The sequence below is a fragment of the Sandarakinorhabdus limnophila DSM 17366 genome (genome assembly GCF_000420765.1).
Lineage (GTDB): Bacteria > Pseudomonadota > Alphaproteobacteria > Sphingomonadales > Sphingomonadaceae > Sandarakinorhabdus > Sandarakinorhabdus limnophila.
This window is the reverse complement of sequence record NZ_ATVO01000005.1, coordinates 1-55610: the sequence shown is the minus strand read 5'-3', so window position 1 is coordinate 55610 and position 55610 is coordinate 1. Positions and strand designations below refer to the sequence as shown.

At 64.8% G+C, this 55610-nt stretch carries 58 protein-coding genes, 1 tRNA gene and 1 pseudogene (1 of these 60 running past the window's edge); 39 read left to right on the top strand and 21 right to left on the bottom strand.

The window, feature by feature from the left end:
- Positions 1–1102, bottom strand: the 5' portion of a protein-coding gene (gene mgtE / locus G566_RS0105630) for a magnesium transporter (protein WP_022679700.1). Its footprint begins 308 nt before the window's first position; the window shows 1102 of its 1410 coding nt (coding positions 1–1102); it begins with the start codon at positions 1100–1102; the stop codon falls past the left edge of the window.
- A 75-nt stretch (positions 1103–1177) separates the two neighbouring features.
- Positions 1178–1720, bottom strand: coding sequence for a hypothetical protein (locus G566_RS14695; protein WP_051135952.1), 543 nt, complete (start codon positions 1718–1720; stop codon positions 1178–1180).
- A gap of 106 nt (positions 1721–1826) precedes the next feature.
- Here G566_RS14695 and G566_RS0105620 point away from each other — a divergent pair, with 106 nt between their 5' ends.
- Positions 1827–2192, top strand: coding sequence for a hypothetical protein (locus G566_RS0105620; RefSeq protein ID WP_022679698.1), 366 nt, complete (start codon positions 1827–1829; stop codon positions 2190–2192).
- Here G566_RS0105620 and greA read toward each other — a convergent pair.
- The 7 genes from greA to G566_RS0105585 form a co-directional block, all read right to left on the bottom strand.
- Positions 2189–2668, bottom strand: a complete 480-nt coding sequence (gene greA, locus G566_RS0105615) for a transcription elongation factor GreA (RefSeq protein WP_022679697.1) — start codon at positions 2666–2668, stop codon at positions 2189–2191. The genes G566_RS0105620 and greA overlap by 4 nt on opposite strands.
- Positions 2669–2751: 83 nt before the next feature.
- Positions 2752–3093 (bottom strand): hypothetical protein, encoded by a 342-nt coding sequence (locus G566_RS0105610; protein WP_022679696.1) that lies wholly within the window; start codon positions 3091–3093, stop codon positions 2752–2754.
- 128 nt (positions 3094–3221) lie between these two features.
- Positions 3222–4271, bottom strand: a complete 1050-nt coding sequence (queA, locus tag G566_RS0105605; protein WP_022679695.1) for a tRNA preQ1(34) S-adenosylmethionine ribosyltransferase-isomerase QueA — start codon at positions 4269–4271, stop codon at positions 3222–3224.
- A 39-nt stretch (positions 4272–4310) separates the two neighbouring features.
- A complete protein-coding gene (locus G566_RS0105600; protein ID WP_029131301.1) occupies positions 4311–5045 on the bottom strand; it encodes a peptidylprolyl isomerase in 735 nt (244 codons plus the stop codon).
- Positions 5042–5542, bottom strand: a complete 501-nt coding sequence (gene coaD / locus G566_RS0105595) for a pantetheine-phosphate adenylyltransferase (RefSeq protein WP_022679693.1) — start codon at positions 5540–5542, stop codon at positions 5042–5044. The genes G566_RS0105600 and coaD overlap by 4 nt, the downstream gene beginning before the upstream one ends.
- Before the next feature lie 12 nt (positions 5543–5554).
- Positions 5555–6454: a polyprenyl synthetase family protein gene (locus tag G566_RS0105590; RefSeq protein WP_022679692.1), complete on the bottom strand. Its 900-nt coding sequence runs from the start codon at positions 6452–6454 to the stop codon at positions 5555–5557.
- A 12-nt stretch (positions 6455–6466) separates the two neighbouring features.
- Positions 6467–6709, bottom strand: a complete 243-nt coding sequence (locus G566_RS0105585; protein WP_022679691.1) for an exodeoxyribonuclease VII small subunit — start codon at positions 6707–6709, stop codon at positions 6467–6469.
- A 126-nt stretch (positions 6710–6835) separates the two neighbouring features.
- On the opposite strand from G566_RS0105585, the gene G566_RS0105580 reads away from it, so the two are divergent.
- Complete coding sequence (locus tag G566_RS0105580) at positions 6836–7939, top strand: NAD(P)-dependent alcohol dehydrogenase (RefSeq protein WP_022679690.1); 1104 nt, start codon at positions 6836–6838, stop codon at positions 7937–7939.
- Position 7940: 1 nt separating this feature from the next.
- On the opposite strand, the gene G566_RS0105575 is transcribed toward G566_RS0105580, so the two are convergent.
- From G566_RS0105575 to G566_RS0105565, 3 genes are all read right to left on the bottom strand, one after another.
- On the bottom strand, positions 7941–8741 hold the full coding sequence (locus tag G566_RS0105575; RefSeq protein WP_022679689.1) for an enoyl-CoA hydratase-related protein: 801 nt from the start codon (positions 8739–8741) through the stop codon (positions 7941–7943).
- A gap of 77 nt (positions 8742–8818) precedes the next feature.
- On the bottom strand, positions 8819–9949 hold the full coding sequence (locus G566_RS0105570; protein WP_022679688.1) for a M14 family metallopeptidase: 1131 nt from the start codon (positions 9947–9949) through the stop codon (positions 8819–8821).
- Positions 9946–10539, bottom strand: a complete 594-nt coding sequence (locus tag G566_RS0105565) for a DUF4136 domain-containing protein (protein ID WP_156874435.1) — start codon at positions 10537–10539, stop codon at positions 9946–9948. The genes G566_RS0105570 and G566_RS0105565 overlap by 4 nt, the downstream gene beginning before the upstream one ends.
- Positions 10540–10704: 165 nt before the next feature.
- Between G566_RS0105565 and ykgO the strand changes: the two genes are divergently transcribed.
- Positions 10705–10830, top strand: coding sequence for a type B 50S ribosomal protein L36 (gene ykgO / locus G566_RS0105560; protein WP_022679686.1), 126 nt, complete (start codon positions 10705–10707; stop codon positions 10828–10830).
- Positions 10831–10918: 88 nt separating this feature from the next.
- Positions 10919–11539, top strand: a complete 621-nt coding sequence (locus G566_RS0105555) for an HAD family hydrolase (protein ID WP_022679685.1) — start codon at positions 10919–10921, stop codon at positions 11537–11539.
- On the opposite strand, the gene pyk is transcribed toward G566_RS0105555, so the two are convergent.
- On the bottom strand, positions 11533–12984 hold the full coding sequence (pyk, locus tag G566_RS0105550) for a pyruvate kinase (RefSeq protein WP_029131299.1): 1452 nt from the start codon (positions 12982–12984) through the stop codon (positions 11533–11535). The two genes, G566_RS0105555 and pyk, sit on opposite strands and share 7 nt — an antisense overlap.
- Positions 12985–13061: 77 nt before the next feature.
- Here pyk and G566_RS0105545 point away from each other — a divergent pair, with 77 nt between their 5' ends.
- From G566_RS0105545 to G566_RS14680, 15 genes are all read left to right on the top strand, one after another.
- Positions 13062–13382 (top strand): DUF1244 domain-containing protein, encoded by a 321-nt coding sequence (locus G566_RS0105545; RefSeq protein WP_029131298.1) that lies wholly within the window; start codon positions 13062–13064, stop codon positions 13380–13382.
- A 34-nt stretch (positions 13383–13416) separates the two neighbouring features.
- Positions 13417–13674: a DUF2312 domain-containing protein gene (locus G566_RS0105540; RefSeq protein WP_029131297.1), complete on the top strand. Its 258-nt coding sequence runs from the start codon at positions 13417–13419 to the stop codon at positions 13672–13674.
- 14 nt (positions 13675–13688) lie between these two features.
- Positions 13689–14327, top strand: a complete 639-nt coding sequence (locus G566_RS14690) for a glutathione S-transferase family protein (RefSeq protein ID WP_051135951.1) — start codon at positions 13689–13691, stop codon at positions 14325–14327.
- A 60-nt stretch (positions 14328–14387) separates the two neighbouring features.
- Positions 14388–14864: a (2Fe-2S)-binding protein gene (locus tag G566_RS0105530; protein ID WP_022679683.1), complete on the top strand. Its 477-nt coding sequence runs from the start codon at positions 14388–14390 to the stop codon at positions 14862–14864.
- On the top strand, positions 14857–15633 hold the full coding sequence (locus G566_RS0105525) for an FAD binding domain-containing protein (protein ID WP_022679682.1): 777 nt from the start codon (positions 14857–14859) through the stop codon (positions 15631–15633). The genes G566_RS0105530 and G566_RS0105525 overlap by 8 nt, the downstream gene beginning before the upstream one ends.
- Before the next feature lie 11 nt (positions 15634–15644).
- On the top strand, positions 15645–15974 hold the full coding sequence (locus tag G566_RS0105520; RefSeq protein WP_022679681.1) for a heavy metal-binding domain-containing protein: 330 nt from the start codon (positions 15645–15647) through the stop codon (positions 15972–15974).
- 63 nt (positions 15975–16037) lie between these two features.
- On the top strand, positions 16038–16778 hold the full coding sequence (locus tag G566_RS0105515) for a YebC/PmpR family DNA-binding transcriptional regulator (RefSeq protein WP_022679680.1): 741 nt from the start codon (positions 16038–16040) through the stop codon (positions 16776–16778).
- 29 nt (positions 16779–16807) lie between these two features.
- Positions 16808–17221 carry a DUF4440 domain-containing protein gene (locus tag G566_RS14685; RefSeq protein WP_169522763.1) on the top strand — a complete coding sequence of 138 codons (414 nt, stop codon included), beginning with the start codon at positions 16808–16810 and terminating at the stop codon, positions 17219–17221.
- Positions 17218–17709, top strand: coding sequence for a crossover junction endodeoxyribonuclease RuvC (gene ruvC / locus G566_RS0105505; protein ID WP_022679678.1), 492 nt, complete (start codon positions 17218–17220; stop codon positions 17707–17709). The genes G566_RS14685 and ruvC overlap by 4 nt, the downstream gene beginning before the upstream one ends.
- Positions 17706–18302, top strand: a complete 597-nt coding sequence (gene ruvA, locus G566_RS0105500; protein WP_022679677.1) for a Holliday junction branch migration protein RuvA — start codon at positions 17706–17708, stop codon at positions 18300–18302. The genes ruvC and ruvA overlap by 4 nt, the downstream gene beginning before the upstream one ends.
- A 15-nt stretch (positions 18303–18317) precedes the next feature.
- Positions 18318–19340, top strand: a complete 1023-nt coding sequence (gene ruvB / locus G566_RS0105495) for a Holliday junction branch migration DNA helicase RuvB (protein ID WP_022679676.1) — start codon at positions 18318–18320, stop codon at positions 19338–19340.
- A gap of 39 nt (positions 19341–19379) precedes the next feature.
- On the top strand, positions 19380–19922 hold the full coding sequence (locus G566_RS13620) for a peroxiredoxin family protein (protein ID WP_022679675.1): 543 nt from the start codon (positions 19380–19382) through the stop codon (positions 19920–19922).
- A gap of 27 nt (positions 19923–19949) precedes the next feature.
- Entirely contained in the window at positions 19950–21197 is a 1248-nt protein-coding gene (locus tag G566_RS0105485) for a cysteine desulfurase-like protein (RefSeq protein ID WP_022679674.1), read from the top strand.
- A 51-nt stretch (positions 21198–21248) separates the two neighbouring features.
- Entirely contained in the window at positions 21249–22664 is a 1416-nt protein-coding gene (gene leuC / locus G566_RS0105480; protein WP_022679673.1) for a 3-isopropylmalate dehydratase large subunit, read from the top strand.
- 154 nt (positions 22665–22818) lie between these two features.
- Positions 22819–25269, top strand: a complete 2451-nt coding sequence (locus G566_RS14680; RefSeq protein WP_022679672.1) for a putative bifunctional diguanylate cyclase/phosphodiesterase — start codon at positions 22819–22821, stop codon at positions 25267–25269.
- On the opposite strand, the gene nadB is transcribed toward G566_RS14680, so the two are convergent.
- From nadB to G566_RS0105460, 3 genes are all read right to left on the bottom strand, one after another.
- On the bottom strand, positions 25266–26888 hold the full coding sequence (nadB, locus tag G566_RS0105470; RefSeq protein WP_022679671.1) for an L-aspartate oxidase: 1623 nt from the start codon (positions 26886–26888) through the stop codon (positions 25266–25268). The two genes, G566_RS14680 and nadB, sit on opposite strands and share 4 nt — an antisense overlap.
- Positions 26866–27798, bottom strand: coding sequence for an ABC transporter ATP-binding protein (locus G566_RS0105465; protein WP_022679670.1), 933 nt, complete (start codon positions 27796–27798; stop codon positions 26866–26868). Before G566_RS0105465 ends, nadB begins: the two co-directional genes overlap by 23 nt.
- Before the next feature lie 75 nt (positions 27799–27873).
- The gene (locus tag G566_RS0105460; protein ID WP_022679669.1) at positions 27874–30192 is read right to left on the bottom strand and encodes a TonB-dependent receptor; all 2319 of its coding nucleotides are present in this window, start codon (positions 30190–30192) and stop codon (positions 27874–27876) included.
- 157 nt (positions 30193–30349) lie between these two features.
- Here G566_RS0105460 and G566_RS0105455 point away from each other — a divergent pair, with 157 nt between their 5' ends.
- The 10 genes from G566_RS0105455 to egtD all read left to right on the top strand — a co-directional run bounded on the left by G566_RS0105455 (position 30350) and on the right by egtD (position 39322).
- Positions 30350–30550, top strand: coding sequence for a zinc-finger domain-containing protein (locus G566_RS0105455; protein WP_022679668.1), 201 nt, complete (start codon positions 30350–30352; stop codon positions 30548–30550).
- A complete protein-coding gene (locus G566_RS0105450; protein WP_022679667.1) occupies positions 30547–31491 on the top strand; it encodes a hypothetical protein in 945 nt (314 codons plus the stop codon). Before G566_RS0105455 ends, G566_RS0105450 begins: the two co-directional genes overlap by 4 nt.
- A gap of 61 nt (positions 31492–31552) precedes the next feature.
- Positions 31553–32983 carry a metalloprotease TldD gene (tldD, locus tag G566_RS0105445; RefSeq protein ID WP_022679666.1) on the top strand — a complete coding sequence of 477 codons (1431 nt, stop codon included), beginning with the start codon at positions 31553–31555 and terminating at the stop codon, positions 32981–32983.
- Positions 32984–32994: 11 nt separating this feature from the next.
- On the top strand, positions 32995–33552 hold the full coding sequence (locus G566_RS0105440; protein WP_022679665.1) for a pyridoxamine 5'-phosphate oxidase family protein: 558 nt from the start codon (positions 32995–32997) through the stop codon (positions 33550–33552).
- Positions 33552–33755, top strand: coding sequence for a putative signal transducing protein (locus G566_RS0105435; protein ID WP_029131295.1), 204 nt, complete (start codon positions 33552–33554; stop codon positions 33753–33755). The genes G566_RS0105440 and G566_RS0105435 overlap by 1 nt, the downstream gene beginning before the upstream one ends.
- A gap of 106 nt (positions 33756–33861) precedes the next feature.
- Positions 33862–34200, top strand: a complete 339-nt coding sequence (locus G566_RS0105430) for a P-II family nitrogen regulator (RefSeq protein ID WP_022679664.1) — start codon at positions 33862–33864, stop codon at positions 34198–34200.
- A 74-nt stretch (positions 34201–34274) separates the two neighbouring features.
- Positions 34275–34952: a 2,3-diphosphoglycerate-dependent phosphoglycerate mutase gene (gpmA, locus tag G566_RS0105425; protein WP_022679663.1), complete on the top strand. Its 678-nt coding sequence runs from the start codon at positions 34275–34277 to the stop codon at positions 34950–34952.
- Positions 34953–35025: 73 nt separating this feature from the next.
- Entirely contained in the window at positions 35026–36738 is a 1713-nt protein-coding gene (locus tag G566_RS0105420) for an amidohydrolase (RefSeq protein ID WP_084706774.1), read from the top strand.
- A gap of 348 nt (positions 36739–37086) precedes the next feature.
- Positions 37087–38334 carry an ergothioneine biosynthesis protein EgtB gene (gene egtB / locus G566_RS0105415; RefSeq protein ID WP_022679661.1) on the top strand — a complete coding sequence of 416 codons (1248 nt, stop codon included), beginning with the start codon at positions 37087–37089 and terminating at the stop codon, positions 38332–38334.
- Position 38335: 1 nt separating this feature from the next.
- Entirely contained in the window at positions 38336–39322 is a 987-nt protein-coding gene (gene egtD, locus G566_RS0105410; protein ID WP_022679660.1) for an L-histidine N(alpha)-methyltransferase, read from the top strand.
- A gap of 246 nt (positions 39323–39568) precedes the next feature.
- On the opposite strand, the gene lepA is transcribed toward egtD, so the two are convergent.
- Positions 39569–41377 (bottom strand): translation elongation factor 4, encoded by a 1809-nt coding sequence (gene lepA / locus G566_RS0105405; RefSeq protein ID WP_022679659.1) that lies wholly within the window; start codon positions 41375–41377, stop codon positions 39569–39571.
- Between the two features lie 129 nt (positions 41378–41506).
- On the opposite strand from lepA, the gene G566_RS0105400 reads away from it, so the two are divergent.
- A complete protein-coding gene (locus G566_RS0105400; protein ID WP_022679658.1) occupies positions 41507–42808 on the top strand; it encodes an FAD-dependent oxidoreductase in 1302 nt (433 codons plus the stop codon).
- Between the two features lie 50 nt (positions 42809–42858).
- Positions 42859–42935 (top strand) — tRNA-Pro (locus G566_RS0105395).
- 130 nt (positions 42936–43065) lie between these two features.
- On the opposite strand, the gene G566_RS0105390 is transcribed toward G566_RS0105395, so the two are convergent.
- A complete protein-coding gene (locus G566_RS0105390) occupies positions 43066–43950 on the bottom strand; it encodes an SMP-30/gluconolactonase/LRE family protein (RefSeq protein WP_022679657.1) in 885 nt (294 codons plus the stop codon).
- 46 nt (positions 43951–43996) lie between these two features.
- On the opposite strand from G566_RS0105390, the gene G566_RS0105385 reads away from it, so the two are divergent.
- On the top strand, positions 43997–44620 hold the full coding sequence (locus G566_RS0105385) for a 2-dehydro-3-deoxy-6-phosphogalactonate aldolase (RefSeq protein ID WP_022679656.1): 624 nt from the start codon (positions 43997–43999) through the stop codon (positions 44618–44620).
- Here the strand turns inward: G566_RS0105385 and G566_RS0105380 are convergent.
- Positions 44617–45369, bottom strand: coding sequence for an SDR family NAD(P)-dependent oxidoreductase (locus G566_RS0105380; protein ID WP_022679655.1), 753 nt, complete (start codon positions 45367–45369; stop codon positions 44617–44619). The genes G566_RS0105385 and G566_RS0105380 overlap by 4 nt on opposite strands.
- 97 nt (positions 45370–45466) lie before the next feature.
- Between G566_RS0105380 and galE the strand changes: the two genes are divergently transcribed.
- The 6 genes from galE to G566_RS13605 all read left to right on the top strand — a co-directional run bounded on the left by galE (position 45467) and on the right by G566_RS13605 (position 52895).
- Positions 45467–46492 carry a UDP-glucose 4-epimerase GalE gene (gene galE / locus G566_RS0105375; protein WP_022679654.1) on the top strand — a complete coding sequence of 342 codons (1026 nt, stop codon included), beginning with the start codon at positions 45467–45469 and terminating at the stop codon, positions 46490–46492.
- A gap of 107 nt (positions 46493–46599) precedes the next feature.
- A complete protein-coding gene (locus G566_RS0105370; protein WP_022679653.1) occupies positions 46600–47517 on the top strand; it encodes a UDP-2,3-diacylglucosamine diphosphatase in 918 nt (305 codons plus the stop codon).
- Between the two features lie 10 nt (positions 47518–47527).
- The gene (locus tag G566_RS0105365; protein ID WP_022679652.1) at positions 47528–48616 is read left to right on the top strand and encodes a glycosyltransferase family 4 protein; all 1089 of its coding nucleotides are present in this window, start codon (positions 47528–47530) and stop codon (positions 48614–48616) included.
- Between the two features lie 58 nt (positions 48617–48674).
- The gene (locus tag G566_RS0105360) at positions 48675–49943 is read left to right on the top strand and encodes a Xaa-Pro dipeptidase (RefSeq protein WP_022679651.1); all 1269 of its coding nucleotides are present in this window, start codon (positions 48675–48677) and stop codon (positions 49941–49943) included.
- Positions 49943–51991: an acylase gene (locus G566_RS13610; RefSeq protein ID WP_022679650.1), complete on the top strand. Its 2049-nt coding sequence runs from the start codon at positions 49943–49945 to the stop codon at positions 51989–51991. The genes G566_RS0105360 and G566_RS13610 overlap by 1 nt, the downstream gene beginning before the upstream one ends.
- Before the next feature lie 43 nt (positions 51992–52034).
- Positions 52035–52895, top strand: coding sequence for a MurR/RpiR family transcriptional regulator (locus G566_RS13605; RefSeq protein ID WP_051135948.1), 861 nt, complete (start codon positions 52035–52037; stop codon positions 52893–52895).
- Here the strand turns inward: G566_RS13605 and G566_RS13600 are convergent.
- On the bottom strand, positions 52861–53487 hold the full coding sequence (locus G566_RS13600) for an RluA family pseudouridine synthase (protein ID WP_040605459.1): 627 nt from the start codon (positions 53485–53487) through the stop codon (positions 52861–52863). The genes G566_RS13605 and G566_RS13600 overlap by 35 nt on opposite strands.
- 104 nt (positions 53488–53591) lie before the next feature.
- On the opposite strand from G566_RS13600, the pseudogene G566_RS0105340 reads away from it, so the two are divergent.
- Positions 53592–53783 (top strand): annotated as a pseudogene (locus tag G566_RS0105340) (flagellin N-terminal helical domain-containing protein); the annotation flags it as partial.
- Between the two features lie 165 nt (positions 53784–53948).
- Here G566_RS0105340 and G566_RS15580 read toward each other — a convergent pair.
- Positions 53949–55610, bottom strand: a 1662-nt coding sequence (locus G566_RS15580) for a YDG domain-containing protein (RefSeq protein ID WP_022679646.1), incomplete at its 5' end; no start/stop codon positions are given.

Below are 55610 nucleotides of genomic sequence, written 5' to 3'. Positions count from 1 at the left end.
TGTTGCTGTCGGTCAGTTGATTGGTGGCAAGCGCGCGCACCGTCACCGCCATTGTCTGGTTGCCGGCATTGCCGCCCACGCTGGCGACGATCGGCGACAGCGCCGCCAGCGCCACCAGTGCTTCGATGCTGGCCGAAAACGCCCCGATCACGCTGGCCGATACCAGCCCGGTGATCAGATTGGCGACCAGCCAGCGTGAACGGGTGCGATAGGTGCTGAAAACCGGCTCGTTGATGTCCCCATCGCCGGCGCCCGACAGTTTCAGCACGTCCTCGCCAGCTTCGGCCTGGATAATGTGCACCACGTCGTCGACGGTGATGACGCCCACCAGTTTGCCCGCATCGTCCACGACAGCGGCGGAAATCAGCGCATATTTCTGGAAGATCAGCGCCACTTCTTCCTGGTCCATGGTAACCGGGATCAGCGTCTGCTCCCGCTTCATCACATCGCCGACCATCAGATCCGGCGGGGCGGTGAGCAGCCAGGACAGCCGCATGGTGCCGATGGGGCGGCCGACGATATCGACGACGAAGATTTCCCAGAAGTCTGTGGCCGGATCGATGCTGGCGCGGATGCGATCGATCACACCGCCCACGCTCATCGTTTCGGTCACCGCCACCAGGTCGCGCTGCATCAGTCGGCCGGCGGATTCCTCCGGGTAATTCAGGGCGGCTTCGATGTCGGCACGGTCTTCCGGGGCCAGCGCGCGCAGAACCTCGCGCTGTTCGTCGGCTTCCAGATCCTCGATAACGGCCACGGCGTCGTCGGTATCGAGCTGGGTGACGACCTCGGCCACTTCGCCGGGCGACAGCGCGTCCAGCACGTCCTCGCGCACATAATCATCAAGTTCGGCGATGACTTCGGCATTGAGCAGATCGCCCAGCGCGTCGGCCAGCGGCACGCGGGCATCTGCGGGAATGGCGGCAAACAGATCGGCGACGTCGGCTGGGTGCAGCGGGCTGACCAGCGCGCGCACCCCTTCGTCGTCGCCGCTGTCCAGGGCAGCAGCAACGTCGCTGACAAAGGCGCGGCTCAGCCGGCCCTCTTCCAGCGCATCCGGTGCCTCGTCGGCGCGCGGATCAAGACGCAGATCGTCGTTCACGGCGTCGGGTTATACGCGCCTTTGCCGGCAGCGCCAGCCCGGCACGCTGGCCTTGCAAATGCGCCGCACTATGGTTCAGTTCCGGCGCCGGCGCGCCCGCCAGGCCCGCACCGCGCGGCCCATGTGAGCCCGGCGCAGGCCGCGCCCTGCGACCAGGCGCTTGGCATCGATCTGGCTGTCGAAATTCTGCAATTGCCAGTGGTAGTAATTCACATATTCAAGCCAGCCGAGCAGGGTGAGCCCGGCGGCCGCGAGGGTGCGTGGCGGCCAGCCGCCGGTGATGACAGCGCTGGCAGCGGCCAACGTGGCGGCGGCCAGCAGCAGCAGCGATACGATTTCGGCCCGTGCGCAGAATGCGACCAATCTTGTAGCCTGCGCCGGTTTGCCGTCCAGCCCGGCCAGCACCAACAGCCAGGCCGCCGTGCCGACGACCAGCAGAAACGAACAGGCCGCCGCCCCCAGCCACATGGCCGCATCCGGCGCATCCCCGGCCGACCACACCATCGCCCAGACAATCAGCGGCACCAGCAGCACATTGCCGGCCTCCATTTTCCAGTAACTGGACAAATGCTTGCGCAGCGCGGCGCGATCTCTGCCGGCAAAGGGGGAGGGGCTCATGGGGCCTGTTTAAGCTGGAAAATGGGCCATGCCCAATCGGCCATTTGGCGCAACTGGCACCCCGCGCCCGTCTGGTGTATCCGCCGGAACCAAGGGAGGCGCATCGATGCAGGTCTGGTTGCCGATCATCATCTATGGAACGACGGTGGCGCTGGGGCTGGTGCTGGGCTGGTATTTTCTCAGCAGCAAGCGCCCGCCCAAGGCAGTGCAGGCCATCCATCTGCTGACCGGCTTTGGCGGGCTGGAAGTGGTGATGCTGGTCACGCGGATCAGCCGCGGCAACGAAGCGCTGTCCGACAATGCCGCTATCGCACTGGTGCTGCTGGGCCTTGCCGTGGTCACCGGCCTGTTTGCCGGCATCATGGCCAAGCCGCGACCCGACGTGCTGGGCCCGGCGCTGGCAGCACATGCCTTTGTGGGCGGCAGCGCTTTCCTGGTGCTGGCGAACTGGACGATGTACGCGGCCGGTTAGGCGATTGCGACGATTTCAACATCCTGGCCGGCCAGCGTCACGACATCGCCAACAGTCTTGCCCATAACGGCGCGGGCCAGTGGCGAGACATAGCTGACGCTGCCTTGGTGCGGATCGGCTTCATCATCGCCAACGATGGCATAAGTCTGGATGCGGCCATCGGCGCGTTCGAAGCTGACACTGTGGCCAAAGCTGATGCTGTCAGCGCTGGTGCGCGGCTCGACAAGCTGCGCCGAGGCGCGCCGGGCTGACCAATAGCGCAGATCACGGGTGGCGCGCGCCATGGCGGTGCGGTCGCTGCTGATCTGGTCTCCGGCTTGCGCGGCGGCATAGGCGGCCCGCGCGGCAGACAATTCAGTTTCGATCCGGGCGAGTCCGCGCGCGGTGACCAGATTGGGGTGCGCCGGGATCGGCCGGTCAGGCAGATCGGCGGCGACCGCCTCGGCGTCAGATTCCTTGGTAAAGGCAACACTCATTGCAGGGCAACTCTCATTGAGACGGGAGCATGCCACCGCCAGTGCCGAAGGCGCAAGGTTCGGCCGCGCGCTGCCCGATCAGGTTAAGGGCGGGAACCGGCGCCCAGGAAACGGAACAGTTGCTGGAACAGCGGTCGGGCCGGCCGTACCGGGGCGGGCCGAACCACGGTTTGCATGCTGTTCAGCGTCACAAGCTGGCCATCGGCCAGAGTGGCCACCAGGCATTCCGCACCGGCGGCATCGCGCATCACCACGAACCGCGCGTCGCCTTCGGGCGTGGCCATCAGGAACACGTGCTGATTGCGGCGGATATAGGCCATGATGTTGACGGCAACATCAGACCAGCCGCTGCCACCCAGCCGTTCAGCCACATAGCCATCAGTGCCGGGAAGAATTTCGACTTTGGAAACGCGATAATCAGCCATGGCGGCACCCTAGGGCTGGCAGAATCGATTCGACAATAGAAATTTGCCAATATTTAACCAAAATGAATACGGTTGCTGTCACCTGCGCGGAGCTGCGGCTTCAGCTACTCCGGTTGCCCGCGTCGTGATCAGGGCAGCAACAGGCTGCCGTCGCCATAGCTGTAGAAACGATATTCGTTCTCGATGGCATGGGCGTAGGCCTTGCGCATCATGTCCAGCCCCATCAGCGCGCTGACCAGCATGAACAGGGTCGAGCGCGGTAAGTGGAAGTTGGTGATCAGGCCGTCGATGGCCTTCCAGCGATAGCCGGGTGTGATGAAGATCGAGGTGTCGCCTGAAAAAGCCCGGATGGCACCGCCCTTGTCGGCGGCGGATTCGAGCAGGCGCAGGGAGGTGGTGCCCACGGCAATGATGCGACCACCCGTAGCCCTGGCGGCGTTGAGGCGCAGCGCGGTCTGGTCGTCGATGCTGCCCCATTCGGCGTGCATCTGGTGATCTTCGATCCTGTCGGCCTTCACCGGCAGGAAGGTGCCGGCACCCACGTGCAGCGTCACGGTCTCGCGTGAGATGCCGGCTGCGTGCAGGGCAGACCACAGGCGCGGGGTGAAATGCAGGCCGGCGGTGGGGGCGGCAACGGCGCCGTCCTTGGCGGCATGCAGCGTCTGATAATCGCTGAAATCCTGAGCATCGATGCCGCGCCGGCGGGCAATATAGGGCGGCAACGGCATTTCGCCCACGCTGTGCAACGCCGATTCCAGTGGCTGGCCGGCGGTTTCAAACTGCCAGAGCACGCCGCCCTCGTCGGCCTTCTCGATCACCTCGCCGATCAGCAGGGCGCTGCCGCCTTGGCTGAAGTCCACGCGGGTGCCCGGTTTCAGGCGGCGGGCGTTCTTGACGAAACTCCACCAGCGGTTGCCGGTTTCGCGCTTGTGCAGTGTCACACCAATGGCGGCTTCGCCCACCTTGGCGAACAATTGCGCCGGGATCACGCGGGTGTCGTTCACCACCAGCACGTCGCCAGAGCGCAGCTGGCTGGGCAGATCGGTGAAGTGGAGATCGTCCAACACACCTGCATCCCTGCCGCGTACGGTCAGCAGCCGGGCGCTGTCGCGCGGGATCACCGGTCGCAGCGCGATGCGGTCTTCGGGCAAATGGAAATCGAAATCATCAACCAGCATCGGGGGAACAGCCCTTTGGTCGGAGGAAGAGGGAGGGGCTCAGCGGGGCGGCTGCGGCCCCGATTGCGTGCCGGATGCCGGTGGGGGCAGGTTCAGCACACCCGCCGGAATCGGCGAGGCCTTGGCCTTCAGCGCCGCAAAATCGGGCGGCGGTACCTTGTCGGCCGCGATGCTGGCCTTGATGATGCGGCTGGGATTTTCCGGCGGCTCGCCCTTTTCGATGCCGTCCACGTAGGCCATGCCTTCCACCACGCGGCCCCACACCGTGTAGGTGCGATCCAGCTTCAGCGCCGGCATCAGCACGATGTAGAACTGGCTGTTGGCGCTGTCGTCGCTTTGCGAACGCGCCATCGCCGCGGCGCCGCGCACGTGCGGCAGATCGTTGAATTCGGCCTTCAGATCGTCGAGCTTGGAACCGCCGGTGCCGGTGCCGGTGGGATCACCGCCCTGCGCCATGAAGCCATCGATTACGCGGTGGAAGACGGTGCCATCGTAAAAACCCTGGCGCGCCAGCGTGCGAATGCGCTCCACATGCTTGGGCGCCACATCCGGGCGCATGACGATCTTGACGCGGCCGCCCGACGACAGATCGAGCACCAGGATATTTTCCTGGTCCACCTGGGCGATCATGCCGGCGATATTGGACGGCGCCGCCATTTCCGGCAGCTTGGGCGGGGCCTTCAGATCCTTGGGATCGATGCGCTGTTGCTGGGCCAGAGCCGGTCCGGCAGCCAGAGTGAACACAGCAGCAATCAGCAACGGCAATCGCATCATTGGCCTTTCAATCCGGTTTCCGCGACCCTGGCCACCACATCGGCAGCGATGCGGGGCGGGACGAACTTGCGGATGTCGCCACCATAAACAGCAATTTCCTTGACCAGACGTGAAGCGATCGGCTGCAAGGCGACATCGGCCATTAGAAACACCTGCTCGATATCGTCATTCAGCGCCCGGTTCATGCCGGTCATCTGGAACTCATATTCGAAATCGCCGGCACCGCGCAGGCCGCGCACGATCACCGTGGCGCCCAGCCTCTCGGCAAAGGTCATCAGCAGCTCATCGAAATCGGCAACGTCCACGTTTGGGATGTCGGCGGTTTCGCGGATGATCTGCGCCTTGCGCTCCGCCAGCGTGAACATCGGTGATTTCGATGGGTTGGTGGCCACACCAATCACCAGCCTGTCCACCAGCCGCGCGCCACGGCGGATGATGTCCATATGCCCAAGGGTCATCGGATCGAAGGTGCCGGGGTAGACGCCAATACGGGTCATGAGGCTTGCTCCTTACCGATCACGCTCGACAGCGAAACGCGCAATGGCGCGCAGCAGATCGGCCTCCGGGCCGAAACCGGAAAGATGGGCGATGGCCTGATCGATCAGGGCATTGGCCTGGCTGCGGGCGCGTTCGACCCCCAGCAAGGAGACGAACGTAGCCTTGCCGGCGGCGGCATCCTTCTGCACGGCCTTGCCGGTCTTGGCGGATTCGCCTTCCACGTCGAGCAGATCATCGGCGATCTGGAAGGCCAGGCCGAGATCGCGGGCGTAGGCGCGCAAGCTTTTCTTGTTGGCTTCCGATGCCCGGCCCATAATGGCGCCGGCTTCCAGGCACCACACGATCAGTGCGCCGGTTTTCAGCTGCTGCAGCCGGGTGATGCCGGCCAGATCATAGGTCACGTCGCCGGCCACCAGGTCCATCATCTGGCCGCCGGCCATGCCGGCCGGGCCGGACTGGACGGCAAGTTGGGTGATGAGTTCCAGCCGGGCGACTGGATCTTGGTGGGTGGCAGGATCGGCCAGGATTTCAAAGGCCAGATCGTGCAGGCAATCGCCGGCCAGCACGGCGGTGGCTTCATCGAAGGCCTTGTGCACGGTGGGCTTCCCGCGGCGCAGGTCATCATCGTCCATGCACGGCAGATCGTCGTGGATCAGGCTGTAGACATGGATGCACTCGATCGCGAGCGCGACCCTGAGCGCCTGTTCGCGTGTCACATGGAAGATATCGCAGGCCGCAATCACCAGCAGCGGGCGCATGCGTTTGCCGCCGCCGATCGTCGCATGGCGCATGGCTTCATACAGGCGAGCGCGGCTGTCATCGGGCACGGCCAGCAGCCGATCGAAACGCTGATCGATTGCCTTGCCGATGGCATCAAGGGCTGGCTTCAGACTGAGCGAGGGCTGCACCATGTCCGTTCGCCCTTATTGCGCGTCAAAGGGGCGGGTTGCGACGGCTTCGCCGGCGGCATTCTGCTGGATCTGTTCGATCCGCATGCGGGCATCGTTCAACCGGGTTTCGCACAGAGATTTCAGTGACTGGCCGCGTTCATAGAGCGCGATGCTGTCATCGAGGCTGAGATCGCCCGATTCCAGCTTGCGCACGATGTCTTCAAGCTCGCGCAGGGCGTCTTCGAAGCTGGGCTGGGGGGCAGCGGGCGTGTCCATGAACGCCGTATCTGGACGGGCGCGGGCGCGTGGTCAAGCCGGGCGCTTGCTTGCGAACATCAATCCGCCTTGCCAGCCCGGCGCCGCGGCGCGACACTGTTGAGAAATAGATTGAGGAGATGAGACATGCCAACCTCCACGCGCGCTGCCGTGCTGCGCCAACGTGGGCAGCCCTACAGCATCGAAACCGTGGAGCTGACCGATCCCGGGCCGGGGCAGGTGCTGGTCAAGCTGGCGGCGTGCGGCATCTGTTTCACCGATGTTGGCGTGCAGCGCTATGAACAGGGCACGCCGTTGCCGCAGGTGCTGGGCCACGAAGGCGCCGGCACGGTGCTGGCCGTGGGCGCGGGCGTCACCAACGTGGCCGCCGGTGACCGGGTGGTGCTGAGCTATGCCAGCTGCGGCGCCTGCCCCAGTTGCAGCCATGATCACCCGCAATATTGTGCGAATTTCATGGCGCTGAACTATGCTGGCGTGCTGCCCGATGGCCGGGTGCCGTTCACCCAGGCTGGCCAGCCGATCTATGGCGGCTTCTTCGGCCAATCCAGCTTTGCCGATCATGCCATCGCTTATGCGCGCAACACAGTGAAACTGGCCGATGATGTGCCCTTCGCGCTGGCGGCGCCGTTTGGTTGCGGCCTGCAGACGGGGGCTGGCACCGCCTACAACACGCTGAACGTACAGGCCGATCAGGCCTTTGCGGTGATGGGTGCCGGTTCAGTGGGGCTGGCGGCGCTGTTGGCCGCCGTTGATCGCGGCTGCCACACCATCATCGCGGTCGATCGCGTCGCCGAACGGCTGGACCTCGCCCGGAAACTGGGCGCGACGCACACGATCTTGGCCGATGGGCGCGACCTGATGCTGGCGCTGCGCGAGGTGGTGGCGACCGGCATCGATCGCATCGTCGATACCACCGGGGCCTCAGCCGTGATCCGCGCCGGTCTGGAGGCGCTGGCCAGCAGGGGGGAACTCGCCATGCTGGCCGTCACCGCGCCGGGCACCGAAATCACGTTCAACCCCAACACGCTGCTGGGCGGGCGTTCGTTGCTTGGCGCCGTGGAAGGCGATGCCGATCCGCAGAGCTTCATCCCCTGGCTGATCGACCGCCACCGTGCCGGCCGCTTCAATCACGCACCGCTTGTGACGGAATATCCGCTGGCAGCCATCAACGAAGCCGTGGCCGATATGGCCAGCGGCAAGGCGGTGAAGCCGGTGCTGGTGATGGAGTGAGTTATTTCCCGGTGAATGCCGCCGGCCGCTTCTGCAGGAAGGCGCTGACACCCTCCACGAAATCGGCGCTGCGCCCGGCCAGAAGCTGGTTGCGGCGCTCCACCATCAGGCCTTCGGACAGCGACACATCCAGGCAATCGCGGATACCTTGGCGGATCAGGGCATAGGATTTGGTCGGCCCCTTCGCCAGTTTCTCGGCCACGGCACTGGTGGCTGCGGCCAGATCGGCATCATCGACCACCTTGTAGACCATGCCCCAATCCAGCGCGGTTTCGGCCGGGATCCGTTCGCCCAGCATCATCATGGCCTGCGCCCGCGCCCGGCCGGCCAGCCGCGGCAGCAGCCAGGTCGAGCCGACGTCGGGCACCAGCCCGATGTTGACGAAGGCCTGCAGGAAATAGGCGGACTTCGCCGCAATCACGATGTCGCCGGCCAGCGCATAGGAACAGCCGGCACCGGCCGCGACGCCGTTGACCGAGGTGATGAACGGCACCGGCAGCGCAAACAAGCGCTCCAGCAGCGGATTGAAATGCGATTCGAGCACGGCACCGGCATCCGGCGGGCCCGATCGTTTCGCGCCACCACCGGCACCGCCGCCGGCCAGATCGGCGCCCGAACAGAAACCGCGCCCGGTGCCAGTGAGCACCAGCACGCGCGCCGTGCCTTCGTCGCGCACCCGGTCCACCGCGTCGATCATCTCTTCGATCACGCCCACGTGGAGCGCGTTCATCACCTGCGGCCGGTTGATGGTGAGGGTCGCAATGCCTTCGGCTTCTTCGAACAGGATGTGGGTATAGCTCATGACGGTCTCCCTTTGGCCGTCACGATAGGGGGCGTGGGCGCACCCCGTCACCCCATCAATCAGCCAAGGTGAATCGCTTACAGGTCGGGCATCACTTCCATGATCGCCGCCAGGCAATCACGGCCCAGCTGCATCGAACGCTGCGGCGACCAGCCAAACTCGGCGCAGGGCAGATCATCATTGTCCTTGAACGGCATTTCGAGCGTCATGGCCAGGCAGCCGAACCGCTCGGCAAGCTGGTTGGTGCTCATGGCCAGATTGGCGGTGCCGGGGCGGGCGACGGGATAGCCTTTCGCGGTTTGGAAATCCGGCGTTATCCGCGCCAGCCGCGCCTTGTAATCGGCGAGCAGCGCCAGCTGTTTCGGCGTGATCGACGGGATACCTTCGAAGCCGGCGATGAACACCTGCGGGATGGCTTCATCACCATGCACATCCATGGCGAGGTGGCAGCCGGCCTTGTCCATTGCACCCAGCACGCACAGCACTTCCGGCGATTTTTCCGCCGACGGCGCGTTCCATTCGCGGTTGAGGTTCACGCCGGCGGCGTTGGTGCGCAGATGGCCGCGGAAACTGCCATCAGGGTTCATATTGGGCACTATGTGGAAAGTTGCCTGTTGGCGCAACAGCCTCGCCACCGGGTCGTACGGATCAGCCAGTCGCTCCAGCGCACCTTCCATCCACCATTCAGCCATGCTCTCGCCCGGATGCTGGCGGGCATAGAGCCACACGGTCTTCGGGCCATCGCCGACGACCAACCGGTCAATCGCCCGGCCATCAAGGCTGTGGCCCAGCACGTCGGCGCGCACGCCGGGCCGGGTGGCGGTGCGGGCGATCAGATCAAGGTGCCGCTCCAGGGAATACGGCGCGAAATAGGCCAGCCACAGCTGGTCAACACTGGGCGTCACTTCGATGGTGAGCGTGCCATTGGCGGATTTGGCATCGAAACTGGTCGGCGCGCGTCGCCACGTCTGCCGGTCCACCGACACGCAGGCGCGATAGCTCGGCCAGCCGCCGGGATAGGCGCAGTTGTTCAGATCGATGATGCGGATGATGCAGCGCTGGTCCTTCGCTCCAGAAAGGCGAAAGTGGAACCATTGATAGAAGTCGCTGTGCGCGTCCTTGCCTATGGTCAGCACAATCTCGTGCGGGCCGGCAATCCGTTCGACCTGGATGTTGCCCGAATCAAAGGCACTATCGATGCTGATCATTGGTCGGTCTTCACTTTCACGGTCACACTCTGGCCGCTCAGGCCGGGAAAGCTCTTGAGCAAGGCCTGCAGCAGCACCGGCGCGGCGCTGATCGGATCGATGCTGGGGGCGATGGTGCTGTCGCGGCCTTCCCATACGGCGCTGCCATCGCTGGCCCGGCGGATCTGCAGCGTCATCAGCGCGGCCGTCACGGTGCGGGTGCCGCCACCAACCGGGAAGGTCACACCGCCGCCAATGCCGCCATTCCAGCCGCCAGTGCCGCCGCCGATGCCAATCGATATGGGGGAGCGTTTGCGGACCACCTCGCTGTTGCCGGTAAGCGAAATGCGCGCGACATGATCAGCCGGCTGGCCGCCCGCTGCCAGCGTAAAGCCCGCCTTGGCCAGTTCGGCATTGGCCACAGCGGCCAGCGCGCCGAACTGCAGCGAGGATGCCGCCGCCGGATCGGCTGGCTCTACCGTGATGCTGCTGCCGGTCAGCGGTGGGGCCGGGGGTGCCAGGATGTGGAAGCGGGTTTCCTCCACTTTCACGGTTGCGGCATGGGCCACCGATGGCAGCAGCAGGGCGGCCAGCACGGCAGGCAAAATCATGTGGCGGGTCATGGGCTTTACTCGCGGGGCACTTATACCCCTGTCTGGTCGCACTTCGGCTGCGGGCAAGCAAGGGTGGATCAGGCGAGCGCGGTTGACAAAGCGCAGCGCCTCCCTTAGCGACCGGCCTCTGTTTCACCACCGATTCACTTGCCGGGATTGATCATGAAGATCCGCAACAGCCTCAAGAGCCTCAAGGGCCGCCACCGTGACTGCCAAATCGTGCGTCGTCGCGGCCGCACCTATGTCATCAACAAGACCAACCGTCGCTTCAAGGCCCGCCAGGGCTGAAGCCGCGCCGCTGGCCCGTTTGGCTGGCAGGTTGACTTGGTGAGACCCCTGCCATCCGGCGGGGGTTTTGCTGTTTGTGGGGTTGGTGATGGCCAGAATCTTGCCGACTGCCGTGGTGTTCGATGTCGGCAATGTGCTGGTGGATTGGAACGTGCGCGCTTTCTATGCGCCGCCGATTCCCGATCCGGCGCGGCTGGACTGGTTCCTGGCTGAGGTGGTGACGCCGGCCTGGCATTTCCAGCATGATGCCGGCCGGCCGTTTGCGGAAACCAGCGCCGAACTCATCGCCCGCTTCCCGGCCGAGGCTGAACTGATCCGCCAATATGGCCCCCGCTTCAATGAAACGGTACCCGGTGCCATTCCTGGCATGATCGAACTGGTGGAGCAGTTGGCCGCGGCCTGCGTGCCGTTGTTTGCCATCACCAATTTCAGCCACGAATTCTGGCCACCGTTCCGGGCCGAGTGGCCGGTGTTCGATCATTTCACCGACATCATCGTTTCAGGCGAAGAGCGGCTGACCAAACCGGATGCCGCGATCTACCAACTCGCACTTCGCCGTTTCGGCCTTGGCCGCGGTGAAGCGATCTTCATCGATGACCGCGCCGACAATGTGACGGCAGCCGTGGCCAACGGCTTTGTGGGCCACCTGTTCACCGGCCACGAACTGCTGGCGGCGGAACTGGCGCGGCTGGGCCTGCTGGCTCAATAATTCTTCAGCTCGTCCCCCGTCAGTCGGACCACGTGGACGACGTTGGTGGTGCCGGGCGTCGAAAAGGGCACGCCGGCGATCAGCACCAGCGGATCGCCACCTTTGGCCAAACCCGTCCGCAATGCCATGCGCTTGGATTTGGCCACCATCTCCTCGAAACTGCCGACATCGCGGGTGGTGACGGCATGCACACCCCTTACCAGGCCCATGCGCCGCGCCGTGGTCTGGCTGGGCGTGAGGCACAGCACCGGCACCGAAGGCCGCTCGCGCGCGGCGCGGCCGGCAGTGGAGCCGGAGATGGTGAAGCAGGCAATGGCGCGGGCGCCGATGGTGCGGCTGATGTCGGCAGCGGCCGACGTGATGGCGGCCGCCGTTGAACGGCCGGTGGCCACTTCGGTGAAATACACGCGGCCATGATAGCTCGGGTCGGCCTCCACCTGGGCAGCGATGGCATCCATCATGCTCACCGCTTCCACCGGCCAGGCCCCGGCGGCGCTTTCGGCGGACAGCATCACTGCATCGGCGCCGTCATAGATGGCGGTCGCCACGTCTGACACCTCGGCGCGGGTGGGGGAGGGGCTGGTGATCATCGATTCCAGCATTTGCGTTGCCACCACCACCGGCTTGCCCAGACTGCGCGCCATGGCAACGATGCGTTTCTGGGCGGGCGGCACATTCTGCGGCGGCAGTTCGACACCCAGATCCCCGCGCGCCACCATCACGGCGTCGGCGATTTCCAATATCTCCTCCAGCCGTTCCAGCGCCGCCGGCTTCTCGATCTTGGCGAGCAGCGCGGCGCGGCCGCCAATCAGCCGGCGCGCTTCGGCGACGTCTTCGGGGCGTTGCACGAAGCTCAGGGCCACCCAGTCCACCCCGCAATCGAGCGCAAAGCTGAGATCGGCGCGGTCCTTCGGGGTCAGCGCCGGCAGCGGTACCACCACATCGGGCACGTTGACGCCCTTGTTGTCCTTGATGGTGCCGGGCACCTCCACCACGCAATCAATGGCGTCTTCCGAAACATCGATGGTGCGCAGCACGATCTTGCCATCGTCAACCAGCAGGCGGGCACCGGGGCGCAGCGCGGCAAAGATTTCCTTGTGCGGGAGGCAAACGTGCGCTGCATCACCCGGCGCAGTGTGGCGATCGAAACGGAAGGCCTGGCCCTTCACCAACTCCGCCGCGCCGCCGGCGACCCGGCCCACCCGCAATTTCGGCCCTTGCAGACCGGCAAGGATGGCGATCGGCCGGCCATTGGCCTTTTCGACAGCGCGCACCGCAGCGATCAGCTTGCCTTGGCTTTCGTGGCTGCCGTGGCTCATGTTCACACGAAAGGCATCGGCACCGGCCGCATGCAGTTTGCTGATCATCTCTTCCGAAGCCGATGCTGGCCCCAACGTGGCCAGCACCTTGACCCGGCGGGCCCTTGGTTGAAGATGTCGGCTCATGCTGCGTCCCAGTCGTTCGGATTTGCCGCTACCCTAGCGGTTGATGCGGCGCAGTGCCACAGGAGAGAGACACCGCCATGACGATCCTTGCCGATGATGCAGTGCGGGAACGGCTTGAAGCCGCAGCCTTTCGCCGCCTGATGCTGCATTTGCGTCAGCGCACTGACGTGCAGAATATCGACCTGATGGGCTGGAGCGGCTTTTGCCGTAACTGCCTCGGCGACTGGCTGCACGAGGAAGCCGAGAAGCGGGGCCTGGCGCTGAGCAAGGACGAGGGGCGCACACATGTCTATGGCATGAGCCAGGCCGAGTGGAAGGCGCTGCACCAGCAGCCGGCGACCCAGGAACAGATGGACCGCATGGCCGAATCGCTGGCGAAGAACGAGGCCGTCCGGTAACCCCGGCGGCAACCAATTTTAGACAGGGACCCAAATGAGCGACGAGACGATCTCTGGCACCGAAAGCGTGTCCGCCACCCAGCTGCGCCTGTTCATCGAGCGCATCGAAACGCTGGAAGAAGAAAAAAAGGGCATGGCCGACGACATCAAGGATGTCTACGCCGAAGCCAAGGGCACTGGTTTCGACATCAAGACGATGAAGACGCTTGTGCGGCTGCGGAAAATGGAAACCGCCGCCCGGCAGGAAGCCGAAGCGCTGTTGGAAACCTACCGGGCCGCCATCGGCCTGTAATCGGGAAAAAAACGATGATTCTTTATGGGGGCAAGCTCTCGCCGTTCGTGATGCGGCCGTTGCTGGTGAGCCGGGCAAAGGGTGCCGAGGTCACGCTGGGCAACTTTGAAGGTGGTATCAAGTGCCCGGAATATCTGGCGCTCTGCCCCACCGGCAAGATGCCGCTGCTGGTCGATGGCGATGTGGCGCTGCCGGAAAGCCAGGTCATCGCCGATTATCTTGATCTGGCGCTGCCCGGTCCCAAGCTGATCCCGGCCGATATCGTGGGCGCCACCATGGTGCGGTTGCTGGTGCGGCTGGCTGACAGCTATGTCGTACCGCAACTGGGCGGTCTGTTCCGCGGCCGCGAGAACCCGGCCGGCGTGCCGGACGCGCTCAAGGGCATGGGCGAGGCGCTGGGCTACATCGAGCATTATCGCAACGCCGATGACGCGTTCGCCTATGGCAACAGCTTCACCCAGGCCGATGCGGCGCTGATCCCGCTGTTCTTCTTCCTTGATGCATTGGATGGCCCGATGCCGACCAAGGCGCTGGTGGCCGCACAGCCCGGCCTCGCTGCCTGGTGGGCCTGTGCCAAGGCCAGTGCGCTGGGCGCGCAGGCGATTGCTGAACAGGCCGAGGGCTTGAAGCAGATGATGGCCAGCCGGGCTTGATTGCCGGGCCACCTCGCCCCTAAGCTTGCAGACACAATGGCCCGATACTGGGGGACTCCGATGCAGATGACGCTGACCATCAACGGCCAGGACCACAGCGTGGAGGCACCCGCCGCCACCCTGCTGGTTGAGGTGCTGCGCGACCAGCTGGGGCTGACCGGCACCCACATCGGCTGCGACACCAGCCAGTGCGGCGCCTGCAACGTGCTGATCGATGGCGCGGCGGTGAAGGCCTGCACGGTGCTGGCTGCACAAGCGCAGGGCGCGCAGGTCACCACCATTGAAGGATTGGGCAGCACCGACGCGCTGCACCCGATGCAGCAGGCCTTCCGCGAAGCCCACGGCCTGCAATGCGGTTTCTGCACGCCGGGCATGGTGATGGCCGGCATGGAAATGGTGCGCAAGCACGGCACGAAGCTGACGCCGGAACTGGTAACGCACGAGTTGGAAGGCAATCTGTGCCGCTGCACAGGTTACATCAACATCGTGAAGGCGATCGTGGCCGGCGCGGCAGCGATGGAGGCCCAGAATGCGTGATTTCGCTCTGCATCGCCCGGCCAGCGTTTCGGCTGCCACGGCCGCCTTTGCCGGCACCGATGGCGAAGCCGCCTATCTCGCCGGTGGTCACACGCTGATCCCCGCCATGAAATCGCGGCTGCGCATGCCCGATGCATTGGTGGACCTGACCGGTCTTGGACTTTCCGGCATCAGCAAGGAGGGTGATCGCCTTTGGATCGGCGCGACCACCCTTCATGCCGATGTCGCCACGGGCGCCAGCGTCATTCCGGGCCTTGCTTGCCTCGCCGCCGGTATCGGCGACGCGCAGGTGCGGAACCGCGGCACAATTGGCGGCAGCATTGCCAACAATGATCCAGCTGCCGACTATCCCGCTGCCGCGCTGGCGCTGGATGCGGTGATCGAAACGGATCGCGGCAGCTTTGCGGCGGACGACTTCTTCCAGGGCATGTTCACCACGGCGCTGGCCGAAAGCGAGATCATCACCCGTGTGGGTTTCGCCATCCCGCAGCAATCATCCTATGCCAAGTTCCGCCATCCAGCGTCGCGCTATGCGATGGTGGGTGTCTATGTCGCCCGCCATGCTGGCGGTTGGCGCGTGGCGGTAACGGGGGCCGGGACGGGCGTGTTCCGCTGGACGGACGTGGAAGCCGCGCTGAACGCCGGCAGCGATACCGCCGGGCTGGTGTTGGCCGCCGATGATCTCAACAGCGATATCCACGCCAGTGCCGAATATCGCGCCCATCTGTGCGGCGTGATGCTGAAGCAGGCACTGGCCACTCTGGCCTGAAGGAGGCTGCCATGGCCGAACTGATCGTCACCACCACCCCCACGGTCGAAGGCCGCATGGCCACGCACTATCTGGGTGTCGTCGCCGGTGAAGCCATCATGGGTGCCAACATCTTCCGCGACATCTTCGCCGGGATCCGCGACATCGTTGGCGGCCGTTCCGGCGCCTATGAAGAAGTGATGCAGGGTGCCCGCGAGGAAGCGCTGCGCGAAATGGCCGATCGCGCACTGGCGCTGGGCGCTGATGCCGTGATCGGCGTGCAGATCAGCTATGCCGCCTTGGGCGCTTCGGATTCGATGCTGATGGTGGGTGCCGTTGGTACCGCCGTGAAGCTGGGCTGATTGCCGTTTTGCGGGCGGGTTGCTAAGGCCGCAGCCATCCCACCTGCAACCAGTTGAACGATCATGGCCGGCCACAGCAAATTCAAGAACATCATGCACCGCAAGGGCGCGCAGGATAAAAAGCGCAGCGCCTTGTTTTCAAAGCTTTCCCGCGAAATCACCGTGGCGGCGAAGATGGGCATGCCCGATCCAGCCAACAACCCGCGCCTGCGCGCAGCCGTGGTCGCCGCCCGCGTGGAAGGCATGCCGAAAGACAATATCCAGCGCGCCATCGACAAATCCCAGGGCGGTGACATCGCGAATTATGAGGAAGTGCGTTACGAAGGCTTCGGCCCCGGCGGCGTGTCGCTGATCATCGAATCCCTTACCGACAATCGCAACCGCACCGCCACCAACGTGCGCACCGCCATGGCCAAGAATGGCGGCAACCTCGGTGCGTCGGGCAGCGTGAGCCACGGCTTCGAGCGGCTGGGCCTGATTGCCTATCCTGCAAGCGCCGGCAGCGCCGATGCCGTGTTTGAATCCGCGCTGGAAGCCGGCGCCGACGATGTGCAGTCGAGCGAAGACGGCCACGAAATCTGGTGCAGCATCGAAAATCTGCACGACGTCGCTCGCGCCCTGGAGCCGGTGCTGGGCGACAGCGGCCAGGCGAAGCTGGCATGGAAGCCCGGCACGATGGTGACCGTTGGCGCCGACGATGCCGCCCAACTGATGAAGCTGATCGACGTGCTGGACGATGATGACGACGTGCAGACCGTGTGGGGCAATTATGACGTGCCCGACGACGTGATGGCCGGCTTGTGAAGCTGGGGCTGGCTGCGCTCGCGATGATCATGGCCACGCCTGCCGCTGCCGATCCTGTTGCCGATATCAAGGCCGCGCGCGCTGCCTACAACGCCGCGATCGCCGCCCGCGATGCCGCTGGCGTGCGCGCCGCGCTGAGGGAGGGCTATGTCGGCATTGCCGGCACCGGCGGCGAAGCCATTATCGGCGCCGACGCCATGACCGATTATTTTGCCCGCGCCTTCAAGACGCCGGGCTTTCTCGGCTTCGTGCGCACACCCGACGTGGTCACGGTGGCCGTCCCGCCGCTGCGCGCGATGGAACGCGGTCATTGGTCGGGTGGCAGCCTTACTGGCCGGTTCAGCGGCGAATATCTGGCGGTGTGGGTTCCCACGCCCACCGGCTGGAAACTGCGCAGCGAAACATTCGTGACGCTGTCCAACGGAGCGCCCGGCAAACCGTGAGGCTGATCCTCGGCCTCGATCCCGGTTTGGCGGCGACGGGGTGGGGCGTGATCGTGGCTGAGGGCAATCGCCTGCGCCACATCGCCCACGGCACGGTGAAAACGTCGGCCACCGCGCCGCTGGCCGAACGGCTGGTGGCGCTGCATGACGGCCTGATGACGGTGATCGGCGACCACGGCGCCACCGAAGCCGCCGTGGAGGAGGTGTTCGTCAACGCCAATCCGCAATCGACGCTGAAACTGGGGCAGGCGCGCGGCGTCGTGCTGCTATGTTCGGCGCGTGCTGGCCTGCCCGTGGCGGAATATGCCACAAGGCTGGTGAAGAAGGCGCTGACCGGGGTGGGCAGTGGCAGCAAGGATCAGGTGCAGGCGATGGTGGAACGGTTGCTGCCAGGCGTGAAAGTGGTGGGGGCCGATGCGGCCGACGCGCTCGCCGTGGCGATTGCCCACGCGCATCTGGGCGCCAGTTTGCGAAAGGGCCTGCTGTGATCGCGCGGCTCAAGGGATTGGTGGACAGCGTTTCGGCCGACAGCGTGATCGTTGATGTGAACGGCGTCGGCTATCTGGTGCAGGCCTCCACTCGCATGCTGGCTTCGCTGTCGGTGGGGCAGCCGGTGGCGCTGCACATCGAAACCCAGGTGCGGGAAGACGCCATCACTCTGTTCGGCTGCGTTTCCGAATCCGAACTCGCGGCCTTCCGGGCGCTGATCACGGTGCAGGGCGTTGGCGGCCGGGTGGCGCTCAACATTCTCTCTGTGCTTACGCCCGATCAGGTCGCGCACGCAGTCGCAGCGGGTGATTCCGCATCGCTGGCCCGTGCCAACGGAGTTGGCCCCAAACTCGCCGCCCGCATCGCCAACGAACTGAAGGGCAAGCTGGGCGGCGTCGCGATGGCTGCTGGTGCGCCCCTCCCGGTGACGGCCGGCGCGCGTGTCGTGGAGGATGCCGTCTCGGCGCTCGCCGCGCTGGGCTTCAGGCCCATGGACGCCAGCCGCGCGGTTTCTGAAGCGCTGGCTGAATTGGGCGAAGGGGCGGCCCTGAATGACGTGGTGCGAGTGGCGCTGAAGAAAAGTGCGCGGTAAGGAACGCCCACCCGCATGACCGCCGATCTCACCCCGCAACGTCGCCCGGACGATATTGATGCCGCGCTGCGGCCCAAGGGGCTGGACGAGTTCATCGGCCAGCAGGGCCTGCGCGAAAATCTTGGTGTGTTCATTGCCGCCGCCCGGTCGCGCGGCGAGGCGATGGACCATGTGCTGCTGCACGGCCCGCCAGGCCTCGGCAAGACAACACTGGCGCAGATCGTGGCGCGCGAACTGAACGTCGGTTTCCGTGCAACCTCAGGTCCGGTCATCGCCAAGGCCGGCGATCTGGCGGCCATCCTGACCAATCTCGAACCGCATGACGTGCTGTTCATCGATGAAATCCACCGCATGTCGCCAGCGGTGGAGGAAATCCTCTATCCCGCCATGGAAGACCGGGTGTTGGACATCATGATCGGCGAAGGCCCATCGGCGCGCAGCGTGCGCATCGATCTGCCGCCGTTCACCCTGGTTGGCGCTACCACCCGCGCCGGGTTGTTGACGACACCGCTGCGCGATCGTTTCGGTATCCCGCTGCGCCTTAACTTCTACTCCATCGATGAACTGGAACAGGTCGTCACCCGCGCTGCGCGGCTGCTCGAATTGCCGCTCACCGCCGATGCGGCGCGCGAGATTGCGGCGCGGGCCCGTGGCACGCCGCGCATCGCCGGGCGCTTGTTGCGCCGCGTGCGCGATTTCGCGGCCGCAGCGGGCCAGACCGAAGTCACCGCCCGGATGGCTGATGCCTCGCTCAGCCGACTGGAGGTCGATCGCCTCGGCCTCGACGCGATGGACCGGCGTTACCTGATGATGATCGCCGATATCTATCGCGGTGGCCCGGTCGGCATTGAAACGCTCGCCGCCGGCCTTTCGGAAGCGCGCGACACGGTGGAAGACGTGATCGAGCCCTTCCTGATCCAGCAGGGCCTGATCGCCCGCACCGCCCGCGGCCGCATGCTGAATGGCCCGGCCTGGAAGCATCTGGGGCTGCTGCCGCCGGCCGATCAGGTGCAACTGCCGCTGCTTGATGAGGAATAGGGCTGCAACCTTTGCCGGCTGCCATGCGAAAGACTTTCCATGCGCATTCTCCCCGCCTTCATCGGCCTTTCCGTCATCGCAGCGCCGGTCGTCGCCTTTCCCGCCGTAGGAGACAAGGCTCCCGCAGTTTCAGGTGCCGACATTGCGGGCAAAACCCGGACGCTGAAGCAGCTCGCCGGCCGCAAAGGCACGGTGCTGATGTTCTTCCGCTCGGCATCGTGGTGTCCGTTCTGCAAGGCGCAGCTGATCGCCATGAACGAGAGTGCGGCGGCGGGGCTGAACAGTCGCGGTTACGCACTGGTTGGCCTGTCGTATGACGATTCAGCCGTGCTCGCCAAGTTTGCTGCTGAGCGCAAGGTGGCCTGGCCGCTGCTGTCTGATCCGCAGTCCAAGGTTATCGATGGCTGGCAGTTGCGCGATCCGGCCTACCCGCCCGGTAATCGCGCCCATGGGGTGCCGCTGCCGGCGGTGTATGTGATCGACAAGAGGGGCGTGATCCGCGCCCGGCTGATGGAGGCCAATTACCGCCAGCGCCCGCAACCCGAAGCGGTGCTTGCCGCCATCGACGCGCTGGGCCAATAAGCCTCCCGCAACAGGCGGGGGACGAACATGACATTGCCGATGGACAACGTGCGCGTCGCCTTCCCGGCGCTGGCCCTTGCCGACGATGGGCTCCCGCGCCTCTATCTCGACGCGCCGGCCGGCACCCAGGTCGCGGGCCGGGTCGTGGAGGCGATGAGCCGCACCATGATCGAAGCTTGCGCCAATGATGGCGGCACCTTCCGCACGTCTGTAGCGACCGGCGCCATCGTCGAAGCCGCGCTCGCCGCCGCCGCGGCCTGCTTCAATTGCGCCGAAGATGAAGTGATCTTCGGCCTCAACACCACCAGCCTGTTCTTCCAGATGGCGCCGCTGATTGCGGCTGACTGGAAAGCCGGGGACAATATCCTGCTCACCCGCATGGATCATGATGCCAATGTTTCGCCCTGGTTGCAGGCGGCCGAGGCGCGCGGGGTGGAAGTGCGCTTCATCGAGTGGGATCGCGAGACGTTCGCGCTGAAACTGGAAACGCTGCCCGATCTGATCGACGCACGCACCCGCGCCGTTGCCGTGGGTCATGCCAGCAACTTCCTCGGCACCATCAACGATGTTACCGCCGTCTGCGCCGCCGCGCGCGCCGTGGGCGCGGTGAGCATCGTTGACGCCGTGCAGTCTGCCCCGCATATCGCATTGGATGTTGCCGCCATCGGCTGCGATCTGATGGCGGCATCGGCCTATAAATTCTTCGGCCCGCACCTGGGGATCATGTTCGTCTCGCATCGCATGCAGGGGCTGATCCGGCCCTTGAAAGTGCGCCCGTCGGTGGACGCGATGCCAACGCGGCTGATGCCCGGCACTCCCAGTTTCGAGGCCATGGCCGGCACCACGGCGGCCATCGAGCATATGGCGTGGCTGGGCATTGCTGCGGGCACGGTCGGCGGTGATGCATCGCTGCGCCAGCGGCTGGTGGCGGGCCTAGCGGCGGCGCAGGCGCATGAGACGGAATTGATGCGGCGCTTCCTCACCGGCATCGCCACGGTGCCGGGCGTGACACTGCACGGCATTGCCAACGCCAACCGTCTCCACGAGCGGGTGGCGACCTTCACGTTCGAGATCGAAGGCCACAGCGCCGATGCCATCGCGGCCGATCTGGCGGCGCGAAACATCTTCGTGTGGAACGGCTATTATTACGCATGGGAACCTGCCGGCGTGCTGGGCCTGCGCGATCGCGGTGCGGTGCGGGTGGGCTTCACCCACTACAACACGCTGGATGAGGTGGACGCGCTGATTGCCGCCCTGAAGCAGATCGCCGGCTGACGCGTCATTTGCCGCTGGATTTTGGCGCGCGGCCTTGGCACAGCCGCACCCATGAGCAGCACCCCCCGCACCCTCTACCAGAAGATCTGGGACGATCATGTCGTCCAGTCGCTTGATGACGGCACCGCGCTGATCTTCATCGATCGTCACCTCATCCATGAAGTGACCACCCCTCAGGCGTTTGAGGCGCTGCGCATTGCTGGCCGCAGGTTGCGCCGGCCCGATCTGACGCTGGCCGTGCCCGATCACAACGTTCCGACCACGGATCGCCGGCTGCCGATCCTCGATCCGATGTCGAAGGCACAACTCGACGCGTTGGTGCAGAACTGCGCCGATTTCGGGGTGGAGCTATACAACATCGATTCGCCGGAACAGGGCATCGTCCACGTCATCGGCCCGGAACAGGGCTTTACCCTGCCGGGTGTCACTATGGTCTGTGGGGACAGCCACACCGCCACCCATGGTGCGTTCGGCGCGCTGGCCTTTGGTATCGGCACCTCGGAAGTGGAGCATGTGTTTGCGACGCAGACGCTGCTGTTGCGTCAGTCCAAAACGCTGCAGGTGCATGTGACGGGCGAGCTCGGCTTCTCCGTCTCCGCCAAGGATGTCGCGTTGGCCGTGTGCGGCGTGCTGGGTTCGGGCGGCGGTGCCGGGCATGTCATCGAATATACCGGCCCGGTGATCGAGGCGCTCTCCATGGAAGGGCGCATGACGCTGTGCAACATGGCGATTGAAGCCGGCGCCCGCGCCGGCCTGATTGCGCCGGATGAAAAGACCTTCACCTATGTTGAAGGCCGCCCTCGTGCGCCCAAGGGTGCAGCATGGGAGGCAGCGCTGGCCTGGTGGAAGACGCTGAAAACCGATCCGGGCGCGACGTATGACAAGCGCATCACCATCGACGGCAGCGCCATCGCACCGCTCGTTACCTGGGGTACCAGCCCGGATGACGTGGTCTCCATCACCGATGTGGTGCCCGATCCGGCCAGCTTCGCCGATGTCGGCAAGCGCGCAGCAGCGCAGAAGAGCCTGGATTATATGGGCCTCGCCCCCGGTACCCGCATGGAAGATGTGGCCGTAGAGAATATCTTCATCGGCAGCTGCACCAACAGCCGCATCGAGGATCTGCGCGTGGCTGCCGATGTGGTGCGCGGCCGCAAGGTGGCCGGCAACGTGCGGCAGGCGCTGGTGGTGCCGGGTTCCGGCCTCGTGAAGCGCCAGGCCGAAGCCGAAGGGTTGGACCGCATCTTCATTGATGCCGGCTTCGAATGGCGTGAGCCGGGCTGTTCCATGTGCCTGGGCATGAACCCCGATCAGGTGCCGGCCGGCGAGCGCTGTGCCAGCACCTCGAATCGCAATTTCGTTGGCCGGCAGGGCCCGGGTGCGCGCACGCACTTGTTGTCGCCCGCGATGGCAGCAGCGGCGGCTATTTCGGGGCATCTGGTCGATGTTCGCCAGTTAATGCGCTGATTCGGACTGAACTGTCTGGATTTCACCCTCAATAGCCGCCATCAGAACGAGGCGGTAATGGTTCCTAAACGGCTTCTCCCGTATGTTTGTCCCTTACGAGGGGTAAGCAAAGGACGGAATGTTGCGACAAGGCAGCAGACCGACATCGGTTCTGATGAGCCGCCTGGCCCCCTTCACCAAACGATCTTGGGGTCTGATCGTATTGGTGGTGGGGCTGTTCTTCGCGCTATGGGTGGCACCAGCGCGAGCTGAGAACGTGCAACTTGCGTACCGGCAAGTTCCGACCTGCCAGGGCAACAGCTGCATCACCCCCATTGCACCGGGTTCGGGCAAGGATATGCCCAGCAAATGGACGTGGTTTGCCGTTGATCCTGCCCGGCTGCAGCGCATGCCGGTGGGCTGGAACCTGGTGATCGACAATGTCCGCTTTACCGCCATCGAAATTCGGGTGGTGCACGAAGGCGGCGTGGCGGTGATCCGCCGTGGCCAGTTCGAGCTCAGCCGCAACTGGACAATGGGCAATAATCTGCGCTTCCAGATTCCGGTGGCGGGCCCTGATGTGACGGCCATCCAGATCGGCTATCGCAACATGGACGGGCCGGGCCTGCTGCGCACCATCAAGGCGATGGATGCCGCCGGCCATGAATCGCATGTGCTGCGCTGGACAGTGCAGGTCGCCCTTGTGCTCGGTATGTTGTTCTCGGCCTTTGTCTACAACATGTTTCTGCTCACCTGGCTGCGCACCGGGTTCCAGCGCTGGTATGTCGTGTGGCTGGCGGGCAGCCTGGGCTATCTGCTGGTGTGGTCGGGCGCGATCCTCAATATCTTCCCGTTCCTCGCCGGGCCGGCGGCGGTGCGCACCTTCTACCTGCTGCTTGGCTTGATGGTGGTGTCTGGCGCCGCCTTCTTCTTCTCGCTGATCGAGAAGGACAAGTTGCCCCAGCGCCTGATCGATTTTGGTCAGCTTGCCGGCATGGGCGTGGCGCTTGCATCAGTAGTGGCGGCGTTCGACACGCTGTTTCCAGCAGCGCTGGGCGATCTTCTGCTCAACATCACGCTGATCATCGTCACGCTTACGCTCACTGTTGGCTCGGGCTTTGCGGCGCTGCGCGGCAGCCGGGCGATCTGGTATTATCTGGCTGGTTGGCTGCCGGCGCTGGCCGTGCTGGTGTTGCGCATCTTCCGCAACTTCAGCCTGCTGCCGCAAGATGATCTGGTCGATCTTGCCGGTTTTGCCGCCGTCGGCTGGGAATCGCTGCTGCTGTCGCTGGCCATTGCTGATCGCTTCCGCCAGCTGCGCCGCGATGCCGATGCCGCCGATGCCGAGCGCGATACCCTGTTCCGGGTGGCCACCACTGATGCGCTCACTGGGCTGGGCAACCGCGCCCTGTTCCAGAACATGCTGGAACAGCCGCTGACCCGCAATTCTGGCATCGACGTGATCGCCATCGATATCGATTTCCTGAAGCAGACGAACGACATGGCCGGCCATGATGCGGGCGATGCGCTGATCGTGGCGGTGGCAGAACGGCTGACAGCAGCGGCCGGCCCCGAAGCCAATATCGCCCGGGTTGGCGGTGACGAGTTCGTGATCCTGCTGACCGGCGCGGCGCGCGAACGCCTGTCGGCCGTGCGCCAGATGATCGCGCTGTCGTCCGGTGTTCCGCTGCGCCATTCGGGCCATAATCTTACCATCTCGATCTGCGCTGGCCACAGTTCGTCGGAGAACAAGGGCGTGGCTCTGGCCCGCATCTTCAAGCAGGCCGATCTGGCGCTGTACCGGGCCAAGGCGGCGGGCCGCGGCTGCTGGCGCAGTTATGACAGCAGCATGGCCGATGAAGCCGAAGCGCGCAGCCGCCTGTTGTCGGAAGCCCGCGTTGGCCTGGCTGGCAACCAGTTCCTGCTGCATTATCAGCGCGTCGTGCAGCTGGATGATACGCTTGTTGGCTATGAAGCGCTGCTGCGCTGGCAGCATCCGCGGCTGGGCCTGCTGGCCCCCGGCGATTTCCCCGATGTGCTGCGCGAATCAACGCTGCTGCCCCAGTTGCAGGCCCATGTGTTGAAATCGGCACTGGAACAATTGGCCAGGCTGCGGAGCGACGGCAGGGATCTGACCATGGCGATCAATTTCGTTGGCAGCCAGTTGCAGGGCACGGCCGCTGCCGTCGCCATCCTGGATGAACTGGCCCGCCACCGTGGGCCGCCGCATGCGTTGGTGGTGGAAGTGACGGAATCGGTGGTGATGAGCGGCCTGGGCGGCGCGCTGATCGAGGCGCTGGAATGCCTGCGTGATGCCGGCGTGAATGTGGCGCTGGATGATTTCGGCACTGGTCATGCAAGCCTGATCCAGCTGCGCGATGTGCCGGCCAACATCGTCAAGATTGATCGCAGCTTCATCGGCCGCCTTTCGGAATCGGCCGGTAACCAGCAGGTGGTGCGCGCCACCATCGATCTGGCGCATTCGATGGGCAAGCAGGTGGTGGCTGAAGGGGTGGAGAATGACGCCCAGCGCCAGCTGCTTACCCGGCTGGGCTGCGATCTCGCCCAGGGCTGGCTGTTCGGCCAGCCGCAGCCGTTCCCGCTGACACGGCGCGCTGCGGCCTAGGCCTCTCGCGTCATTATCGGATCAAGGATGGTGTCCACCGCTTCGGCGGCCATGGCCGGATAATCGGTGCTGTAATGCAGCCCGCGGCTTTCGCGGCGGCGGCGGGCGGAACGCACGATCAGATCGGCGACGGTCACGAGGTTCCTCAGTTCGATCAGATCGGCGGTGATGCGGAAATTGCCGTAATAATCCTGCACTTCCTTGCGCAAATTTTTCACCCGGTGGGCGGCGCGCTCCAGCCTTTTATCGGTGCGCACGATGCCGACATAATCCCACATGGTGCGACGCAGTTCGTCCCAATTGTGGGCGATTACCACTTCCTCGTCGCTGTCGGTCACCCGGCTTTCATCCCAGGGCTTTACCCGCGGCGAGTTCTGGGCGGTTTGCGCGGCAATGTCGTCAGCCACGGCCTGACCGAACACCAGGCATTCCAGCAGCGAATTCGACGCCAGCCGATTGGCGCCGTGCAGCCCACTCTGGGTCACCTCGCCGGCCGCCCACAGACCGGCCAGATCGGTGCGGCCATCCAGTGTCACCATCACGCCCCCGCAGCTGTAATGCGCCGCCGGCACCACCGGGATCGGCACCTGCGTGCAATCGATATCCAGCTCTAGCAGTCGGGCATGGATGGTGGGGAAATGGGCACGCACGAAGTCCGCACCCAGATGAGTGAGATCGAGCAGTACATGTGGGATGCCAAGCCGCTTCATCTCGGCATCGATGGCCCGTGCCACCACGTCACGCGGGGCGAGTTCCAGCCGGTCGTCATAACGCGCCATGAAGCGGCTGCCGTCGGGCAGTTTCAGGTGGCCGCCTTCGCCGCGCGCCGCCTCGGTGATCAGGAAATTGCGCACCTCGGGGTGATAAAGGCAGGTCGGGTGGAACTGATTGAATTCCATGTTCGATACCCTGCACCCCGCCCGCCACGCCATGGCGATGCCGTCGCCTGTCGCGCCATCGGGGTTGGTAGAATAAAGATAGACGCGGCTCGCCCCGCCGGTGGCCAGAACCGTGGCCGGCGCGACAAAGCGCACGACATGCCGCTTCTTCACATCCAGCGCATAGACGCCGTGGCAGCGCCGCTGTGGGAAGCGTTCGTGCAGCACGTGGCGATGAGTGATCAGATCGACCGCGGCCATGTGCGGCACCAAGGTGATGTTGGGATGCGCCTGCGCCGCCTTGATCAGCGCCTGTGAAACCGCCCAGCCAGTGGCATCATCGACATGCACGATGCGGCGATGGCTGTGGCCGCCTTCGCGCGTGAGGTGCCAGCGTTCGGACACGGTCTCGCCGGGATTGAACGGCACGCCCAATTCCGCCAGCCGGTCGATCGCGGCCGATGCATTGCTGGCGACATATTCAACCGTGGGGCGGTGGTTGAGCCCGGCACCGGCTACCATCGTGTCTTCCACATGTGCCGCAACCGTATCGCCGGCATCCAGCACGGCGGCGATCCCGCCCTGTGCCCAGGCCGTGGAACCATCGGCGAGATCGCCCTTGGCCAGCACGGCCACCGTGCCATGTTCGGCCAGGTGCAATGCCGCCGTCAGCCCGGCCGCACCGGAACCAACCACGATGGCATCGAAATGGCGAGCCTCAGGCGGCGGCGCTTTTGCCACTTGTCAGCTCCAGGAACACATCTTCCAGATCGGCTTCGCGGGTGGAAACCTCCACCACGCCCAGCCCGGCAGCACCCACCATTGCCAGCACGGCGCCGGCATTGTTGCTACGCTTGTCATAGGTGATGACCAGCGTCCGCGGGCCCTTCAGCTCCACCGCCTTGCAGCCGACAAGCGCCGGCGGCACGGCGGCAAGCTCGCGGTCCACCACCACTTCCAGGACCTTGTCACCGGTGGTGCCAAGCAGTTTCGATGTTTCGTCGTTGGCAACCACCTGCCCATGATTGATGATGGCGATGCGATCGCACAGGCTTTCGGCTTCTTCGAGATAATGGGTGGTCAGCACGATGGTGGTGCCCATGCTGTGCAGTTCACGCACATAATCCCACAGCAATTGCCGCAGCTCGATATCAACGCCTGCCGTCGGTTCATCCAGCACCAGCACCGGCGGGTTGTGCACCAGCGCCTTTGCCACCAGCAGCCGGCGCTTCATCCCGCCCGAAAGGGTGCGCGAATAGACATGCGCCTTGTCGTCCAGCCGCACCGCCTTCAGCAATTCCATCGTCCGGCGCTTGGCCTTGGGCACGCCGAACAGGCCGGCCTGCAATTCCAGCGTTTCAAACGGCGTGAAGAAGGCATCGAACACCAGTTCCTGCGGCACGATGCCGATGCTGGCCTTGGCGTTGCGCGGATGCTCGTCGATGTCGAAGCCCCAGATGCGGGCGCTGCCAGCGGTTTTGTTCACCAGGCCGGCGAGGATATTGATCGTGGTGGATTTGCCAGCGCCGTTGGGGCCAAGCAGGCCGAAGATGGAACCACGCGGGATATCGAGATCAATGCCCTTCAGCGCCTGCTTGCCGCCGGCATAGGTCTTGGTCAGGCCACGCAGGCTGATTGCAGCTTCGCTCATGCAATCGCGATAGACCGGGGCGGGAAGTGGGGCAAGGGGAGGCGCCCCCCAACCACACCACCCGCCCCGTACGCATCAGAAGCGTGCAACCGCTTCCACGCCAAACAAGCGCGGCAGACCGCGGATGAAGGTGGGGATGCCGAAGGCGCCGCCGGTGTTGCCGCCGTCGAGCAGATATTCCTGATCGAACAGATTGTTGGCGAAACCGATGACTTCCCACTTGCCCTTTTGATCCCGTACGCCGGCGCGCAGGTTGATCAGCGTGACCGGACCCTGGCTGGTTACCGGGTTGTTGGGCAGTTCGAAGAAGACGCTGGAACGGTGGGTGACGTTGGGGTTGGCAAACAGTTCGATCTTGTCACCCAATGGCAGGCGGAAATTGGCGCCTGCCGATCCCTGCCATTCCGATTGCAGGCGGAAGCGATCGCCAGCAAAATTGCCGAAACGCGGATCATTGTTCACCCGGGCATCGATATAGGCGCCGTTGGCGAACAGCCGCACATTGTCCGACAGGTTCAGGGCGAATTCGGCTTCCACGCCCTTGTTGCTGGCATCGGCATTGACGATCAGCGCCGGCGCGCCCTGCTGCGGCACCGAGATCTGGAAGTCCTTGTACTTGATGATGTAGGCGCCAACGCTGAAGTTGAGCTTGCCAAGCGTGCCCTTAACGCCGGCTTCGTAATTGTCGAGCAGTTCGGCCGGGAACACGCGCACGTTGGGGGTGAGCACGCCCGCCACGCGGCCGGCATTGACCTGCACCACCGGCGAGCGGCGACCACGCGAATAGGTGGCGTACAGGTTCACATTGTCGGTCACACGGAACAGGATGTTGGCGCGCGGCAGGAAGGCATCAAAGCGACGTGAGGCACCAAGCACTTCACCATTGGTGTTGACGCCGCCGGCAATCAGCGGGCCGCGGGTGATCACCGAATTGGGAATGCGGGTCGAAATGCCGCTGTCGCGATCTTCACTCAGGTAACGGCCGCCCAGATTGATTTCCAGGCGCGGCACCGGGATCACCGTCACGTCGGCAAAGGCGCTGAAGGTGCTGATTTCAGCCGAGTTGCGGAACAGTTCGGCGGAATAGGGCAGCACGGTGGCTGCCCCGCCGGTGAGGATCGCGGTGGCGCGGGCGGCTTCCACCACACCTGTGGCATTGTTGATGCAGGCCAGGCCCGGCACCAATCGCGCCGCGCACTGCAGGAAAATGCCTTCTTCGGAACTGAACGGCACGCTTTGGAAGCCGGTTTCCCAGAAATAATTGGCCCCGAAGAAGCCGCGCAGTTTCTCACTTTCGTAGTTGAAGCGGCCTTCAAAGCTCATCTGTTCGCCGCGCGCATCTTCGGCAAATTCCAGATACCAGGCCTGGGTGCCATCGGCGTCGAACACTTCGTTGCTGTCGAAGTTGCGGTAGCCGGCGATGGTGGTGAAGCTCCAGGCGTCGCTGAACTTGGCGTTCACGCTCAGGTTCACGTCATACACGTTGCGCGTCAGGCTGGGCTGATCGGCGCCCAGCACGGCGGCGCTGAACGGTGAACCGGCGGCTTCCTTGAAGCTGTAGGGGCTGGTGGTGCCGCCGGTGGGCGCGAACGTGCCCGACGAGAAGGCGGTGCCCGGCGCGCGCTGGCCATCATAGGTGGCAACCAGATCGGCGGTGAGATCGGGCGTGGGCGTGAAGCGCAGCGAAACGCGGGCGCCATATTGGCCCTGGCCGTTCAGATCATCGACGCGCGGGCCATTCGGCGTTTGCGAGCCGGGGCGGCCGGCGATATTTTCCACCACGCCGTCGCGCAGCTTCATGGCACCAGCGACGCGCAGTGCGATGATGTCGTTGCCGATGTTCACATGGCCATCGATGCGGCGCTGATCATAATTGCCGTAGCCCACGCGCACTTCGCCGGAGAAACCGGGCTTGGGCTTGGCGGTGATGACGCTGACCACCCCCACAGCAGCGGCGGTGCCGAAAAGGGTGGACTGCGGGCCCTTCACCACTTCGACGCGTTCCAGATCATAAAGATCGAAGTAGGAACCACGCGACCGCGAGACATCGACGCCGTTGAGATAGACGGTGACGGCCGGAGAGCCTTGCGAGGAGCCGGTGTCAGATGTGATGCCGCGGATCACGAAGCCGGGGTTGTTGGGCGATTGTTCCTGCACGTTCAGGCCGGGCACATAGGCGGCAAGCTGATCGAACTGTGTAACGCCGATCTCGCGCAAGCTACGCCCGGTGTAGGCGGTGATGGTGATCGGCACGTCGTTCAGTTTCTGCTCGGACTTTTGCGCCGTCACCACGATTTCCTCGCCGATCGATTCGGCCATCTGATCGGCTTCGGCGGCAAAGGCAGGCAGGGCAGGCAACAGGCTGGCGGAAGCGAGCAGCAGAAGACGGCGCATATCATTCCCCATGTTGGCGGCACGGCGATGTTGCAGTGCGGCATGAAGCGTCGCTGTGCCGGCTGCAGGTTGCAGAGGCGTGGCAGTGGAGTGACAATGATGTTGCAGCGCCTTGCGACATGGTGACTTGGCGGCGCAGCGCTGCTAATCATGGCCCATGGCTTCTCCCCGCGCTCTCGCCCTTCCGGCCCCTGAAACCTATGTTGCCGATACCGCCCGCGTATTTTGCGATGGCGATGAACGCGGCGGCGATGGCCACCCGCGCGTGTGGATCCAGATCGACAGCACCGGCTTTGCCGATTGCGGTTATTGCGATCGCCGCTTCATCCTGGCGGGCGGCCCGGCCGACAAGCGATGAGGGCGCTGGCACCGCTGGCGTTATTGCTGGCGTTGGCGGCGCCCGTCCAGGCGGCCAAGGTCGCCACGCCGCCGGTGTTCACCCTGCGCACCAGTGACAACGGCAATCCCTATCTGCCGGTCATGGTGAAGAATGCCACGCTCAACATCCGCATGGCGCTAAGCTTCGATCAGGGGTTGGTCCTCAACGAACCGGCGGCCGCGCGCGCCGGGTTGAAGCCGTTTCCCCTGATCGGCAAGGGCAGTTTCAGCAACGCGATGATCCCGGGCGGCAAGGCGACCTTCCGTTTCAACCTGCCCACAGTCACCCCAGCAGGCCTGCCATCGAAAAAGGTGCCGGCGATCTGGGTGAGCATTCCGGTGGCGGCCGATGCGGATGGCATATTGACCATTGCAGCCTTGAAGGCGGACCGGGTGGACGTGATCCTGCGCGAAACGCCGGCCGGCAGCCGCGAGTATGTGATTGCCAAGAAAGGCAGTGGCGAAACCGGGATCAAGACCCGCATCGGCAACGAAGCCGTCAATCTCAGCCTCGAACTCAACAGCCCGACCACCGTGATGAACGCCCGCGCCGGCGAGGCCTTGATGGCGGCCGGCCTGGCACGGCGAGCCAACAGCATTGGGTATTGGCGGCCCTTCCCAGGTGTGGCGCTGCCCATGCAGGGTTTGACTCCAAAGGCTGGCCTCACCATCGCCGGCCTGCCGATGCGCCAGATGAGCGTGCGCGTATCGGAAGCTGATGCACGCCGGATCGATGCCGCCGCCAAGGGCACATCCAGCGAAAGCGACGATGAGGACACCATCACCGTTTCGGCTGACCGCAAGAAAAAGCGCGGCCGCGATCCGTGGATCCTGATCGGCCGCGATGTGCTCGATGATTGCAGCCGCATCAGCTTTGATCGCGCCGGTGAAAGCTGGCTGCTCACCTGCAAGTTCGGCTGATTGCGGCGGCTGCGGCGACTGACCTCTTTCCCTTTGGCCATGGCTGGCCCATATCTTGGCCATGACCACACCTGATGCCACCCAGCTGTTCTACACCGATACCGGGCTTGATCCCGATCGCACCGCCGCGCAGGTCGCTGATGCGCTGAACGGCTGCGACGATGGCGAACTTTATCTGCAATATGGTGTGTCCGAAAGTTTCGCCTTTGACGATGGCCGGCTGAAATCGGCCAGTTTCGATACGGTAAAGGGTTTTGGCCTGCGCGGTGTGGCTGGCGAGATGACCGCCTTTGCCCACGCCAATGATCTGTCGCACGCCGCCATCGCGCGCGCTGCCGACACCATCAAGGTGGTGCGTGATGGCCACGGCGGCACCATGGCGATGCCGCCGATGCCCACCAATGCCCGGCGCTATACCGATGCCAATCCGCTGGCTGGCGTGGATTTTTCCGCCAAGGTGGCGCTGATGCAGCAGATCGACGCTGCCGCTCGCGCGCGCGATCCGAGTGTGGTGCAGGTGTCCGCCAGCCTGCTCGGCAGCTGGAATGTTGTTGAAATCCTGCGCGGTGACGGCACCCGCGTGCGCGATGTGCGGCCGCTGGTGCGGCTGAACGTGCAGATCGTGGCGGAAAAGAACGGCCGCCGCGAAACAGGCTTCCACGGGCTGGGCGGGCGTTATCTTTATGATGCGCTGTTCAAGGATGCGGCCTGGGAAGGCGCCATCGACATCGCTCTGGCGCAGGCGCTGGTGAACCTTGATTCCGTCGATGCTCCGGCCGGCGAAATGACCGTGGTGCTCGGCCCCGGCTGGCCCGGCATCCTGCTGCACGAAGCCATCGGCCACGGCCTGGAAGGCGATTTCAACCGCAAGGGCACCAGCGCCTTTTCGGGCCGCATCGGCGAACGCGTGGCGGCTCCGGGTGTCACGGTTGTGGACGATGGCAGCCTCGATCAACGCCGCGGCAGCCTGACCGTGGACGATGAAGGCACGCCCACCGGTCGCACCACGCTGATCGAGGATGGCATCCTGAAAGGCTACATGCAGGATCGCCTCAACGCTCGTCTGATGGGCGTTGCCCCCACCGGCAACGGCCGGCGCGAATCCTATGCCCACGCCCCGATGCCGCGCATGACCAACACCTTCATGCTGGGCGGGAGCGAAGACCCTGGCGCCATTTTGTCCAGCGTGAAGAAGGGCGTTTTCGCCAAGAGCTTCGGCGGCGGCCAGGTCGACATCACCAGCGGCAAGTTCGTGTTTTCCTGCACCGAAGCCTATGAGATCGAGAATGGCCGGCTGGGCCGCCCGCTGAAGGGCGCGACGCTGATCGGCAACGGCCCCGACGTGCTCACCCGCGTGCGTGCCATCGGCAACGACATGGCGCTGGATGAAGGCGTGGGCATATGCGGCAAGGGCGGGCAGAGTGTGCCGGCTGGTGTGGGCCAGCCAACTCTGCTGGTCGACGGATTGACGGTGGGCGGCACCGCCGGCTGAGGGAGGACTGCATGTCGGAGTTCTTTGATCATATCACCGCCGATCACGCCGCCTTCATCGCCCGCCAGCCGGTGTTTTTCGTGGCCACCGCAGCCGAAGGGGCCCGCATCAACCTCAGCCCCAAGGGCATGGACACGTTCCGCGTGCTCCCGGGTGGCAAATCCTGCGCCTACCTGGATTTCGGCGGCAGCGGCAATGAAACCCACGCGCACCTCGCCGCCGATGGCCGCATCACCATCATGTTCTGCGCCTTTGACCAACCGGCGCTGATCTATCGCATCTATGGCCACGGCCATGCCGTGTTGCCGCAGGATGCGGGCTGGGCGGCGCTGGCCGCGCAGTTCACCATCGAACGCGGCGTGCGGCAGATCTTCGTGATCGATGTGGACTCCACCCAGACCAGTTGCGGCTGGGCCGTGCCGAAGATGGCACTGGTGGAAGAACGCCAGACCCTGCGCAAATATTTCGTTCAGGATGATCCGGCCACCCGCCTCACCAAGTATCAGGAGCGTAACCGTTCCATCGACGGCCTACCGGTGACGCCGCCCGACGTGCTGCCCTACCGCTGATGGATCTTGCCTGCGTCGATACGCTCTACTCGCCCGTGGAAGCCGAAATCATGCGGAGCCGGCTGGAATCCGCCGGTATCCCGGCCATATTGTTCGATGCCGGCATCGCCAGCCTGATCGGCCCCGGTGTTTCGGGCATCCGCCTGATGGTGGATGAAGACGATCTGGATCTCGCCCGAACCGAGTTGGCCCGTCCGTTCTAAGGCCGTTCCGGCCTGCCCATTCGTCGCAACCGGCAAACGCCTTATGTTGCTACCAATTCGCCTGCGGCAGGCTTTACGACATGACGCTCGGGGACAGAAAAACAGCATGAAGCTCATCACGGCCATCATCAAGCCGTTCCGGCTGGAGGACGTGCGCGAGGCCCTGATGCAGGCCGGCGTGCAGGGCATGACCGTGACCGAAGTGCGCGGTTTCGGCCGCCAGCAAGGCCAAGCCGAGGCCTATCGCGGTGCCGAGCATAATCTCAACCTGGTACCCAAGCTGCAGATCGAAGTTGTGGTGGAAGCCGAAGACGTTGCCCGCGTTGTCGATTCGATCCTCCACGCTGCTCACACCGGCAGCGTGGGTGACGGCAAGATCTTCGTGACGTCCATCGCCAGCACTGTTCGCATCCGCACCGGCGAGCTGGACGACGCCGCGCTGTAGGCCAGCGCCCGATGAAATTTGGGCCAGCCAGATTCGGACTAGATTGCCGCCGTCCGGCAGCCTAAACCGCGCCCATGCCCAGCCTCGTCCTCCTCCGCCACGGCCAGAGCCAGTGGAACCTCGAAAATCGTTTCACTGGCTGGTGGGACGTGGGTCTCACTGATCAGGGCGTCACGGAAGCGACAGCCGCCGGCCAGCGCATGGCGGCCGCCGGCCTCGATTTCGATGTCGCCTTCACCAGCGTGCAAAGCCGGGCGATCAAGACGCTCAACCTGGCGCTGGAATCGATGGGCCGGCTGTGGCTGCCCGTTACCAAGAACTGGCAGCTGAACGAACGCCACTATGGCGGCCTCACCGGCCTCAACAAGGCCGACACCGCCGCCAAATATGGCGAGGACCAGGTAAAGATCTGGCGCCGCAGCTTCGACGTCCCGCCGCCGCCGCTGGAGCCGGGCGGCGACTTTGATCTCGCCGCCGACCGCCGCTATGCCGGCATTGCCATCCCGACCGCCGAAAGCCTGAAAGACACCATCGCCCGCGTGCTGCCCTATTGGGAATCTGCCATCGCGCCCGAACTCAAGGCCGGCAAGCGCGTCATCATCGCCGCCCACGGCAATTCGTTGCGCGCCCTCGTCAAGCACCTCTCCAGTCTGTCGGACGACGAGATCGTCCACGAGGAAATCCCGACCGGCCAGCCGATGGTCTATGATCTGGCCGACGATCTGACGGCGATTTCGCGGCGCTATATCTGAGGCGCGCGCCAAAAGCTTGACGCCCGTCCAGACTTCGCCAGACTGTCTCGCTCAACCGGGTAGGGGGCAGACGATGATCAGGCATTTGATGGCAGCAACGGCTTTGCTGGCGTCACCCGCACTCGCGGCCCCCGCTGATACCGTTCTCCTCCACGGCCGCATCATCACCGCCGACGCCAAGGACAATGTGGTCCAGGCCCTCGCCATCAGCGGCGGCAAGATCGCCGCGGTGGGCAGCGATGCCAGCATAATCGCTCTGGTCGGCCCGAAAACCAAGGTGATCGATCTGAAAGGCCGCGCCGCCACGCCCGGCCTGATCGATACCCACGCCCATATCCTCTCCACCGGTCTGGGCGAACTCAACCAGATCGCGCTGGGCGGCGCGCGGTCGGTGGAAGACATGGTGACCGCCGTGAAAGCCCGCGTCGCCACCACCCCCAAGGGCCAATGGGTGCTGGGCGTCGGCTGGGACGAAGGCAAGTTCGCCGATGGCCGCTACCCCACTGCCGCCGAACTTGACGCCGTCAGCCCCGACAATCCGGTCTGGCTGGAAAACACCACCGGCCACTATGGCGTCGCCAACGGCCTGGCGCTGAAACTGGCCGGCGTCACCGCCGCTACCGCCACACCCTCCGCCGGCACCATCGAAAAACTACCGGATGGCCGCCCCGCCGGCGTGATGAAGGAAACCGCGCAGGAACTCATCACCCGGCTGATCCCCGAACCCACCGTGGAACAACGCCAGGCCGCGCTCTCCCACATGATCCGCCGCCTGCACGAAGAAGGCATGACCGGATTTAAAGACCCCAGCATCGGCCGCGAGGATTGGGAAGCCTATATCGGCCTCGCCAAGGCCGGCAATTTCCCGATCAACGCCTGCGTCCTCTTCTCCGGCGGCCGCTCCATGGCCACTGCCACCAAGGCCCTGGCCGAAATCCAGCGCGCCAAAACCGAAATCGCCCCCGTCGCGGGCAGCTCGCTCAGCGTGTGCGGCGTCAAACTCTTCATGGATGGCAGCGGCGCTGCGCCCACCGCCTGGATGTATGAAGACTGGAACCACCACCGCACCGAAATCGCCAAGGGCAACAGCGGCTATCCCCAGATCGATCCAGCAGAATATCGCCAGATGATCGCCATGTTCATCAACGCCGATATCGGCATCGGCACCCACGCCATCGGAGACAAGGCGATCGACTGGGTGGTGGATGGCTATGCCGCCGTGCTGAAAACCCACCCGGTGAAAGACCTGCGCCTCTCCATCATCCACACCAACACGCCTACCGATCACGCCATCGCCACTATGGCCGCGCTGCAACGCGACTATGGCTCCGGCTATCCCGAAACCCAGGCCACCTTCACCTGGTGGATCGGCGACATCTACGCCGCCAACCTTGGCCCCGCCCGCTCCCAGCGCCTCAACCCCTATGCCACCTATGTGAAGAACGGTATTCTGTGGGGCGGCGGATCAGACACGGGCGTCACCCCGTTCCCCGCCCGGCTCGGCCTGTGGTCCTCCACCGCCCGCGAAACCAGCGGCAAGGTGTGGGGCGAAACCCCCTTCGGCACCGCCGAAAGCGTGGATATCCACACCGCACTGAAAAGCTACACCAACTGGGCCGCCCCCCTCATCCGCGCCGACAACGCCGGCACGCTGGCTGTGGGCAAAGCCGCCGACATCGCCATTTGGGACCGCGACCCCTATTCGGTGCCCACCGCCGCCATCAAGGACATGAAGGCGGATATGACGCTGTTTCGGGGGCAGGTGGTGTTCGAGCGCAAGCCCTGACGGGGAAGGGCAGGAGCCTTTAGATGCAAGGACTTATGCCTGGACTGGGTTGAGCTGCGACATTAGTGGTTTTTCACAAGCAGCGACTTGGGCTGCGTTTGCCATCGGCGTGTAACGGACATTCGGTGCCAGCCTGATTGCCGGTTTTTGCCGGAACTCTCGTGCGCGCCGAACGTTAGCCCGTTTCCACTGCCAGGCAGCCCTGAAATGTATCTGACAACAATGTCGCACGATCTCAACCGGCTGCCGCACTTGCATTTTGTGCTGGCTCGTGGCGAGGGTGACCCGCCGGCCGAGAAATTCGGGTGCCGGGCGCGAACCGCTTACTGATCGGGAGGGCCCCGCCGCATGGCCGCCAACACAAGCACCATAATATCTGATCCGGTGTCGCTGCTGCCCGCATTGCAGCGCACGCGCAGCCTGACCGTGGCACTGGCGGCGCCGTTGTCGGATGCCGATGCCAGTGTGCAATCGATGCCCGATGCCTCGCCGGCCAAATGGCATATGGCGCACACCACCTGGTTTTTCGAGGCGTTCGTGCTGGCCAATGTGCCGGGCTATCGCATCTTTGATGAACGCTATGCCTTTCTCTTCAACAGCTATTATGAAGCGCTTGGCCCGCGCCATGCACGCGATCGGCGCGGCATGCTCACGCGGCCGACGTTGGCCGATGTGCTGGCGTGGCGCGGCCATGTTGACGATGCGCTGACGGGCGCGCTGCCGCAGCTGGACCCGGCGGCGCTGGCGCTGGTGGAACTGGGCATCAATCACGAACAACAGCATCAGGAATTGCTGCTGACCGATATCCTTGATCTGTTTGCCGCCAATCCGCTCGAACCGGCCTATATGCCGGCGGCTCCCATCAGCCCGCCGGCGCGCGCCCGCAACTGGGAACATCATGCCGGCGGCATCATGCGTATCGGCCATGCGGGCAGCGGTTTTGCCTTTGATTGCGAAGGCACGGCGCACGACGTGCTGCTGCGCCCGTTCCAACTGGCCAGCACGCTGGTGACCAACGCCGAATGGCAGGCCTTCATCGATGATGGCGGCTATGCCGATCCGCGGTTGTGGCTGTCCGATGGCTGGGCCTGGGTGCAGCGCAATGGCATCACTGCGCCGCTGCGCTGGCAGGCGGGTGCCGATGGCTGGACCGGCATGACGCTGGCCGGGCGGCAGCCGCTGGCACCACAAGCGCCGGTAACGCACATCAGCCATTATGAAGCCGATGCCTTTGCCACTTGGGCCGAGGCACGGCTCCCCACCGAAGCCGAATGGGAAGTGGCAGCGCAAAATCATGACGCTGCAGCCGGCAATCAGTTGGACAGCGCGGCGGCGGTGCAGCCGACGGGCGCAAGCGCCGGGCTGTTCGGCGATTGCTGGCAATGGACGGCTTCGGCCTTTCTGCCCCACCCCGGCTTCCGCCCGGCGCCAGGCGCGGTGGGCGAGTACAACGGCAAGTTCATGAGCGGGCAGATGGTGCTGAAAGGCGCCAGCTGCGCCACGCCGCGCGGCAGTTCGCGGGCCAGCGTGCGCAATTTCTTCGCAGCCCATCAACGCTGGCAATTCACCGGCCTGCGCCTCGCAAGGGATGCCTGACATGTACGAAGCTGCAGGACCGGCCGCAGCCCCAGATGCTGCCGATGCCTTCGAACGGGCCGTGCTGACCGGGCTGGCCCAGCCGCAAAAGGTCATTCCGGCCCGGTTTTTCTATGATGAAGCCGGATCTGCGCTGTTTGAAGCGATCACGCAGCTGCCCGAATATTATCCCACCCGCACCGAAGCCGCGATTTTGGCCGAACAGGCAGCGGCCATTGCGGCGGCGGTCGGGCCAGGGCATGCGGTGGTGGAATTTGGGTCTGGTTCATCGGCTAAAACCCCGCTGCTGCTGCGGCCACTGCATGCGGCGGCCTATGTGCCGGTGGACATTTCGGGCGAATTTCTGAACCAGTCGGCCGCCGCGCTGGCCTTGCAGCTTCCCGAATTGCCCATCCTGCCGGTGGTCGCCGATTTCACCCGCAGTTTTGCGCTGCCGGCGCTTGTGGCAGCGCTGCCGAAGCTGGGGTTTTTCCCCGGCTCCACCATCGGCAATCTGGCACCCGGCGCGGCCATCGATCTGCTGCGCGGCTTTGCGGGCCTGCTCGGGCCGGAAAGCTGGCTGGTGATCGGCTTCGATCTGGCACCGGGTGCCGGCAAATCCGTGGCCACGCTGGAGGCCGCCTATGATGATGCCGCCGGCGTCACGGCCGCGTTCAACTGCAACCTGCTGCACCGGATCAACCGCGAACTGGGCGGCACCGTGCGGGTGGACGATTTCGCCCACCGCGCCATCTGGAACGCCGATCTCGGCCGCATCGAAATGCACCTGGTCGCCCGCTGCGACACCAGCTTCACCGCCGCCGGGCAGACGTTCTGCCTGACCGCAGGTGAAACCATCCACACCGAAAACAGCCACAAATGGACGCCGCCTGAAATCCGGCTGATGGCCCATGCCAGCGGCTGGACGCCGGCGCACGCCTGGACCGACAGCGCCGGCCGCTTCGCCGTGCAGCTGTGGCGGCATCACGATGCCGCCTTGCAGCCCTGAACTGCACGCCCCTGCCGCCGCTGTAGGTTACAAAGGTTACAGATTCTTCCACATGCGCGTGCGCGTCTGGACAAGATCAATCGTGGAAAGAGCATCCGGGCGGGCCGGACGCCGAGTATAACGCCGCCCGCGCTCTGTAGGACAGCGTCCCGATGTGCGCTGTGCAACGAGGAAGGGAATGGGGTCTCCGGCGGGCAGGGACGCAGTCCCTGCCCGCCGGAGACCCCTCTTAACCCTTCAAAACCCTCAGTTATCATCCCCCATCCGCAGCGCCGCGATGAACGCCTCCTGCGGGATGTCCACATTCCCGTATTGCCGCATCCGCTTTTTGCCTTCTTTCTGCTTGTCCAGCAGCTTGCGTTTGCGGGAGGCATCGCCGCCGTAGCATTTGGCGGTGACGTCCTTGCGCAGGGCGGCGATGGTTTCGCGGGCGATGACTTTGCCGCCGATGGCGGCCTGGATCGGGATCTTGAACAGGTGGCGGGGGATGAGGTCTTTCATCCGTTCGCACATGTGGCGGCCGCGGGCTTCGGCGGCGCTGCGGTGGACGATCATGGAGAGGGCGTCGACCGGCTCCATGTTGACCATGATCGACATTTTCACCAGGTCGCCTTCGCGGTGGCCGATCTGGTGATAATCGAAGCTGGCATAGCCGCGGCTGATGGATTTCAGGCGATCGTAGAAATCGAACACGACTTCGTTGAGCGGCAGCTCGTAAACCACCTGGGCGCGGCCGCCGACGTAGGTGAGGTTTTTCTGGATGCCGCGGCGATCCTGGCAGAGTTTCAGGATACTGCCCAAATATTCATCCGGCACGTAGATGGTGGCTTCGATCCAGGGTTCGTCGATCTGCAGGATCGAGGACGGATCTGGCATGTCGGCCGGGTTGTGCAGTTCCAGCGTGGAGCCATCGCGCATCATGATGTGATAGACGACTGACGGCGCCGTGGTGATCAGATCGAGGTCGTACTCGCGGCTCAGCCGTTCCTGGATGATTTCGAGGTGGAGCAGGCCGAGGAAGCCGCAGCGGAAGCCGAAGCCGAGCGCGGCGCTGGTTTCCATTTCGAAGCTGAAGCTGGCGTCGTTGAGGCGCAGGCGCGAGATGGATTCGCGCAGTTTTTCGAAATCGGCCGCATCAGTGGGGAACAGGCCGCAGAACACGACCGGCTGCACTTCCTTGAAGCCGGGCAGGGCTTCGTTGGCGGGGCGCTTGGCGTCGGTGATCGTGTCCCCCACGCGGGCTTGCGCCACTTCCTTGATCTGGGCCGTGATAAATCCGATTTCGCCGGGGCCGAGTTCGGTGAACTGTTCTATCTTGGGGCGGAAGGCGCCGACACGGTCCACCAGGTGGATGGAATCCGCCGCCATGAACTTGATCTGCTGGCCCTTCTTGATGACGCCATCGATGATGCGCACCAGCACGACGACGCCGAGATAGGGATCGTACCAGCTATCGACCAGCATCGCCTTCAGCGGCTTGGTGGGATCGCCCTTGGGCGGCGGGATGCGTTTGACGATGGCTTCGAGCACTTCGACTATGCCGATACCGGATTTGGCGCTGGCCAGCACGGCGCCCGATGCGTCGAGGCCGATGATGTCCTCGATCTCTTTCTTCACCTTTTCCGGATCGGCAGAGGGCAGATCGATCTTGTTGATGACCGGCACGATTTCATGGTCGTGCTCGATGCTTTGATAGACGTTGGCCAGCGTCTGCGCTTCGACGCCTTGCGCCGCGTCCACCACCAGCAGCGCGCCTTCGCAGGCGGCCAGCGACCGGGAGACTTCATAGGCGAAATCGACGTGGCCGGGCGTGTCCATCAGGTTGAGGATATAATCCTTCCCGTCGGACGCGCGGTAATCCAGGCGCACGGTCTGCGCCTTGATGGTGATGCCGCGCTCTTTCTCGATATCCATGTTGTCGAGCACCTGCTCCGACATCTCGCGCAACTGCAGGCCACCCGTGGTCTGGATCAGGCGATCAGCCAGCGTGGATTTCCCATGATCGATATGGGCAATGATCGAGAAATTGCGGATACGGCTCTGGTCGACAGTCATGCCAGCGGCTTTAGCAGGCGTGGCGGTGCATGCAACGCGACAGTTGGCCTTGGGGGTGGGCAAGCCCAAGCTGCTTGACCCACGATGCTGCCAGCCATAGCGGAACCGCACAGATTCGGGAGACGAGACTTGACGCTTTCCATCGCCATCGTGGGTGCCGGCCCGGCCGGATATTACACCGCCGAAGCCACCCAGAAGCAGTGGGGCAATGATGTGCGCATCGACATCATCGATCGCCTGCCCACGCCCTATGGCCTGATCCGCGCCGGCGTGGCGCCGGATCACCAGTCGATCAAGGCCGTCACCAAGCGATACGAAGGGACCAACCTGGCACCGGGCACGCGGCTGGTGGGCAATGTGATGCTGGGCCGTGACGTTTCGGTGGAGGAATTGCTCGGGCTGTATGATGCGGTGGTGCTGTCGGTGGGGGCGCCGCACGACAAGCCCATCGGTATTCCGGGCGATGATCTGCCGGGCGTGATTGGTTCGGCGGCGTTTGTCGGCTGGTACAATGGCCATCCCGATCATGCGGGCCTGAATGTCGATCTGTCCCACCACGGCGCAGCAATCATCGGCAACGGCAATGTCGCCATCGATTGCGCCCGCGTGCTGGCCAAGACGGTGGATGAACTTTCCACCACCGATATCGCTGATCACGCGCTGAAGACGCTGGCGGAAAGCAGCGTACGTGATGTGCACATCATCGGCCGGCGTGGACCGCACCAGGCCAGCTTCACCACCAAGGAAGCCGGCGAGTTGGGTCACCTTGTCCGCGCGCATCCTGTCGTCCGGCCGAGCGATTTTCCGCCGGAAGCCGAAGATGCCGCATTGGACCCGGGCCAGCGCAAGATGGTCACCCACCTGCGTGGTTTTGCCGGCCTGCCCAGGGGCGACAAGCCGGTGACGATCAATTTCGAATTCTTCCGTCGCCCGGTCGCGGTGGAAGGCCATGGCAAGGCCGAACGGCTGATCGTGGAGACGACCCGGCTGGAGAATGGCCAGGCCGTGGGCACGGGCGAGCTGCACGCGATTCCGTGCGGGCTGGTGATTGCCTGCATCGGCTATCGCACGGCGGAAATCCCCGGCGTGAACTGGTCTGACAAGCTCGGCCGTTTTCCCACTGATGACGCTGGCCGGATCGCGCCGGCGCTTTATGCCAGCGGCTGGGCGCGGCGTGGGCCCTCAGGCACCATCGGCACCAACCGGCCCGATGGCTTCAGCGTGGTCGCCGCCATGGTGGAGGACGGCATCGCCGCCAGCGGCAAGGCCGGTCCCGCGGGCCTCGATGCGTTACTGGCGACGCGTGGGGTGAAGGCCAGCGATTTTGCCGGCTGGCAGAAGATCGAAGCCGCCGAAGTCGCCGCCGCCCGCGCCGGTGCGCCGCGCGAAAAACTGGTGGACGTGACGAAAATGCTGCAAATCGCGCTTTGAGCGGTTGCGCACGCGTGAGGCGGCGGCTATAGCGCCGCTTCCGCAAGGATCGGGGCGTAGCTCAGCCTGGTAGAGCGCTGTCTTCGGGAGGCAGAGGCCGGAGGTTCGAATCCTCTCGCCCCGACCATTTGGTGTTGAGGTTCGGTCCCGGCGAACCTTCGTCCTCTGCTCTGCAGGGGAATGGGAATGAAGGTTTCAAGCCTTTGTTCCGGCGAACGGAAAAAGAGGGCTGGCAGCAATGCCGGCCCTTTTTCGTTTCAGCCCAGCCGCAAGCGACCGGCGGGCAGCCCCTGAAACGGCCCTTCATACACCAGCACATCACCGGCATGCGGTTCGGCGGCGCGATCCAGCCCTTCGCTGGCGCTGGTGACGAACAGCAGATCGAGCGCCGGCCCGCCGAAGGCCACGCAGGTGACCTGGCTGACGGGCAGGGCAAGCCGGCCGGCGACCGTGCCATCGGGGTTGTAGGCGGTGACGCGGCTGCCGCCCCATTCGGCGTTCCACAGCCGGCCTGCCGCATCCACGTCCGATCCATCGGGCGCGCTGCCCGGTTCGGTGCGGGCAAACAGCGTGCCATCGCCCAGCGGGCCATCTGCGGGATAGCGCAGGATGCGGCCTTTGGTTGAGTCGGCGAAATAGGCGTGCGCGCCGTCAGGCGAGAAGCAGATCGAATTGCTGATCCCGATGCCGTCGCGCAGCGGCATGGGCGGCGCCGTCCCCGGCGGATCAAACCGGTAGAGTGATCCGCGTTCAAGCGGCGCGCGGGCATCGTCCTCCACCATTGCGCCGGTCCAGAATCGCCCCTGTCGGTCCACACGGCCATCATTCAGGCGCATGCCCTGGGCTTCAAGATCCATCCGGTGCAGCCATTCGATGCGCCCGCTGGCCGGCGTGAACAGCGCGAAGCCGTTGGCCAGCGCCAGCAGCAGCCGATCCGGATCGTCGGTCAGCGCCAGCGAGCCCAGGCGTTCGGGCAGGGTGATGCGTTCGAGCCGGCAGGCATCATGATGCCAGCACAGCAGTTCGCTCTTCTGAATATCGGTGAACCATAGGCAACCGGCGCGATCATCCCACACCGGCCCTTCGGCCAGCACGCATTGCGATGGGATGATGAAGGCGGGCTGGGTGGGCAGGGCGAGCATGGCGGGCAGGATTGCACCGGCGCTGTTGCCAGCGCAAGAACGGCGAATGAGCCGAGATTTTCTTGATGGGCACCGCCCCCTGATCGCCATCCTGCGCGGGCTGGAACCGGAACGCGCCGCTGCCGTGGCCCACGCGCTGGTCGACGCCGGCATCAGCCTGATCGAAGTGCCGCTGAACTCGCCCAATCCGCTCAGCAGCATCGAAGCCATCATCGCGGCGGTTGGTGATGCCGCGCTGGTTGGTGCTGGCACCGTGCTTGATACGGGCGCTGTGCGCAGCCTGGCGGGCATCGGCGCCCGGTTGGTGGTGGCGCCCAACTGCAATTTGCCGGTGATCGAAGCGGCCGTGGCCAGCGGCATGATCGCGCTGCCCGGTGTGCTGACCCCAACCGAAATGTTCGCCGCCGTTGCCGCTGGCGCCCACGGCCTGAAGCTGTTCCCGGCCGAACTGGTACCGCCTGCCGGCGTGAAGGCAGTGCGCGCCGTGCTGCCGCCGGGCCTGCCGTTGTTCATGGTTGGGGGGATCAGTGCGGCCAATATGGCGGCTTACCGCGCGGCCGGGGCAACCGGGTTCGGGCTGGGCGGCACCCTGTTCACGCCGGGCAAGCCGTTGGCCGATATTGCCGCCGATGCGCGGGGAATTGTGGCGGCCTGGGACGCGCTGACCTAAACCCGGCCGCCGTCGATCACCAGTGCCTGCCCAGTGATCATCCGGCTGTCGTCGGCGGCCAGGAACAGCGCCAGATTGGCGACATCCTCCGGCAGGATACGCTGCTTGAGCGCCACCTGTTGCATCCATTCGGCCTCGGCCTCTGGCGTCAGCCACAGATCGAGTTGGCGCTGCGTCACCACCCAACCGGGCAAGACGGCGTTCACCCGGATGCCGTCTGGCCCATATTGCCGGGCCAGCGCCTTGGTCAGCCCCACGATGGCCGATTTCGCTGCGACATAGGCGGGCATCCCGGCCGGGCCGAGCAGCGCGTTGATCGAAGAGAAATTGATGATGCAGCCGCCCGCCGGCATCAACCGGATCGCGGCCTGCGCGGCAAAGAAACCGCAATCGAGATTGACCGCCATCAGGCTGCGCCAGCGCGCTTCATCAACGGCGAGCGGATCGTGACGGCGGTCGTTGGCGACATTGTTGATCAGCACGTCGAGCCCGCCCGCGTGCGTGGCAAAATCGGCGATGGCCGCCTGCAGTGCCGCTGTGTCGGTGACGTCGAGTGCTCGAAACCACGGGGTTGTGGCCAGCCCATCGGCCAGGGCTGCTGCCGCGTCGGCTGCCAGATCAACATGGCCCACCATGGCCCCTTGCGCGGCAAAGGCCGCTACCAGCGCCGCGCCGATGCCCGTCGCGCCGCCGGTGATGAACACGCGGCGGCCGGCAAGGCTGGGGTAGGTGGCAAAATCACGGCTCATGCGGCCAGCATAACGCCGCGACACGCCAAGTCACGCACGCTCCGCTAACAGGGCATTCCCGATTGAGCTGACGCCCATGCCGGGCTAGGCAAGAGAAATGGGTCCCTTGCTGCCGCTGATCCCCGAATCCGAACTGCCGCCGGTGCTGGTCACCGGCGGGGCCGGCTATATCGGCAGCAATGCCGCCTTGGTCTTGCTCGATCGCGGCGTGAAGGTGGTGGTGCTGGACGATCTGTCCACCGGCAACCGCGGTTTGGTGCCCGAAGGCGCAATCTTTGTGCAGGGCCGCGCCGGAGACGCGGCGCTGGTGGAACGCGTGATCCGTGAACATGGCATTGGCGCCGTGCTGCATTTCGCCGCCCGCATCTCGGTGGCGGAATCGGTGGAACAGCCGGCGCTCTATTATCGCGAGAATTTCGGCGAGACGCTGGCGCTGGCAGAAACCGCGCTGGCCTGCGGGATCGGCGCGTTCGTGCTTTCCTCCACCGCCGCCGTGTATGGGAATGGCGACGGCCAGCCGCTGGAAGTGACCGCGCCCATCGCGCCGATCAATCCCTATGGCTGGTCCAAGGCCTTTGCCGAACGCGCGCTGGCCGACATGGTGGCGGCCAACCGCAGCTTCTCTGTCGCCTGCCCGCGCTATTTCAATGTGTGTGGCGCCGATCCGCAGATGCGTTCGGGCCAGGCCAGCCAGCATCCGCATCACCTGATCGAGCTCGCCTGCCACGTGCTCACCGGCCAGCGCGAGCGTTTCACCATCTTCGGCCGCGATTATCCCACGCCCGATGGCACCGGCGTTCGCGATTATGTGCATGTGACGGATCTTGCCGAAGCCCATATCCTGCTGTTGCGGGCCTGCCTTGCCGATCCCGGCCAGTATCATGCGGTGAACCTTGGTTATGGCCAGGGCGCATCCGTGATCGAAGTGCTCGATGCGCTCGAAGCCGTGTCGGGCACTGCCATCCCGCGCCACGACGGCCCGCGCCGCGCCGGCGATCCAGCGGTGCTGGTGGCGAAAAGTCAGGCGCGCGAACTGCTGGGCTGGCAGCCGCGCTTTGCCGATCTGGAAACCATGGTGGGCCACGCGCTGGCCTGGGAACGGCAACGTCTCGTCAGCCGCTGACACATCACTGCAACGATAACGCCACATCGTTGCAACGCCATCGCCACACCCCTGTAACTGCCTGTCGCTAATGCGTCCGGGCAAGGATAGACCGACAGGGGATACTGATGTCGTCTTTGCCGCTGGCTTTTGCTGATCATTTGCTCTGGCGTGAGCCGGCTCCATCGTCATCCCCACCCTTCAATCTGCCATTGTCTTGCCCGGCCTTTCTGTCTGAAGATGATGAGCGCACCGCCAGTGGCAAGCTCAAGCTGCGCACCGTGTGGATTTCCGATGTCCACCTCGGCACGCCGGGCTGCAACGCCGATCTGCTGCTGGATTTCCTGAAGTCGATCCAGCCGGAAACCCTCTATCTGGTTGGCGACATCATCGACGGCTGGAAGCTGAAGCGCGGCTGGTTCTGGCCGCCGCGCCACAACGACGTGGTGCGGCGCGTGCTGAAGATGGCGGCCAAGGGCACAAGGGTGATCTTCATCCCCGGCAATCACGATGAGTTCCTGCGCCCCTATGCCGGCCTGGGATTTGGCGGGGTGGAGATCGCGCTGGAAGCCATCCACACCACCGCCGATGGCCGCCGCCTGCTGGTCTGCCACGGCGATGAATTCGATGGCGTCGTGCTCTATCACCGCTGGCTCGCCTGGGCGGGGGACATTGGCTACGAACTGCTGCTGAAACTCAATCGCCACTTCAACCGCGCCCGGCAAAAGCTGGGCCTGCCCTACTGGTCGATTTCCGCCCACATCAAGAAGAAGGTGAAGAACGCCGTCGCCTTCATCGGCAAGTTCGAGGAAGCGGTGGCCGAAGCCGCCCGCCTGCGCGGCCTGGATGGCGTGGTGTGCGGCCACATCCATTCCGCCGAAATCCGCGAGTTCGGCGGCATCACTTACATGAACGATGGCGACTGGGTCGAAAGCTGCACGGCGCTGGCCGAGCACGCCGATGGCCGCATCGAGATCATCGATTGGGCCGAACACACACGCCAGGCCGCAGACCAGCGCGCCATGCCGGCCCTGATGGCAGCCTGAAGGAACAGTCATGCTCAAGCTCACGCTCGTCACCGACGCCTGGGAACCCCAGGTCAATGGCGTTGTCCGCACGCTGTCCAACACGATCCGCCTGCTCGCCGAGCGCGGTGTGCGGGTGCAGGTGATCTCGCCAGATCAGTTCTGGTCGGTGCCGATGCCGAGTTATCCCGAGATCCGGCTGGCGATGACAACCCAGCGCCGGATCGGCAAGCAGATCCGTGCCTTTGCGCCTGATGCGCTGCACATCGCCACCGAAGGCCCGCTCGGCTGGCATGCGCGCGGCTGGGCGATGAAGCAGGGCATGGCCTTCACCACCAGCTTCCACACCCGCTTCCCCGATTATGTGTCGGCGCGCATCGGCATCAACCCGGAACGCGTGTGGCGCGTGCTGCGCCGCTTCCACGGTGCGGCCAGCGCGGTGATGGTGGCAACGCCCCGCCTTGCCGATGAACTCGCCAGCCACGGCATCACCCAGACGCGGCTCTGGTCGCGCGGTGCCGATGTTGATCAGTTCCGCCCCGATGCGCCGCCGCACCCGGTCTATGCCGGCCTCAAACGCCCGGTGGCGCTGCATGTTGGCCGGGTGGCGGTGGAGAAGAATATCGAGGCGTTCCTGGCCGCGCCCTGGGCTGGCGACAAATTGGTGGTGGGCGATGGTCCGGCACTGGATGCCCTGCAGCGCAAATATCCGAGCGCGCATTTCCTTGGCGCCCTGCACGGCCCCGCGCTGGCATCGGCCTATGCCGGCGCCGATGTGCTGGCCTTCCCCAGCCGCACCGACACGTTCGGGCTGGTGATGATCGAGGCGCTGGCCAGCGGCACGCCGGTGGCCGGCTATCCGGTGCCCGGCCCACTGGATGTGGTGGGGCAGGGCGGCTTTGGGCCCGATGGGCGTGCGCCGGGTCGCATCGGCGCGGTGGCGCATGATCTGGGTGAGGCGATGCGCGCTGCGCTGTCTGCACGGCGCGCCGATTGCGTGGCGCACGGCCGCCGCTATGCCTGGGATGGCTGTGTCGATCAGTTTCTGGCGGCACTGGTCACCGGCGATGGCCAGCCGGTGCCTTGGCTGCCGGCACCCGGTCTGCAAATGGTCGCCTGATCAGCTTGCCGTCCTTCCCGGCTGCCCCTATCGAAAGGGCAGACAGGGGAGATTTTCGATGAAGCGCATTGCCTTGGCCGTTGTGGCCTTGATGTCATCGGTGTCGGCCAGCGCCGAAACCGTGGTGATCACCGCCGGCCGAATGCTGGACGTGGCCAGCGGCACGATGATGGAGAAGCCGATCATCGTCGTTGAAGATGGCCGCATCACCAAGGTCGGCCGGCAGGGCGAACTGGCGGTGACCGATGGCAAGCGCATCGATCTGGGCGCGCTGACTATCCTGCCCGGCCTGATCGACATGCACGTGCACCTGACCAGCGATCCCACGCTGTCGGGGATGCAGGCGCTCAGCTATCCGTCCTCGTTCTGGACCGTGCTGGGCACCGCCATGGCCAAACGCACCATTGATGCGGGCTTCACCACCGTGCGCAATGTCGGTGCCAGCGATTACGCCGATCTTGCCCTGAAAATGGCGATCGAGCGCGGCGCCATCCCCGGCCCACGCATCGTGCCAGCCACCTATGCCATCGGTGCCACCGGCGGGCATTGTGACAGCAACGAACTGCCGGCCAATTATGTCTTTGATCGCCCCGGCATCGCCGACGGCCCCGATGGCGTGCGCCAGAAGGTGCGCGAACTGCACCGGCGCGGTGCTGAAGTGATCAAATATTGCGCCACCGGCGGCGTCTTCTCGATCGGCACCAGCGTTGGCGCCCAGCAATACACCCAGGCCGAAATGAACGCGCTGGTGGATGAGGCGCACATGCTGGGCCTGAAGGTGGCGGCCCATGCCCATGGCACCAACGGCATCAAGGCCGCGATCCGCGCCGGCGTGGACACGGTGGAACATGTCAGCTTCGCCGATGCCGAGGCGTTCGAGCTGGCCAAGAAGGCCGGCACCTGGTTTTCCATGGATATCTACAACGATGATTATATCCTGGCCGAAGGCGCAAAGAACGGCGTGCCGGAATCCAGCCTGGCTAAGGAACGCGAGGTCGGCCTGCGCCAGCGCCAGACCTTCCAGGCGGCGTGGAAGGCCGGCCTGAAGATGGCGTTCGGCAGCGATGCCGGCGTCTATCCGCATGGCGACAATGCCCGCCAGTTCGGCAAGATGGTGGAATGGGGGATGACGCCGATCGACGCGATCCGCGCCGCCACGGTGAAAGCCGCCGAGGCGCTGGGCCGCGAGGCAGACGTGGGACAGATCGCACCCGGCCGCTATGCCGACATCATCGCGGTGGCTGGTGATCCCACCCGCGACGTGACGCTGCTGCGTGATGTGAAGATGGTGGTAAAGGGCGGCCTGGTCGTGAAAGACGCCCGCTGATGCCGCGCTGGTTCACCGCGCTGTTCTGGAGCAGCATTGCCATCGCCGCGGTGGTGGTGGGGCTTTCGACTTGGGACGCGTTCAGCGCCAGCCCGCCTGATGCCGATCCGGTGCGGCCGCGGCAGGTGAAGATCGAGCGCGACAAGTGGGGCGTGCCGCACATCCATGGCAAGACCGATGCCGATGTTGCCTATGGCATCGCGCTGGCCCACGCCGAAGATGATTTCCGCAACCTCGAAGAAGTGCTCGCCGCCGTGCGCGGCCGCGCCGGGGCGATATTGGGCGAAGACGGCGCCGGCATCGATTTTGCCGGCCACGCGTTCGATGCGCGCGGCGTGGCGGATCGGGGCTACATGAGCCTGTCTCCGGCGACGCGCGCGCTGGTTGAAGCCTACGCGCAGGGGCTCAACGATTATGCCCGCAGCCACAGCCAAGAGCAGCGGTTGCAGGGCCTGTTCCCGGTGACGGGGCGCGATATCGTTGCCGGCTTCGTGCTGCGTTCGCCGTTCTTTTTCGGCATGGAGCGCGTGCTGGAACCGCTGGTGAAGGGCGAACTGCCGCCACGCGATTCCGGCCCGATTGATGAACGTGGCAGCAATGCTTTTGCGGTAACGGCGGCGCGGTCAGGCGATGCCACCACCCGCCTGATCATTAACAGCCACCAGCCGTGGGCAGGCGGCGTGACCTGGTGGGAGCTGGTGGTGCATTCGGATGAAGGCTGGGATTTCGCCGGCGCCAACTTCCCCGGCGCGCCCTTCCCGCTTTTGGGCCACAACAAGAATCTGGGCTGGGCCAACACGGTCAACCGGCCTGATCTGATCGATGTTTACAAGCTGGTGCTGAATGACGACGGCACCCAGTATCGCTTCGACGGCAAATGGCTGCCGCTGGAATCGAAACGCGTCTGGCTGCGGGTGAAGTTCGGCCCGCTGGTGCTGCCGGTGCCGCGCACCGTCTATCGCAGCCGGCATGGGATGGTGATCCTGAACGACAAGGGCGCGTTTGCCATCCGCCATGCCGGCATTGGTGAAGTGGCGCAGGTCGAACAATATTACCGGCTGAACAAGGCGCAGAATTTCGCCGAATGGCAGGCGGTGATGGCGATGCAGGCGGTGCCGGCGACCAACTTTGTCTATGCCGATCGTGAGGGGCATATCGGCATGTTCTACAACGCCAAATTCCCCGATCGCCGCCCCGGCTTCGACTGGAAGGGCGTGCTGCCCGGCGACACCTCGGCCGCGTTGTGGACGGGTTACAAGCCGTGGGTTGCCAATCCGATGGTGGTCGATCCCTCATCCGGCTGGGTGGCCAATGCCAACAACATCCCGTGGGTGAGCACGGCGCCGCAGGATAATCTGAAGGCCAGTGATTTCGCGCCGGAACTGGGCATCGAAACCTACACCACCAACCGCATGCACCGTTATGCTGAGCTTTTTGCTGGCGTGAATGGCCCGATCAGCCGCGAAGCGCTTCTGCGCATCAAGTTCGACAAGGCCTACAGTCGCTCCTCGCCGGCGGGCAAGTGGATGCTGGCCGTGCTGGCGCTGGACACCAACGGCAAGCCCGATCTGGCCGAGGCGCAGGCGCTGCTCAGGCGCTGGGACTGGACGGCGAACGGCATCGGCCCCGCCGACAGCCTGGCGGTGGCGGTGATGGCCAGCGTTGGCCGCCAGGTTTATCGCGGCGATCCGCTGCCGCCGGCCGAGCCCAAGCTGCGCGAAGTGGTGGACGCAATGAAAGCCACGTTCGGCCGGCTCGACGTGCCGCTTGGCGACTACCAGCGACTGCGCCATGGCCCGAAGGACCTGCCGGTGTTCGGCGGTCCCGACACGCTGCGTGCCATCTATGCTCATCAGGGCGGGGACGGCCGCCGCGTGGCGGACAACGGCGATGGCTTCATCATGCTGGTGGAATGGCCCAAGAATAGCGCGGTAAAATCGCGCTCTATCCACCAGTATGGCGCCGCCACCATCCGCCGCGCCTCGCCGCACTATGCCGATCAGTCGCCGCTGTTCGTGCGAGAGGAATGGAAGGACGTGGCGTTCTGATGCGCGCGCTTGCACAGCGCCGCGCGCCTGTTATCCATCGCACATGAGCAGCCGTATCGCCCAGCGCCTTGCCGAACGTTACGAGCATCTCACCGTATCGGAGCGGATGATCGCCGGCTGGCTGGCCGACAATCTGGATCAACTGCCGTTCGAAACCGCCGCTTCCATCGGCAACCGCGTCGGCGTTTCGGCGATGACCGTGGCGCGGTTGGTGAAGAGCCTGGGTTATGACAATCTCGCCGCGCTGAAGGATGATCTGCGCGACGATGCCCGCGATGCGCCCTGGTTGCTGACCCGCCCGGCGCCGAGTGCGGACGCGCGCTTGAAGGCGGAAACCGCCGCTATTGCCTGTGTCTACCGTCTGGCCGAAACGCCGGAATGGGCCGCTATCGTCGCGCTGCTTGCTGCAGCCCCGCGCGTGCATGTCGCCGGTTTCCAGACGGAGGCCGGTCTGGCCGCCGGCTTTGCCCGGCATCTGTCCTATGTCCGCCCACAGGTGCAGGGTCTCGACATGGCGGCCGGCATCATGGACTTGTTGGTCGATGCCGGGCCGCAGGACGTGTTTCTGGCCATCGACGTGCGCCGCTATTCCCGCCAGTTCCGCCTGCTCGCCGAACGCGTCGCCGCAAGTGGCCGGCCGCTGGTGGTGATCACCGATCCCTATTGCCCATGGGCGCGCGATCTGACGCCGCACATCCTCACCGCCGAAGTGGCGCTTGGGCATTTCTGGGACATGAACTCGGCACTGGCCTCGCTGCTCAACCTGCTGGTGGATGGCGTGGTGCAGAAGATCGGGCCGGATCAGGTGCACGAACGGCTTGCCGTGCTGGCCGACAATTATGCTGATTTCATCGGTTTCCAGGGCCGGGTCAAATCGGCCAGTCCGCCGGCGGATCGCAGCTAGCCTCCAGGCGCTGGCCGTCGGGCAGGGTGATGGCCAGGCCCTGCGCGTGCAGGCGCATCGGCCCAATTCCGTCTCCATAAACCGGATCACCCGCAATCGGGCAGCCGATACGTGCAGCGTGCACCCTGATCTGGTGGGTACGGCCAGTTTCGGGGCGGAATTCGACCAGCCGAGTGGCGGCATCCAGCACGCGCCAATGCGTGCGTGCCGGTTTGCCATCGCGGCGCACCACCATGCGCCAGCCGGTTTCTGCGGTTGAAACCTTGATCAAGGGTGCATCCACCAACCCTTCGGCCGTGGCGGGCAGGGCCGACAAGATGGCCCAATACGCCTTTTCGGCCTTGCGCTCCTCGAACGCCGCGCTCAGCCATTTCACGCCGCGCCGTGTGCGGGCGATGGCGAGACAGCCCGACGTGTCCCGGTCCAGCCGGTGCGCCGCCACCGGCACAAAGCCGCCATTGGCCAAGGCCGGCAGATGATCTTCGAGGCTGTCCGGCGTTTTCGGCCCCGGGTGCACGGCCAGACCCGCCGGCTTGTCGATGATCACGACGTCGCGGCTGTCAAACAGGATGGGAAAGGGGAAGTCGTTCAAATCAGGACCATTTTCAAACGCGTTTAAGCGCAGTTCACGCTGTGCCGTTTCCAGTGCAGCGCCCCGCACCTTCTGCGGCGGCGGGAAGCGGGAGTAAACCTAAGATGACTGTGATCAACACCAACATCAGCGCGCTGACCGCCCAGAATGCGAAGCGCAGTGCCAATAACATGATAGGCCTTGCCATTCAGCGCCTCTCAACTGACCAACGCATCAACAGCGCAAAGGACGATGCCGCCGGCCTCGCCATCAGCCAGAAGGTGACCGCCGATGTCCGCGGCCTCGCGGTGGCCATTGACGCCCCACCGCAATCTTCCTCAGGTTTGAATGAGATATCTCCGGCTGTTTACCAATCTTGCCGAAGGAACTGGCCGTGAAGAATAGCAGCTACACTCTGGAGCAGATTGCATGCGCGCGGAACCAGGTGGAGACGGGGACGCCTTCGCCGCGGCAGCCGGCGGTCACCCTATTGGACTGCCAACGATCGAGTATCGCGTATCGACGCCTGGTGTTCCGCTCGGGAGAATGGGCGGGCTTACAGAAACGGAAATCTGTGGGCTCAACTGATTGATCGTTGCGCCTACCCTCCGGACTTGTGGTGCAAGCTGCGGTTTATCCGAAACAGACTGCAGAACCGGATCACCGCCATCGTCGGCGTCGACAGGCGTGGGAGGAGGCGTCGGCGGCACAGGAGACGGCGGCAGCACATCGACTGGAGCTGCAGCCACGCTGACGACAGTAACTGCCGGCGCGGGAGCTGGCCCAGGCGCCGGCGCGGGGGCTGGCCCAGGCGCCGGTCCGGGCGCTGGTCCCGGGGCTGGCCCAGGTGCCGGTCCGGGGGCCGGCCCAGGCGCCGGACCTGGCGCCGGTCCAGCGTCCGCTGCGGGTGGGCCTGCTGCCGGAGCAGGTGCCGCGTTGTCGGCAGGCGGGGCTGCATCGCCAGCCGGCCCGGGGGCTGGTGCCGGCGCCGGTGCCGGCGCCGGTGCCGGCGCAGGGGCAGGCGCAGGGGCAGGCGCAGGCGCAGGGGCAGGCGCAGGCGCAGGCGCAGGCGCACGGGCTGCAACCGGCGCCGGGGCCGCAACCGGCGCTGGCGCCCTTACGGGAACCGCGACCACATTCGCGACGTTGCTGGTCACCGAACTGATGGTGGTGGTGATCGCGGTAACGCTCGACGTAACGGTTAGCGCCGCACCGTTACCGGGCGCCTGGGCAAAGACATAATTGGTGGCGATCAGCCCGCTGCCGGTAATCGGATAGACGCCGCTGGGGCTGGTCTCGTTGGCGGTTGTTCCAAACGCCAGCGTGCCTGTCGTGGCGCTTGCCACCGTTTCGGCGGCTATGAAGCCGTTTACGCTGCCCTTGAATTCCGGGTTTGCCGCGCCCGCCGCACGCGTCTTGGCCTCGGCGATATAGAAGAGGGTAAGCGGCGTGATGGTGCCGATAGCGCCACTGGCGCTGGTCGGCAGGCTGTAGTTTGCCAGCGATGTGCCAGAAACGGGCGCAAAATTGCTGTTGCCCAGTTCTGTCGTGACGGTAAGGCCTGTGCCGACGTTCGGGCTGACGAACTTGGGCTGGGGTTGGGTGATGCTCATGCTCTCGCCGCTCAGCAAGCCGTTGATGCGGAAGTTGCTGGCCGAAAGCGCGACTGTGGTGGTGCCATCATAGGCGCGCTGGACGCTGCCTGTCAGCGCGACGGTCAGCGGCCTCGGCGTGATCGCGGTGAGTGGTGCGCTGGCGCTTGTCGGAAGCACATAGTTTGCCAGCAACGTGCCGGACCCCGCCGCATAATCCGATGATCCTAGCGTCAGCGTCGTCCTCGCGCCACTGGTGACATTGGCAGAGACCAGCGTTGCCGTTTTTGCGGTCACCGTGATGACCTCATCCGCCAACAGCCCGTTCAGTTTGATATTGCTCTGGGCCAGCTCAATCGTCGTCGTGCCGTCATAAACCTTGCTGGCGCTGCCGATGAGTTCGAGCCCGAGCCGGCGTGGGGTGATGATGCCGATGGTGCCACTGGCGCTTGTCGGGAGGCTGTAGTTTGCCAGCGATGTGCCAGAAACGGGCGCAAAGTCACTGTTGCCCAACTCTGTCGTGATGGTAAGGCCTGTGCCGACGTTGCGGCT

Coding starts and splice junctions, on each gene's coding strand:
- G566_RS14695 (WP_051135952.1), bottom strand. CDS start 1,720: ATGAGCCCCTCCCCCTTTGCCGGCAGAGATCGCGCCGCGCTGCGCAAG.
- G566_RS0105620 (WP_022679698.1), top strand. CDS start 1,827: ATGCAGGTCTGGTTGCCGATCATCATCTATGGAACGACGGTGGCGCTG.
- greA (WP_022679697.1), bottom strand. CDS start 2,668: ATGAGTGTTGCCTTTACCAAGGAATCTGACGCCGAGGCGGTCGCCGCC.
- G566_RS0105610 (WP_022679696.1), bottom strand. CDS start 3,093: ATGGCTGATTATCGCGTTTCCAAAGTCGAAATTCTTCCCGGCACTGAT.
- queA (WP_022679695.1), bottom strand. CDS start 4,271: ATGCTGGTTGATGATTTCGATTTCCATTTGCCCGAAGACCGCATCGCG.
- G566_RS0105600 (WP_029131301.1), bottom strand. CDS start 5,045: ATGATGCGATTGCCGTTGCTGATTGCTGCTGTGTTCACTCTGGCTGCC.
- coaD (WP_022679693.1), bottom strand. CDS start 5,542: ATGACCCGTATTGGCGTCTACCCCGGCACCTTCGATCCGATGACCCTT.
- G566_RS0105590 (WP_022679692.1), bottom strand. CDS start 6,454: ATGGTGCAGCCCTCGCTCAGTCTGAAGCCAGCCCTTGATGCCATCGGC.
- G566_RS0105585 (WP_022679691.1), bottom strand. CDS start 6,709: ATGGACACGCCCGCTGCCCCCCAGCCCAGCTTCGAAGACGCCCTGCGC.
- G566_RS0105580 (WP_022679690.1), top strand. CDS start 6,836: ATGCCAACCTCCACGCGCGCTGCCGTGCTGCGCCAACGTGGGCAGCCC.
- G566_RS0105575 (WP_022679689.1), bottom strand. CDS start 8,741: ATGAGCTATACCCACATCCTGTTCGAAGAAGCCGAAGGCATTGCGACC.
- G566_RS0105570 (WP_022679688.1), bottom strand. CDS start 9,949: ATGATCAGCATCGATAGTGCCTTTGATTCGGGCAACATCCAGGTCGAA.
- G566_RS0105565 (WP_156874435.1), bottom strand. CDS start 10,539: ATGATTTTGCCTGCCGTGCTGGCCGCCCTGCTGCTGCCATCGGTGGCC.
- ykgO (WP_022679686.1), top strand. CDS start 10,705: ATGAAGATCCGCAACAGCCTCAAGAGCCTCAAGGGCCGCCACCGTGAC.
- G566_RS0105555 (WP_022679685.1), top strand. CDS start 10,919: ATGGCCAGAATCTTGCCGACTGCCGTGGTGTTCGATGTCGGCAATGTG.
- pyk (WP_029131299.1), bottom strand. CDS start 12,984: ATGAGCCGACATCTTCAACCAAGGGCCCGCCGGGTCAAGGTGCTGGCC.
- G566_RS0105545 (WP_029131298.1), top strand. CDS start 13,062: ATGACGATCCTTGCCGATGATGCAGTGCGGGAACGGCTTGAAGCCGCA.
- G566_RS0105540 (WP_029131297.1), top strand. CDS start 13,417: ATGAGCGACGAGACGATCTCTGGCACCGAAAGCGTGTCCGCCACCCAG.
- G566_RS14690 (WP_051135951.1), top strand. CDS start 13,689: ATGATTCTTTATGGGGGCAAGCTCTCGCCGTTCGTGATGCGGCCGTTG.
- G566_RS0105530 (WP_022679683.1), top strand. CDS start 14,388: ATGCAGATGACGCTGACCATCAACGGCCAGGACCACAGCGTGGAGGCA.
- G566_RS0105525 (WP_022679682.1), top strand. CDS start 14,857: ATGCGTGATTTCGCTCTGCATCGCCCGGCCAGCGTTTCGGCTGCCACG.
- G566_RS0105520 (WP_022679681.1), top strand. CDS start 15,645: ATGGCCGAACTGATCGTCACCACCACCCCCACGGTCGAAGGCCGCATG.
- G566_RS0105515 (WP_022679680.1), top strand. CDS start 16,038: ATGGCCGGCCACAGCAAATTCAAGAACATCATGCACCGCAAGGGCGCG.
- G566_RS14685 (WP_169522763.1), top strand. CDS start 16,808: ATGGCCACGCCTGCCGCTGCCGATCCTGTTGCCGATATCAAGGCCGCG.
- ruvB (WP_022679676.1), top strand. CDS start 18,318: ATGACCGCCGATCTCACCCCGCAACGTCGCCCGGACGATATTGATGCC.
- G566_RS13620 (WP_022679675.1), top strand. CDS start 19,380: ATGCGCATTCTCCCCGCCTTCATCGGCCTTTCCGTCATCGCAGCGCCG.
- G566_RS0105485 (WP_022679674.1), top strand. CDS start 19,950: ATGACATTGCCGATGGACAACGTGCGCGTCGCCTTCCCGGCGCTGGCC.
- leuC (WP_022679673.1), top strand. CDS start 21,249: ATGAGCAGCACCCCCCGCACCCTCTACCAGAAGATCTGGGACGATCAT.
- G566_RS14680 (WP_022679672.1), top strand. CDS start 22,819: ATGAGCCGCCTGGCCCCCTTCACCAAACGATCTTGGGGTCTGATCGTA.
- G566_RS0105465 (WP_022679670.1), bottom strand. CDS start 27,798: ATGAGCGAAGCTGCAATCAGCCTGCGTGGCCTGACCAAGACCTATGCC.
- G566_RS0105460 (WP_022679669.1), bottom strand. CDS start 30,192: ATGCGCCGTCTTCTGCTGCTCGCTTCCGCCAGCCTGTTGCCTGCCCTG.
- G566_RS0105455 (WP_022679668.1), top strand. CDS start 30,350: ATGGCTTCTCCCCGCGCTCTCGCCCTTCCGGCCCCTGAAACCTATGTT.
- G566_RS0105450 (WP_022679667.1), top strand. CDS start 30,547: ATGAGGGCGCTGGCACCGCTGGCGTTATTGCTGGCGTTGGCGGCGCCC.
- tldD (WP_022679666.1), top strand. CDS start 31,553: ATGACCACACCTGATGCCACCCAGCTGTTCTACACCGATACCGGGCTT.
- G566_RS0105440 (WP_022679665.1), top strand. CDS start 32,995: ATGTCGGAGTTCTTTGATCATATCACCGCCGATCACGCCGCCTTCATC.
- G566_RS0105435 (WP_029131295.1), top strand. CDS start 33,552: ATGGATCTTGCCTGCGTCGATACGCTCTACTCGCCCGTGGAAGCCGAA.
- G566_RS0105430 (WP_022679664.1), top strand. CDS start 33,862: ATGAAGCTCATCACGGCCATCATCAAGCCGTTCCGGCTGGAGGACGTG.
- gpmA (WP_022679663.1), top strand. CDS start 34,275: ATGCCCAGCCTCGTCCTCCTCCGCCACGGCCAGAGCCAGTGGAACCTC.
- G566_RS0105420 (WP_084706774.1), top strand. CDS start 35,026: ATGATCAGGCATTTGATGGCAGCAACGGCTTTGCTGGCGTCACCCGCA.
- egtB (WP_022679661.1), top strand. CDS start 37,087: ATGGCCGCCAACACAAGCACCATAATATCTGATCCGGTGTCGCTGCTG.
- egtD (WP_022679660.1), top strand. CDS start 38,336: ATGTACGAAGCTGCAGGACCGGCCGCAGCCCCAGATGCTGCCGATGCC.
- lepA (WP_022679659.1), bottom strand. CDS start 41,377: ATGACTGTCGACCAGAGCCGTATCCGCAATTTCTCGATCATTGCCCAT.
- G566_RS0105390 (WP_022679657.1), bottom strand. CDS start 43,950: ATGCTCGCCCTGCCCACCCAGCCCGCCTTCATCATCCCATCGCAATGC.
- G566_RS0105385 (WP_022679656.1), top strand. CDS start 43,997: ATGAGCCGAGATTTTCTTGATGGGCACCGCCCCCTGATCGCCATCCTG.
- G566_RS0105380 (WP_022679655.1), bottom strand. CDS start 45,369: ATGAGCCGTGATTTTGCCACCTACCCCAGCCTTGCCGGCCGCCGCGTG.
- galE (WP_022679654.1), top strand. CDS start 45,467: ATGGGTCCCTTGCTGCCGCTGATCCCCGAATCCGAACTGCCGCCGGTG.
- G566_RS0105370 (WP_022679653.1), top strand. CDS start 46,600: ATGTCGTCTTTGCCGCTGGCTTTTGCTGATCATTTGCTCTGGCGTGAG.
- G566_RS0105365 (WP_022679652.1), top strand. CDS start 47,528: ATGCTCAAGCTCACGCTCGTCACCGACGCCTGGGAACCCCAGGTCAAT.
- G566_RS0105360 (WP_022679651.1), top strand. CDS start 48,675: ATGAAGCGCATTGCCTTGGCCGTTGTGGCCTTGATGTCATCGGTGTCG.
- G566_RS13610 (WP_022679650.1), top strand. CDS start 49,943: ATGCCGCGCTGGTTCACCGCGCTGTTCTGGAGCAGCATTGCCATCGCC.
- G566_RS13605 (WP_051135948.1), top strand. CDS start 52,035: ATGAGCAGCCGTATCGCCCAGCGCCTTGCCGAACGTTACGAGCATCTC.